General features: G+C 71.0%; 47 protein-coding genes and 1 pseudogene (2 of these 48 cut by a window edge). 29 read left to right on the top strand and 19 right to left on the bottom strand.

The features are described 5' to 3' along the window. The 5 genes from OHS70_RS04375 to OHS70_RS04355 form a co-directional block, all read right to left on the bottom strand. Positions 1-226, bottom strand: partial view of a hypothetical protein gene (locus OHS70_RS04375; RefSeq protein WP_328393833.1) — the 5' portion only. The gene continues 20 nt to the left of window position 1, outside the view; only the first 226 of its 246 coding nucleotides appear in the window; it begins with the start codon at positions 224-226; its stop codon lies beyond the left edge, outside the window. 108 nt (positions 227-334) lie between these two features. Further along, a complete protein-coding gene (locus tag OHS70_RS04370) occupies positions 335-1,555 on the bottom strand; it encodes an MAB_1171c family putative transporter (protein WP_328393831.1) in 1,221 nt (406 codons plus the stop codon). Positions 1,556-1,573: 18 nt separating this feature from the next. After that, complete coding sequence (locus tag OHS70_RS04365; protein WP_328393829.1) at positions 1,574-3,028, bottom strand: FAD-dependent oxidoreductase; 1,455 nt, start codon at positions 3,026-3,028, stop codon at positions 1,574-1,576. Continuing rightward, positions 3,025-4,215 (bottom strand): MAB_1171c family putative transporter, encoded by a 1,191-nt coding sequence (locus OHS70_RS04360; protein ID WP_328393827.1) that lies wholly within the window; start codon positions 4,213-4,215, stop codon positions 3,025-3,027. The genes OHS70_RS04365 and OHS70_RS04360 overlap by 4 nt, the downstream gene beginning before the upstream one ends. 65 nt (positions 4,216-4,280) lie before the next feature. Next, positions 4,281-4,880 carry a transcriptional regulator gene (locus OHS70_RS04355; protein WP_328393825.1) on the bottom strand — a complete coding sequence of 200 codons (600 nt, stop codon included), beginning with the start codon at positions 4,878-4,880 and terminating at the stop codon, positions 4,281-4,283. 289 nt (positions 4,881-5,169) lie between these two features. On the opposite strand from OHS70_RS04355, the gene OHS70_RS04350 reads away from it, so the two are divergent. The 15 genes from OHS70_RS04350 (at position 5,170) to OHS70_RS04280 (ending at position 23,621) form a co-directional block, all read left to right on the top strand. Beyond that, positions 5,170-6,990, top strand: a complete 1,821-nt coding sequence (locus OHS70_RS04350) for a glycoside hydrolase family 15 protein (RefSeq protein ID WP_328393823.1) — start codon at positions 5,170-5,172, stop codon at positions 6,988-6,990. Between the two features lie 100 nt (positions 6,991-7,090). Then, complete coding sequence (locus OHS70_RS04345; RefSeq protein ID WP_328393821.1) at positions 7,091-7,243, top strand: hypothetical protein; 153 nt, start codon at positions 7,091-7,093, stop codon at positions 7,241-7,243. Positions 7,244-7,339: 96 nt separating this feature from the next. Then, positions 7,340-9,184 carry a fatty acyl-AMP ligase gene (locus OHS70_RS04340; RefSeq protein WP_328393819.1) on the top strand — a complete coding sequence of 615 codons (1,845 nt, stop codon included), beginning with the start codon at positions 7,340-7,342 and terminating at the stop codon, positions 9,182-9,184. Beyond that, on the top strand, positions 9,181-11,010 hold the full coding sequence (locus tag OHS70_RS04335; protein ID WP_328393817.1) for an acyl-CoA dehydrogenase family protein: 1,830 nt from the start codon (positions 9,181-9,183) through the stop codon (positions 11,008-11,010). Before OHS70_RS04340 ends, OHS70_RS04335 begins: the two co-directional genes overlap by 4 nt. Continuing rightward, entirely contained in the window at positions 11,004-12,740 is a 1,737-nt protein-coding gene (locus OHS70_RS04330) for an acyl-CoA dehydrogenase family protein (protein WP_328393815.1), read from the top strand. Before OHS70_RS04335 ends, OHS70_RS04330 begins: the two co-directional genes overlap by 7 nt. A gap of 28 nt (positions 12,741-12,768) precedes the next feature. Next, positions 12,769-13,092, top strand: coding sequence for an acyl carrier protein (locus tag OHS70_RS04325; RefSeq protein WP_328393813.1), 324 nt, complete (start codon positions 12,769-12,771; stop codon positions 13,090-13,092). A gap of 2 nt (positions 13,093-13,094) precedes the next feature. Continuing rightward, positions 13,095-16,046 carry a type I polyketide synthase gene (locus tag OHS70_RS04320; protein ID WP_328393811.1) on the top strand — a complete coding sequence of 984 codons (2,952 nt, stop codon included), beginning with the start codon at positions 13,095-13,097 and terminating at the stop codon, positions 16,044-16,046. Beyond that, entirely contained in the window at positions 16,043-17,092 is a 1,050-nt protein-coding gene (locus OHS70_RS04315; RefSeq protein ID WP_328393809.1) for a 3-oxoacyl-ACP synthase, read from the top strand. The genes OHS70_RS04320 and OHS70_RS04315 overlap by 4 nt, the downstream gene beginning before the upstream one ends. Then, a complete protein-coding gene (locus tag OHS70_RS04310) occupies positions 17,089-19,032 on the top strand; it encodes an HAD-IIIC family phosphatase (protein WP_328393807.1) in 1,944 nt (647 codons plus the stop codon). Before OHS70_RS04315 ends, OHS70_RS04310 begins: the two co-directional genes overlap by 4 nt. Next, a complete protein-coding gene (locus OHS70_RS04305) occupies positions 19,011-19,238 on the top strand; it encodes an acyl carrier protein (RefSeq protein ID WP_328393805.1) in 228 nt (75 codons plus the stop codon). Before OHS70_RS04310 ends, OHS70_RS04305 begins: the two co-directional genes overlap by 22 nt. Then, the gene (locus OHS70_RS04300; protein WP_328393803.1) at positions 19,235-20,113 is read left to right on the top strand and encodes a 2-oxo acid dehydrogenase subunit E2; all 879 of its coding nucleotides are present in this window, start codon (positions 19,235-19,237) and stop codon (positions 20,111-20,113) included. Before OHS70_RS04305 ends, OHS70_RS04300 begins: the two co-directional genes overlap by 4 nt. Further along, positions 20,016-20,876 (top strand): 4'-phosphopantetheinyl transferase family protein, encoded by an 861-nt coding sequence (locus OHS70_RS04295; protein WP_443062726.1) that lies wholly within the window; start codon positions 20,016-20,018, stop codon positions 20,874-20,876. Before OHS70_RS04300 ends, OHS70_RS04295 begins: the two co-directional genes overlap by 98 nt. Then, the gene (locus OHS70_RS04290; RefSeq protein WP_328393799.1) at positions 20,873-22,123 is read left to right on the top strand and encodes an FAD-dependent monooxygenase; all 1,251 of its coding nucleotides are present in this window, start codon (positions 20,873-20,875) and stop codon (positions 22,121-22,123) included. Before OHS70_RS04295 ends, OHS70_RS04290 begins: the two co-directional genes overlap by 4 nt. Continuing rightward, positions 22,120-23,253 carry an alpha/beta hydrolase gene (locus OHS70_RS04285; protein ID WP_328393797.1) on the top strand — a complete coding sequence of 378 codons (1,134 nt, stop codon included), beginning with the start codon at positions 22,120-22,122 and terminating at the stop codon, positions 23,251-23,253. The genes OHS70_RS04290 and OHS70_RS04285 overlap by 4 nt, the downstream gene beginning before the upstream one ends. Continuing rightward, complete coding sequence (locus OHS70_RS04280) at positions 23,250-23,621, top strand: DUF4260 family protein (protein WP_328393795.1); 372 nt, start codon at positions 23,250-23,252, stop codon at positions 23,619-23,621. The genes OHS70_RS04285 and OHS70_RS04280 overlap by 4 nt, the downstream gene beginning before the upstream one ends. A 132-nt stretch (positions 23,622-23,753) precedes the next feature. On the opposite strand, the gene OHS70_RS04275 is transcribed toward OHS70_RS04280, so the two are convergent. The 9 genes from OHS70_RS04275 to OHS70_RS04235 form a co-directional block, all read right to left on the bottom strand. Continuing rightward, entirely contained in the window at positions 23,754-25,448 is a 1,695-nt protein-coding gene (locus OHS70_RS04275; protein ID WP_328393793.1) for a lysyl oxidase family protein, read from the bottom strand. Between the two features lie 361 nt (positions 25,449-25,809). Further along, entirely contained in the window at positions 25,810-26,781 is a 972-nt protein-coding gene (locus tag OHS70_RS04270) for an antibiotic biosynthesis monooxygenase (RefSeq protein ID WP_328393791.1), read from the bottom strand. 5 nt (positions 26,782-26,786) lie between these two features. Then, complete coding sequence (locus OHS70_RS04265) at positions 26,787-29,504, bottom strand: molybdopterin-dependent oxidoreductase (RefSeq protein ID WP_328393789.1); 2,718 nt, start codon at positions 29,502-29,504, stop codon at positions 26,787-26,789. Further along, a complete protein-coding gene (locus tag OHS70_RS04260; protein ID WP_328393787.1) occupies positions 29,501-30,328 on the bottom strand; it encodes an FAD binding domain-containing protein in 828 nt (275 codons plus the stop codon). Before OHS70_RS04260 ends, OHS70_RS04265 begins: the two co-directional genes overlap by 4 nt. Positions 30,329-30,654: 326 nt before the next feature. Continuing rightward, entirely contained in the window at positions 30,655-31,050 is a 396-nt protein-coding gene (locus OHS70_RS04255; RefSeq protein ID WP_328393785.1) for an Imm7 family immunity protein, read from the bottom strand. A 5-nt stretch (positions 31,051-31,055) separates the two neighbouring features. Beyond that, complete coding sequence (locus tag OHS70_RS04250) at positions 31,056-35,750, bottom strand: putative T7SS-secreted protein (RefSeq protein ID WP_328393783.1); 4,695 nt, start codon at positions 35,748-35,750, stop codon at positions 31,056-31,058. Between the two features lie 3 nt (positions 35,751-35,753). After that, positions 35,754-36,404: a hypothetical protein gene (locus OHS70_RS04245; protein WP_328393782.1), complete on the bottom strand. Its 651-nt coding sequence runs from the start codon at positions 36,402-36,404 to the stop codon at positions 35,754-35,756. After that, the gene (locus OHS70_RS04240; RefSeq protein WP_328393780.1) at positions 36,404-36,835 is read right to left on the bottom strand and encodes a hypothetical protein; all 432 of its coding nucleotides are present in this window, start codon (positions 36,833-36,835) and stop codon (positions 36,404-36,406) included. The genes OHS70_RS04245 and OHS70_RS04240 overlap by 1 nt, the downstream gene beginning before the upstream one ends. A gap of 113 nt (positions 36,836-36,948) precedes the next feature. Continuing rightward, positions 36,949-38,148 carry a cytochrome P450 gene (locus OHS70_RS04235; protein ID WP_328393778.1) on the bottom strand — a complete coding sequence of 400 codons (1,200 nt, stop codon included), beginning with the start codon at positions 38,146-38,148 and terminating at the stop codon, positions 36,949-36,951. A 126-nt stretch (positions 38,149-38,274) separates the two neighbouring features. On the opposite strand from OHS70_RS04235, the gene OHS70_RS04230 reads away from it, so the two are divergent. Further along, on the top strand, positions 38,275-38,880 hold the full coding sequence (locus tag OHS70_RS04230; RefSeq protein ID WP_328393776.1) for a response regulator transcription factor: 606 nt from the start codon (positions 38,275-38,277) through the stop codon (positions 38,878-38,880). 55 nt (positions 38,881-38,935) lie between these two features. On the opposite strand, the gene OHS70_RS04225 is transcribed toward OHS70_RS04230, so the two are convergent. The 3 genes from OHS70_RS04225 to OHS70_RS04215 form a co-directional block, all read right to left on the bottom strand. After that, on the bottom strand, positions 38,936-40,216 hold the full coding sequence (locus OHS70_RS04225; protein ID WP_328393774.1) for a sensor histidine kinase: 1,281 nt from the start codon (positions 40,214-40,216) through the stop codon (positions 38,936-38,938). Positions 40,217-40,307: 91 nt separating this feature from the next. Further along, entirely contained in the window at positions 40,308-42,569 is a 2,262-nt protein-coding gene (locus OHS70_RS04220) for a TOMM precursor leader peptide-binding protein (protein ID WP_328393772.1), read from the bottom strand. Between the two features lie 7 nt (positions 42,570-42,576). Next, positions 42,577-42,933, bottom strand: coding sequence for a hypothetical protein (locus OHS70_RS04215; RefSeq protein ID WP_328393770.1), 357 nt, complete (start codon positions 42,931-42,933; stop codon positions 42,577-42,579). A gap of 276 nt (positions 42,934-43,209) precedes the next feature. Here OHS70_RS04215 and OHS70_RS04210 point away from each other — a divergent pair, with 276 nt between their 5' ends. From OHS70_RS04210 to OHS70_RS04200, 3 genes are all read left to right on the top strand, one after another. Beyond that, complete coding sequence (locus OHS70_RS04210) at positions 43,210-44,052, top strand: AfsR/SARP family transcriptional regulator (protein WP_328393768.1); 843 nt, start codon at positions 43,210-43,212, stop codon at positions 44,050-44,052. A gap of 118 nt (positions 44,053-44,170) precedes the next feature. After that, positions 44,171-44,938, top strand: coding sequence for a thioesterase II family protein (locus tag OHS70_RS04205; RefSeq protein WP_328393766.1), 768 nt, complete (start codon positions 44,171-44,173; stop codon positions 44,936-44,938). Positions 44,939-44,961: 23 nt separating this feature from the next. After that, entirely contained in the window at positions 44,962-45,816 is an 855-nt protein-coding gene (locus OHS70_RS04200) for an AfsR/SARP family transcriptional regulator (RefSeq protein ID WP_328393764.1), read from the top strand. A gap of 254 nt (positions 45,817-46,070) precedes the next feature. On the opposite strand, the gene OHS70_RS04195 is transcribed toward OHS70_RS04200, so the two are convergent. Next, a complete protein-coding gene (locus OHS70_RS04195) occupies positions 46,071-47,438 on the bottom strand; it encodes a hypothetical protein (protein WP_328393762.1) in 1,368 nt (455 codons plus the stop codon). A gap of 349 nt (positions 47,439-47,787) precedes the next feature. On the opposite strand from OHS70_RS04195, the gene OHS70_RS04190 reads away from it, so the two are divergent. The 10 genes and pseudogenes from OHS70_RS04190 to OHS70_RS04145 all read left to right on the top strand — a co-directional run bounded on the left by OHS70_RS04190 (position 47,788) and on the right by OHS70_RS04145 (position 56,267). Next, positions 47,788-49,041: an aldehyde dehydrogenase family protein gene (locus tag OHS70_RS04190; RefSeq protein WP_328393760.1), complete on the top strand. Its 1,254-nt coding sequence runs from the start codon at positions 47,788-47,790 to the stop codon at positions 49,039-49,041. Further along, positions 49,038-49,637 carry a hypothetical protein gene (locus OHS70_RS04185; protein WP_328393758.1) on the top strand — a complete coding sequence of 200 codons (600 nt, stop codon included), beginning with the start codon at positions 49,038-49,040 and terminating at the stop codon, positions 49,635-49,637. The genes OHS70_RS04190 and OHS70_RS04185 overlap by 4 nt, the downstream gene beginning before the upstream one ends. Continuing rightward, positions 49,634-51,337 carry a thiamine pyrophosphate-binding protein gene (locus OHS70_RS04180; protein WP_328393756.1) on the top strand — a complete coding sequence of 568 codons (1,704 nt, stop codon included), beginning with the start codon at positions 49,634-49,636 and terminating at the stop codon, positions 51,335-51,337. Before OHS70_RS04185 ends, OHS70_RS04180 begins: the two co-directional genes overlap by 4 nt. After that, on the top strand, positions 51,334-52,722 hold the full coding sequence (locus OHS70_RS04175; protein ID WP_328393754.1) for a class I adenylate-forming enzyme family protein: 1,389 nt from the start codon (positions 51,334-51,336) through the stop codon (positions 52,720-52,722). The genes OHS70_RS04180 and OHS70_RS04175 overlap by 4 nt, the downstream gene beginning before the upstream one ends. Beyond that, a pseudogene (locus tag OHS70_RS04170) lies at positions 52,719-53,756 on the top strand (beta-ketoacyl synthase N-terminal-like domain-containing protein); the annotation flags it as partial. The gene OHS70_RS04175 and the pseudogene OHS70_RS04170, both read left to right, overlap by 4 nt. Positions 53,757-54,078: 322 nt before the next feature. Then, complete coding sequence (locus tag OHS70_RS04165) at positions 54,079-54,417, top strand: TcmI family type II polyketide cyclase (RefSeq protein WP_328405399.1); 339 nt, start codon at positions 54,079-54,081, stop codon at positions 54,415-54,417. After that, positions 54,387-54,674, top strand: coding sequence for an acyl carrier protein (locus OHS70_RS04160; protein WP_328405397.1), 288 nt, complete (start codon positions 54,387-54,389; stop codon positions 54,672-54,674). The genes OHS70_RS04165 and OHS70_RS04160 overlap by 31 nt, the downstream gene beginning before the upstream one ends. Continuing rightward, positions 54,671-55,426, top strand: a complete 756-nt coding sequence (locus tag OHS70_RS04155) for an SDR family NAD(P)-dependent oxidoreductase (protein WP_328393752.1) — start codon at positions 54,671-54,673, stop codon at positions 55,424-55,426. Before OHS70_RS04160 ends, OHS70_RS04155 begins: the two co-directional genes overlap by 4 nt. Continuing rightward, positions 55,426-55,806, top strand: a complete 381-nt coding sequence (locus OHS70_RS04150) for a SchA/CurD-like domain-containing protein (protein ID WP_328393750.1) — start codon at positions 55,426-55,428, stop codon at positions 55,804-55,806. Before OHS70_RS04155 ends, OHS70_RS04150 begins: the two co-directional genes overlap by 1 nt. Positions 55,807-55,811: 5 nt before the next feature. Beyond that, a complete protein-coding gene (locus OHS70_RS04145) occupies positions 55,812-56,267 on the top strand; it encodes an anthrone oxygenase family protein (protein ID WP_328393748.1) in 456 nt (151 codons plus the stop codon). A gap of 52 nt (positions 56,268-56,319) precedes the next feature. On the opposite strand, the gene OHS70_RS04140 is transcribed toward OHS70_RS04145, so the two are convergent. Next, a protein-coding gene (locus OHS70_RS04140) for a multicopper oxidase family protein (RefSeq protein ID WP_328393746.1) crosses the window boundary here: on the bottom strand, positions 56,320-57,671 show its 3' portion. 73 nt of this gene lie beyond the right edge of the window; 1,352 of the gene's 1,425 nt are visible here — the last part of the coding sequence; the start codon falls outside the window, past its right edge; the stop codon is at positions 56,320-56,322.

Raw genomic sequence — 57,671 nt, 5'->3', positions numbered from 1 at the left:
TGGTCTGCCACGCCTCGACGTCGGGCCGGGCGGGGAGCTTGGCCCCAGGCCGGCGGGGGTACCAGGGGATGAACTCGCGGACCAGCGCTGCGCGCTCGGTGCCCATGCTCCTGGCGGCAGCGTCGAGCTCGTACCACTCGTCTCCGATGCGGATCTGGCGGGGCGGGGTCTTGGGTACGTTGGGCGACATGCCCGCACCGTATCGAGGTGTAGCTACCTCAGTCATCAGCACTCCTTCGGGTGTAGCTACGCAATTTCGGGGCCACCCCCTTTCGGCGCAGCTGCACGCCAGGCTGCGGTGTAGCTGCATACGCCGGTGACGGCCGTCGTGGTGTCACTCGTGGACGGCGCCCTCTGGCGTCGGTGAGTGCCACTCGGCGGCGACGAGATGGCTTCGCTGGACGGTGCGGGACAGCAGGACCAGGCGGTCCGAGTCGACCGTGTAGGCGAGTGCGGGGCCCTCGGGGTAGACGAGTCCGGGGCCCTCGGGAACGCCGTCCGGCGGTGGCGCCTCCGAGGCCGTTCCCGCGTGCGTCCGGCACGCCGAGGTGATCATGGCGGCCTCCGCGATCACATCGGCTGTTGTGGGGGGATGCCCCTGGGAGAGCGCCGCGGCCCGGACGCTGTCGCGCACCGCGCCGCTGAGGAACGGGGCGATGGTGAGCAGACCGTCGTGGATCGCTGCCTCGCGGTGGGTCAGGCGCAGGCCGATCGGCGACCACCACGCGATCTTCATCGTGGCGGACGCGGACTTCGCCGAGCCTTGCAGTTCCAGCCACAGCGGCCGCAGATGCCGGTACTTCAGGAAGGCGCGCCAGGCCGAGGAGGCCCGTTGTCCGACGAGAGGCAGGATGAACCCGATACCGACCATGAGGGCGGCCGCGGACGCCAGTGGCGGGGCGACGTACGTGCTCAGGTAGTCCCAGTCGCGGCCGCTCCACCGTGCGAAGACAGCGATGAACTTCGTCGTCAGGTAGCCGACGTCCAGCGAGCCGCCGAGAACGATGAACCCCAGTCCCGTGCGCAGGGTTCCGTCGACCTCACGCAGCCAGCGCCGGCACAGGAAGGTGAGGACCACACTGCCGACCGCGTGGGCGACCAGATACGTCATGATCATCTCGCGGATGAACGGTGTGGTGGCGTAGTAGGTGTCCAGATCACGCAGACGCTCGACCGGAGCCTCGCCCAGCGTGAAGAGCACCACGATGGTGGCGCTCACGCACGCGTACGCGCAGATGCACACCATGGACGAGCGCCGCACCTGTTCCGGGGGCCCGCCGCGCCAGTTGATGATCAGCAGGATGCAGGATCCGCTGAAGGCCGACAGGACGCAGTACACCAGCGGCGCGGAGAAGTTCGTGACGCCGGTCAGGTCGTTGACCGCGGCGATCGTCGGCGGTGCTGCCAGGACCAGCACGGCGCACCCCACAAGGAGGAGCGCGCACACCGACCGCATCATGGGGTCGTGCCAGGTTCGCCGGAGCGAGGGCAGCTTGGTCATCAGTGCGGCGATCAGGACCACGGCGGGGACATAGAGGATGAGGCCGTCGTTCATGGACAGCTCCTCCCGCGGTCAGCGCGAGGAACTGTGCTGCGGCTCAGGGGCCTGGCCGTGCCGGCCGGCGGCCACGGCACGCTCCATCTCCGTCAGGGGCGGCCCGGAAAGCGGCTTCCTGCCCGGACCCCGCAGCGCGCCCACGACGACGTCCGGGTGCATCCATGACGTCACCGGCTCGGACATCGTGATGACGCCGAGGAAGGCGCGAGTGACCTGGGCGCGGCCGGTCGCCGCGCGGACCACCCGGTCGACATAGCGGTTGGCGAGCCCGGTCCCCGGGCGCGGCTGCTGTCCCTGGGCACCCGGATAGAGGATGTCCTGCGCGGTCGCGAGCTCCCACGCGACCGCCGCGGGACGCGCGATGGCGCACTGGATGCGCCGTGCCAGGGTCGGCGTACCGAGATCGTGCGTGCGAAGGATGTCACGCAGGGCGACCAGACCCTGGGCAGCCACCGTCATGCCCTGGCCGTACAAGGGGTTGTATGTGGCCACCGCGTCGCCGATCACCACGAGTCCCTCCGGCCAACGGGACGCTCTCTCGAAGTAGTGCCGGCGGTTGACCGTGCTGCGCGTGACGGTGACCTTCTCCGACAGCGGTGCGGTCATGGAGATCAGTTCGCCGACGACCGGGTGCCGGACGGAGCGGGCGAAGGACTCGAACCGGTCGGGGTCACGGGACGGCTCGCCACCCCGAGTGCCGGACAGCGTGACGAGCCAGCGACCGCCCTCCACGGGGACGATCGTGGCGGTCTGCCCGGGGACCGGATCGCTGGGGTCGGACTGGACATTGACGATGGGGAAGTCCTCGCTGCCCGCAGGGGCCCGGTAGAGGCGGCTGGCATACACCAGACCGGAGTCGACCTCGGCCTCCTTGATCTCGCCGACGCCGAGCGGGCGCAGCCACTCGGTGACGCGCGATCCGCGGCCGCTCGCGTCGACGACGAAGTCGGCCGCGAGCGTGAGGTCGTCACCGTCGGGTGTGCGCAGCCGCACCCCGCTCACCCGTCCGGCGGTGCCCTCGAACCCCCGCATCTCGTGCCGCTGCAGCAGGGTGACCGCGTCCAGCGCGAGGACGTGTTTTCGCACCACCCAGTCCAGCAGGTCACGGGTGCAGGCGATCATGTACTGCATTTCCGGCCAGCGTCTGAGCCAGCCCTGCGCGGTCATCGACACCAGTCCGGTGGGAAGCGGTATGCGCCGTGCCCCGGCGGCCAGCCAGCGCTCGGTGATGCCGGGTATGAGCTTCTCGAACGCGCGGGCGCCACCGGACCAGAGCACGTGGACATGGCGTGCCTGGGGGAGGGACTTACGCGGTTCGGGGAGCTCCGGCAGAGCATCGCGCTCGACGATGGTCACCTCGTCCGCGAAGTCCGCGAGAACCGCCGCAGCAAGCATGCCGGCCATGCCGCCGCCGATGACCACGGCTCGGCGGGGCTGGGCGCCTCTGGCAGGCTGGGACTGACACGTCATCGCGGACTGCTTCCTGTAGGAGCCGCTTCCCGGCGGGCAGCGGCGACGAAAGGGGATCGGAGGGCTCGTGACAGCTTCACGAGCAGATCAGGGCTGTCCACCCGGGCTGCCGTGAGAGCGTCTGCCCCGGGCGAGGGTTCTTCGTGGGCGTCCCGCTCCGGTTCGGCCGATTTGGCGTCCACCGCGGCGGCCACCATGGCCGCCAGCGACACGATCTGCGCATGCTCGGCCGATTGCTCGCGCATTGCGCTGTGGGCGCGGAGCCGTACCCGGTCGTCGAAGTACGACTGGAGTCTGAGCAGTTCGTCGTGGATCGCGGTCTCACGCACCGTCAGACGCATGTCGGGAGCGGACCACCAGGGGATCCGCGGCAGCGGGGCGTGGTCGCCCGGCGTGGACTGCAGCTGCCGCCACAGGGCGCCCAGCCGCCAGTACGTGGTCCATGCCCGCAGCACGCCGCTGATCTGCGGACCGATCAGGGGAAGAAGGAAGCCGACGGTGACAATGAGGCCCCCCGTCGCGGCGATCGGGGGAGCCACGTCCGTACTGAGGGCGTCCCAGTCCCTGCCGGTCCAGCGGGCGACGACCGCGGTGATCTTGGCGAAGCCGAAGAGAAGGTTGAGGACGAAGCCCACCACGAGCACGACCAGGCCCACCCGCAGCCAGTCGCTGACCTCGCGTGCCCAGCGCAGGCAGAGCGTGGTCGTCACGACGGCCGCCACCATGTGGACCGCGAGATAGGTGACGATCATCTCGCGGATGAACGGGGTACCGGCGTAGTAGGTGTCGAGGTCGCGCAGCCGCTCGACGGGAGCGTCGGCGAGGGCGAAGAAGACGGCCAGCAGAATGATCGCCACGGAGTAAAAGGCGATCCACCGGCGCGAACTGCGCCGGATCGTCTCCGGCGGGCCGCCTCGCCAGTTGACGATGAGCACGAGGCACGCGCAGGAGAATGCGCACATGATGCCGTAGACCAGTGGTCCCGAGAAGTTGGGGATGCCCGTGATCCGGTTGACGGCAATGATCGTGGGCGGCGCGGCGAAGAGGAAACAGACCGCGGCGGTGAAGACCAGGAAGCCCACCGAACGCACCAGCGGATCGCGCCAACCCCGGTACAGGCCGGGCAGCTTGGCGATGAAGGCGATGCCGAGGGCGACGGCGGGAAAGTAGTAGTCGCTGTTGCGCACGTGTCAGCCTTGCCCGTGTCCGAGTGCCGCTCGGGCCAGGGCGGCCGACCGGTGGTGGTTCATCGTCAGGCCTTCCCTTCGTGGCTGAGCAGCGTGTCGACGATGGCGGCAAGCGATGCCTGCACGACCATCTGATTCTGCGACGAGAGCTGCTCGGCGCGACAGGCGGTACGGCGGATGCCGTGCCTGTCGCTCACCGCTGCCCAGGGGGCCGTCCTGCACTCGAGTTCCTTCAGCACCTGCTGCAGGGCGTGCTGGAGGGCCGTGGTGTCCTCGGCGAGCAGAAATCCGTCGTGCACCTTGAAGAACCTCTGGATGCCCAGCAGATGCTCCACACCGGGCAGTCCCTCGCCCTTGGCGACAGCCGACAGCGACGGCCCGGAGGCGTTGAACGACTCGGCGATCTGTTTGAGGGAGTACGCCCGCTCGTCAGCCCTCAAACGGGTCCTGCGCAGCGCCTGGAAACGCGTGCTGACCCGGGCCTTGAGGTCCTCCTCCGCGACATCGTCGCCGTTCAGGAGAGCTTCCACGGTGCGCGGGGGAATGCCCGTGTCGTACGAAAGCCTGGCGACGTCGAGTACGTCGCCCTGGCGCAGTCCCGCGTCCCTGGCGAGCAAGGAGATGCGCTCCACGACGTCGGTGAGGGCGGTCACCGCTTCACTCACCGGTAAATCTCCTATGGTCAGGCGGGGTTGAGGACAATGACGTGATCGGAGCCTAACTGTTCGAAGTCCCCGACAGCCAGGGGGTGAAAAGAGAAGTTTCCCTGGGCCGCAAGAATGATTGACGGTCAGGTCCGCCGGTCACAGGGCGCAGCGTCGGCCTGCCGCCGCACCCGGCGGGCCCGGTGAGACTCGAGGTGCCGCGCGTAACGTGCCGCAATCCGCCGCGCCTTGCGGGGGAAACGGGGGTCCGCCCCCGGAAGACGGCTGCGACGGTGTTCCGGGAGTTCGTGTGGCTGCGCTCATCGAGGACTATGCCCTGATCGGGGACATGCAGACGGCGGCCCTGGTCGCCAGGGACGGATCGGTCGACTGGTTCTGTCTGCCCCGCTTCGACTCACCCGCGGTCTTCGCCGGGCTGCTCGGGACCGAGGAGCACGGATTCTGGCGGCTCGCGCCCGCACAGGCGGCCACCGGTGACGGCGCCGCCGCCCGGCGACGGTACCGCGGGGACTCGCTCGTGCTGGAGTCGGAGTGGGACACCCCCGAGGGGACCGTACGGCTGACCGATTTCATGCCCCCCAGGGGTGCGGGGCGCGGTAGACCGGATGCCGCACCCGTTCTCGTACGTATGGTGGAGGGCGTCTCCGGCCGGGTCCGCATGAGTTCCGCACTGCGGATGCGCTTCAGCTACGGCCGCATCGTGCCCTGGGTGCAGCGGGAGCACGGGCCGGGCGGCCGGGACCGGCTCGTCGCCGTCGCCGGGCCCGACGCGCTGTGGCTGGACGCCGACGTGGACACCTACGGCAGCGATCTGACCACCCACTCCAGCTTCAGCGTCGGCGCCGGCGAACGGGTCGCGCTCACCCTCAGCTGGCAGCCCTCGCACGGGGAGCCGCCGCCGCGGCCCGACGCCGCCCGGCTGCTCGCCGACACCGAGCGGTTCTGGGCCGGCTGGATCGTCCAGTGCAGCTACACCGGTCCCTGGCGCGAAGCCGTCGTCCGCTCCCTGATCACCCTCAAGGCGCTCACCTACGCCCCCACCGGCGGCATCGTCGCCGCCCCGACGACCTCCCTGCCCGAGGAGATCGGCGGTGTACGCAACTGGGACTACCGCTACGCCTGGCTGCGCGATGCCGCCATGACGCTGACCGCCCTGCTGCGCACCGGCTACCGCGAGGAGGCGCGACGCTGGCGGGAATGGCTGCTGCGGGCCGTCGCCGGGGACGCCCAGAACCTCCAGATCATGTACGGCGTCGCGGGCGAGCGGGAACTGCCCGAGGCAGAACTCCCCTGGCTCCCCGGCTACGAGAAATCCGGCCCCGTCCGGATCGGCAACGGCGCCGCCGGCCAGCTCCAGCTCGATGTGTACGGCGAGGTCGTGGACGCGCTCTGGCTCGGGCAGAGTGCGGGCCTCGCCCGCGACGACAGCACCCACATCCTGCAGATGAAGCTCATGAACCACCTCGAGTCGAACTGGAGCGAGCCGGACGAGGGCATCTGGGAAGTGCGCGGCCCGCGCCGCCACTTCGTGCACTCCAAGGTGATGGCCTGGGTCGCCGCCGACCGCACCGTACGCAGACTCGAGCGGCTGCCCCTGCACAGCCCCGTCGAGCGCTGGCGCGCGCTGCGTGACGAGATCCACCGCGACGTCTGTGCGCGCGGCTACGACCCCGAACGGGGCACCTTCACCCAGTACTACGGCTCCCGCGAACTCGATGCCTCGCTGCTCCTCATACCGCAGATGGGCTTCCTGCCGCCCGGCGACCCGCGGGTGGTCGGCACCATCGAGGCCGTCCAGCGCGAGCTGTGCGACGACGGCTTCGTACGGCGCTACCCCGTGCCCGGCGACGGGTCGGACAGGCTCGGCGGAGACGGGCTGCCCGGCGGCGAGGGTGTCTTTCTGGCCTGCTCGTTCTGGCTGGCGCACGATCTCGCGCTGATCGGCCGCAGGGCCGAGGCACGGCAGCTGTTCGAGCGGCTGCTGACACTGCGCACCGACCTCGGACTGCTGGCAGAGGAATGGGACACCCGGCGTGGCCGGCTCGTCGGGAATTTCCCGCAGGCATTCAGCCATGTCCCCCTGATCGACACCGCATTGCGGCTGTCGTGACCGCAGGCCCGGAGGCTGCGGCTGGAGCGAGAGTCGAGAGCGTCGGCGCATTCTCGTGCGGCAGCGAGACATTCGCACATTCCGCGCGAAGGAGAAGTCCATGGCGTCACTGAGAGAGTTCCTCGTCGACAAGGTGCTGCGCCCGACCGGGCGCGCGCTGATCGCCTACGGGCTGTACTGGGTCTGGATCCCGGGCATCCGCACTGAGGAAATCATCAACAGCGACCTGTTCCCGAGAGCCGGCGACAGGTGAGTTCCTCATCCTTTGCCACACAGGTCCACCCGCCTTCAAGGCGGTCTTGAGACGGATTTCCGAAGCTCTGGCCATTAGTACGCGGCGCAGGGGGACATGATGGCTGCATACCGGAACTTCACCGAGCTCGCATGGGACAGAACCTGCCAACTCGCGGACAGGGAGGCCTATTTCTGCGTCGGTGCGGACGAGCACGGTGAACTTCGGTCCGATGTTCTCAGCTACGGAGAACTCGGCGACCGGGCCAGACGGCTGGCCTCCTGGCTCCAGGCCCACGGCTCGCACGGCCACCGCGTGCTCATACTCCATAGCGACGTACGGGAGTTCATGAGCAGTTTCCTGGGGTGTCTGTACGCCGGCGCGGTGGCCGTGCCCGCCCCGGTCCCCGTCGGCTCCCGGCAGAACATCGAACGCGTGGCGGGCATCGTCAAGGACGCGTCGGTCAGCTCCATCCTGACCGACGCGGCCACCGCATCGACGGTCTCCCAGCTGCTGGCCGGCATCGGCCACCCCGAGATCGCCTGCCTTGCGACCGACCGTGCGGGAGCCGGCGACCCGGACGCCTGGCAGGAACCCGGCCCGCTTCCCGACGACGTCGCCTTCCTGCAGTACACCTCGGGCTCGGTGAGCGAGCCCAAGGGGGTCATGGTCACCCACCGCAACCTGCTGGCCAATCAGCGCGCCATCCAGCAGGCGATGCGCACTGGCTCCGACTCGCGGGTCGGCGGCTGGCTGCCGTTCCACCACGACATGGGGCTCGTCGGCCATCTGCTGCACCCCCTGTGGCTCGGCAGCTCCGGGGTGCTGATGCCGCCGATGACCTTTGTGAAGCGGCCGCTGCGCTGGCTGCAGATGGTCGACCAGTACGGCATCACCACCGGCGGCGGCCCCAACCTCGCCTACGACCTGTGCCTGCGCCGCATCAAGGACGAACAGATCGAACAGCTCGACCTCTCCCGCTGGGAGACCGCGGTCAACGGCGCCGAGCCGGTGCGCGCCGAGACCATGGACGCCTTCGCCCAGCGGTTCGCGCCCGCCGGATTCCGCCGCGAAGCCTTCTACCCCTGCTACGGACTCGCCGAGTCCACGCTGCTGGTCAGCGGCGGCGAGCCCGGCGTACGCGCCCGTACCCGGCAGGTGGACACCGCCGATCTCGAACGGAACCTGATGCGCAGCCCCGTCGGCGGCCGGCCGGCGCGCACCCTGGTGAGCTCGGGCCGCCCGCAGAACTGCGAGGTGGCCATCGTCGACCCCAGCACCTGCAGAAAGCTTCCGTCCGGCACGGTGGGCGAGGTGTGGCTGCGCGGCGACAGCGTCACCCGCGGCTACTGGAACCGCCCGCTGGAGAACGCCCACGCCTTCAGGGCCGTCACCGAGGACGGGGACGAGGGATATCTGCGTACGGGGGACCTCGGCGCCATGGACGGCGACGAGCTCTACATCACCGGGCGCATGAAGGACATCATGATCGTCGCGGGCCGCAATCTGTACCCGCAGGACATCGAGCGCAGCGTCCAGCGCGTCAGCGCCCTCTTCGGCTCCAGTGCCGCCTTCGCGGTCGAGTCCGACCGCGACCATGTCGTCGTCGTCCAGGAAGTGCGCACCGGCTCCGGCTTCGAGTGCGAACTGGCGTCCCTTTCGGCCGCCGTGATGAGCTGTGTCGCCAAGGAGTTCGAGGTGGCCGCCGAGAACGTCCTGCTGGTCCGTCCCGGCACCGTGCGCCGCACCACGAGCGGCAAGCTCCAGCGCACGGCGATGCGCAAGCTGTTCCTCGACGGACGAATACAGCCGCTGCACGAGGTTCTGCACCCCGAGGTACGGGAACTGGTCTCGGCCGGAGCAGGAGCAGGAGCAGGAGCAGGAGCAGGAGCAGGAGCAGGAGCAGGAGCAGGAGCCGGAGCCGGAATCGGCCGCGGCGCCGACGACGGGGCGGGCGGATGACCGCAATCACCCAACGGGCCGCAGCGGCAGGCACCCAGGCACCCGGACTGCGCTGGCGCATCGCCGAGCACCTGGACGCGCGGCTCGGCGACCCGAGCGGCACCGGACCGCTGTCGTACGCCCGCACCGCCGCCGAGGACGCCGCAGAACAGTTCCCGGCCGACGCCTGCGCCCTGCTCGGTGAACTGGGCATCCAGCACTACTACGTACCCGCCGAGTACGGCGGCGCGCTCACCTGCTTCCCGCACCTCCTCGAAATCGTGCGCACCCTCGCCCGCCGCGATCTGACGTGCGCGGTCGCCCACGGCAAGACGTTCCTCGGCGCGGTGTGCGTCTGGGTCGCCGAGGACCGCGCCGGAGCGCGCCACCTGGCCTCGCTGGTATGCGCCGGAGAGCCGGTCTCCCTCGGCCTGACCGAACGCACCCACGGCAGCGACCTGATGGCCGGTGAGGTCGTCGCCGAACCCGTCCCGGACGGCTATCGCATCAGCGGCGAGAAGTGGCTCATCAACAACGCCACCCGCGGCCGTCTGGTCTGCCTGCTCGCCCGCACCTCCGCCGAGGGCGGCCCCCGCGGCTTCAGCCTGCTCCTCGTCGACAAGCACGCCCTGCCCGAGGGCACCTTCCGCACGCTGCCCAAGGTGCCCACCCTCGGCATCCGCGGCGCCGACATCAGCGGCATCGCCTTCGACCGGGCGCCCGTCGGTGCCGGCTGCCTAGTCGGCAAGGAGGGCGAAGGCCCCGAGACCGTGCTCAAGGCCCTGCAGATCACCCGGTCGCTGTGCACCGCGCTCTCGCTCGGTGCCGCCGACCACGGACTGCGCCTCGCCCACGGCTTCGCCGCCGGACGCGAGCTGTACGGACGCCGCCTGATCGAGCTGCCCGCCGTACGCCGCACACTCGCCGAGACCTACGCCGACCTGCTGGCCATGGAGGCCCTCGGCACCGTCGCCGCCCGCTCCATCCACACCCTGCCCGCCGAGCTCAGCGTCACCTCGGCCGTCGCCAAGTATCTGGTGCCGACCGTCGTCGACGACATCCTGAGCCGGCTGAGGTCGGTGCTCGGGGCGCGCTCCATCCTCACCGACCACCACGAGCACGGCCGGTTCCAGAAACTCGAGCGCGACCACCGGATCGTCGGCATCTTCGACGGCAACACCATGGTCAACCTCTATGCGCTCACCGCCCAGTTCCGCACCCTCGCCCGCTGCCACCCCGCCCGCGACCACGAAGCGGACACCCTCGCCGCCACCTTCTGCCACACCCGCGAGCTGCCCCGGCTGCGCCCGCACCGGCTGAGTCTGCTGGCGCGCCGCGGCAGCACCGTGCTCGGCACCCTGCCCACCGGCGCCGAAGTGCTGAGCGCACAGGCCTCCCGCGAGCCCGGACTCGCCCGGGCCGCGGCTCTCGCCCGCGCCCTGGCCCGTGCCGCCGACCAACTGCACACGGGGATGAGAGCGGCGCGTCCCGTGCCCGGCGGCGCCCCGGTGGAGAGTTTCGACCTCGCCCGCGGCTACAGCATCTGCTTCGCGGCCGCCTGCTGCCTCGGCGTATGGCAGCACAACCGGCGCACGCTCCACGACGGTTCCACCGCGGGGCTGTGGAACTCCGGCCTGTGGCTGGAGGCCACCCTCGCCCGGCTGGTGGACCGGCTGGAGGACGCGGTGCCCGGCAGCACCGGACCACAGCCACGACTGCCCAGCGCCTACGACCCCGGTCTTCGGACGCTGTACGAAGCCATGCTCACCCGGCTGACCGCCCAGTACGAGGCCGGGGAGCTGTTCTCACTGCTGCCCGGCCGTATCGCAGAAGGACCGCCATGCTGACCCCGAGCCAGGAAGAAGTCACCGTCCAGCAGCGCGTCGCCGAACTGGAGCGGCGCTTCGGCGACCCGGCCGACCCGGACAACCCGCTCGGCCTCGACGTGCTGCTCGCCGCCGACGAGCGCGGCGAACTGCTGGCCGCCGCCGAGGAGGAACTCGCCGCCTTCGGTCTCAACGCCGAGTTCGTGCCCCGGCACCTCGGCGGACGACTGGACCGGATCGACACCCTCGGCCGGGTCCTGCGTGCCGTCTTCCGCAGGGACGCCAGCCTCGGGCTCGGCTACGGCGCCACCAGCTTCCTCGCCGCCGTCGCCGTATGGGCCGGCGGCACAAGGGAGCAGCAGCGGGAGGTCGCCGAACTGCTGCTGGGCGGCGGCAGACTGGCCATCGCGTACCACGAACTCGCCCACGGAAACGACTTCGTACGCAACGAGTTCCGCGCCGTACCCACCGACGACGGCTTCGTGCTGGAGGGCGAGAAGCACGTCATCAACAACGTCGTCCGGGCCGAGGCCCTGGTGCTGTTCAGCCGCACCGAGGAGAGCGCGGGCAGCCGCAGCCACTCCGTGCTGCTCGTCGACAAGTCCCGGCTGCCCACGGACCGTTACGGATACCTTCCGCGTTACGAAACCGTGGGGGTGCGCGGCTGCCAGAACGCGGGCGTGCGGTTCAGCGAGTGCCCGCTGGCGGGCGACGCGCTGATCGGCAGACTCGGCGACGGCGTCGAACTCGCCCTGCGTTCCTTCCAGATCACCCGCAGCGTGCTGCCCTCCATGATCCTCGGCGGCGGCGACACCGCGCTGCGCACTGCCGTCGGGTTCGCCCTCGACCGCAAGCTCTACCACCGCTCGGTGCTGGAGATCCCGCACGCCCGCGCCACCATCGTTGGCGCCTTCACCGACCTGCTGATCAGCGACTGCCTGGCGCTTGCCGCCACCCGGGCCGTCCATCTGCTGCCCGAGGCCACCAGCGTGTACGCGGCAGCCGTGAAGTACCTGCTCCCCAAACTGCTCACGGAGACCGCCTACGACCTGTCCATCGTGCTCGGAGCCAACTTCTACGTGCGCGAGGGGGCGTACGGAGCCTTCCAGAAGCATGTGCGGGACCTGCCGATGATCAGCCTCGGTCACGCGGGCACCGCCGCCTGCCAGGCCACGATCATCCCGCAGCTGCCGCGGCTCGCCCGCACCTCCTGGTTCACCGGCACGGCCGCACCCGCGGGCCTGTTCCGGGTCCGCGACCCGCTGCCGCCGCTGGACACCGGCCGGCTGGTGCTGGTGGCGGGCAGCGACGCACTCGTCGGCTCGCTCGAAGGCGCCGCGGAGCGTATCGCCGAAGAGCGCCGGGCCGGCGAGTACACCGGAGCGCTCACCGCCCTGGCCGCCGCTCTCGAGGACGAATTGCGCAGCCTCCAGGCCGAGTGCCGCGACATGCCCCCCAAGGACCGCACGGTCCTCGCCAGCCCCAAGGCGTACGCGATCGCCGACCGCTACACGCTGCTGCTCGCCGGCGCGGCCTGCCTCGGCGTCTGGAGCCACCAGTCGCCCGAGGACGACGCCTTCCTCGCCTCGCCCGCCTGGCTCGCCGCCGCGCTGACCCGGCTGGTCAAGCGGCTCGGCCATCCGCTGCCGAAGCTCCCCGACGGCTGGGACGACCGGCTGCTCGACGAGGTACTGAACCGCTTCCACGAAGCCCGCAGCTACGACCTGTACGACACCCCGATCGCCGGCTGACCGCAGACCCGCTGCCAAGGAGCATCACATGGTGCATTCCACCGGACCGGACACCCCAGGCCCCCGCTCGGCCGAAGCTGTGGGCGGGTTCGACGAAGGCGACTTCCGCGGCTGGCTGATCAACCGGCTGGGCGAGTACCTGCAGCGCCCTGCCGAGGAGATCGCGCCGAACACCCCCTTCGCCGAGTACGGCATGGACTCGGTCGCGGCACTCAGTCTCTACGGTGACATCGAGGAGGAGTTCGGCCTCTTCCTCGAGCCGACGGTCACCTGGGACCATCCCACGGCCGAAGACCTCGCCCGTCACCTCGCCGAGGAGTTCGCCAAGGCCGGCGAGCGTCGGGGGGTGTGACCATGGGCCGTACTCCGGGCCCTGACCTGCACCCCGTCGCGGTGGTGGGCATGGACTGCAGATTCCCCGGCGCGCCCGACCCCGGGGCCTACTGGGAGCTGCTGATGAGCGGGGCGCACGCCATCGGCGAACGCCCCGACTCCCGCGGCCCCTCCACCGTGCCCGGCGGCTTCCTCGCCGACGCCGACGCCTTCGACCGTTCCTTCTTCCAGGTACCTCCCGCCGACGCGGGCGCCATGGACCCCCAGCAGCGGCTGCTGCTGGAATGCTCCTGGCGGGCCCTCGAGGACGCCGGGACCTCCCCGGCACGGATGGCCGGGAGCCCGGTCGGCACCTACATCGGCTCCATGTCCGACGACTGGCTGCGCCTGAGCCTCGCGATGGGCGAAGTGACGCCGCGCACCGGCACCGGCAGCGGCCGGTCCATGCTCGCCAACCGCATCGCGTACCAGCTCGATCTGCGCGGCCCCAGCATCACCGTGGACACCGCCTGCTCCTCGTCCCTGGTCGCCCTGCATCTGGCCTGCGGTGCCCTGCGGGCGGGCGAATGCGACCTCGCGCTCGCCGGCGGCGTCAACATCGTGGCCGGGTCCGTACTCGACGAGATCTACGCCCAGGCGGGACTCGCCGCTCCCGACGGCCGCTGCAAACCCTTCTCCGCCGCGGCGGACGGCATCGGCCGCGGCGAGGGCGTGGGCGTCGTGGCTCTGCGCCTGCTCGACGACGCCGTGCGCGACGGCGACCCCGTGCACGCCGTGATCCTCGCCAGCGCCGTCAACCAGGACGGCCGCAGCAACGGCATCATGGCCCCGCACCGCGCCTCCCAGCGCGAGGTGATCGCCACCGCCTGCCGCCGAGCCGGGGTGAGCCCGCGCGACATCCGGTTCGTCGAGGCCCACGGCACCGGCACACCGCTCGGCGACCAGATCGAAGTGCTGTCTCTGGGCGACGTGTTCCGCGACGATGCCGGCGAGCGTGTCTGGCCGCTGGCGATCGGCGCGGTCAAGGGCGCCATCGGGCACACCGAAGGCGCCGCCGGCATGGCCGGGCTGATCAAGACGGTCCTGGCGCTGCGGCACGGAGTCGTACCGCCCAGCGCACCGCACGGCGCCGAGAACCCCCGGCTCGCCCTGGCCCGCCGCTCCATGGAGCTGATCCGCGAGCCGCTGGAGCTGCCGGCGGAAGGCTGCCGGGCCGGGGTCTCCAGCTTCGGCATGGGCGGCACCAACGCCCACGCGGTGCTGGCCACCGCGCCCCAGGACGCCCGTGCGGTGCCTGCCACCGCACCCAAGAACGCCCCCGCCGGCGCTTCCACGCCCGCCGCTGTCGCCTCGACGCCCCGCGTCGGCGTGTTCACGCTGTCCGCCGACACCCCCACCGCGCTGCGCCGCAACCTGCGCGTCCAGGCCGATGACGTCGCCCGCCGCGACGGCGCCGAGCTGGCCCGGCTGTGCTGGACCAGCAACCGCTCCCGCGCAGCCCTGCCCTGCCGCTTCGCCACCGTCGCGGACAGCCCCGAGGAGCTGGCCGCGCGGCTGTTCGCCGGCGCCGAGCTGGAGACCGAGTACCCGCAGGCGGCCGAAGCGCCCGTCCTGGCCTTCGCGTTCACCGGACAGGGCTCGCAGTACCCGCGGATGACGGCGGGGCTGTACGAGCAGTCCACCGTCTACCGCACCTTCCTGGAAGAGGCGTCCAAGGCGCTCCAGCCGTACACCGTCGCGCCCGTCCACGAACTGATACTCGCCGGGGACCCGGCGGTCCACCGCACCGGTACCACCCAGCCCGCGCTGTTCGCCGTCCAGTACGCCCTCGCCCGCACGCTCATGGAGCTCGGGGTGCGCCCGGCGGCGGTCGTCGGCCACAGCATCGGCGAGTTCGCCGCAGCCGTCCTCGCCGAGGCGCTGGACCTCGCGGACGCCGCCCGGCTGGTGGCCGTACGCGGTGCGTTCATGCAGCAACTCCCGGAAGGCGGCGGCATGCTGGCGACCCGAGCCAGGCCCGCCGAGGCCGCCGGCCTCGTCGAGGGTGAGCCGTCCGTGGGCATCGGCGCGCTCAACGGACCGGGAGCCACCGTGCTGTCCGGCGATCTCGAAGCGCTCGCCCGCATCCGGGCGCGGCTGGAGGAGCGCGGCCTGGCCTGCACCCCGCTGCGGGTCTCGCACGCCTTCCACTCCCCGCTGATGGCCCCGATGCTGGACCGCTTCGAGCGGGTCGCGGCCCGCATACCCGCGGGCCGCCCCCGGCTGCCGTTCCACTCGACCGTACGCGGCAGGCCGCTCGCGGACGGGGAGGAACTGGACGCCGCCTACTGGACGGAGCACATCTCGGCGACGGTGCGCTTTGAGGACGCGATCACCTCGCTCGCCGCGTCCGCGCCCACCCACGTCGTCGAGATCGGCCCGAAGCCGGTGCTGAGCAATCTGATCCGCCGGATCGCCCCGGCCCGCGACATCCCCGCGCTCGCCGTCTGCCGGGGCGAGGACTCCGGTCTCCGGGAGATCGGCGACGTGCTCGCCCGGCTCCACGGGGACGGTCTCGACCCCGCATGGGACACGTTCTATCCGGACGCCGAGAAGCGGGCGGTCCGCATGCCCGCCCATGTCTTCTCCACCCAGTGGCGGTCCTGGCAGACCCTGCCCGCGCAGGCCGCCGCCGCGGCGCGGCCCGCCGCCGAGCGGGCCGGGGCCCCGACGCCGGACCGGGTGCGCCAGGGCGTGCGGGAAGCCGTGGCGATCGTCAAGGGCGGCCGGCTGGAGGAGTACGACGACGCCCTGCGGTTCTACGACGACCTGGGCTTCGATTCGGTGATGCTGATGGAGCTCAAGTACCGGCTCGAGGTGCGGTTCCCGGAGGTCGGCGAGCTGTCCATGCCGGAGATGCTCGCGAGCCTCGTCAGCGTCGAGTCGCTGATCGGCTATCTCGGCGAGCAGCTGAACGCGGCGGTGGCGCGGTGAGCGACCGCGCGGGCCGAGGCGGGGCCGCCATCGCCGGCGTGGGCAGCGCCCTGCCCGGCGACCCCGTCGACAACACCACCCTCGGCGAGCGGCTGGGTGTCGCACCGGAGTGGATCGACACGTTCATCGGCACCCGCACCCGGCACTTCAGTCTCGACCTGGCCGACGGCCGGCCCCGCTGGTCGCTGGAGGACCTGTGTGCCGAGGCCGCCGACCGGGCGCTCGCCGACGCCGGGGCCGATGCCGACGACGTGGCGTTCGTCGTCCTCGCCACCGCCACCCCCGATGCCCTCATGCCCACCACGGCCGCCATGGTCGCCGACCGGCTCGGCATCGACCAGGTGCCCGTCTACCAGTTGCAGTCGGGCTGCTCCGGGGCCGTCCAGGCGATGGCCTTCGCCTCGTCGCTGCTCGCCGCGGCCGAACGCGGCAGCAGGCCGGTGGGCCTCGTCGTCGGCGGGGACGTGTGCAGCAAGCATCTCGACCTGAAGCAGGACTTCCGGGCGCTGCCCCCCGCCCAGCTCGTCAACTACGTCCTGTTCGGCGACGGCGCCGGCGCCCTCGCGCTCAGCCGGACGGCCGGCACCCACCGGGCCCGCCTGGTGCGCGCCGAGCACCGCATCGGCGGACTCGGCCGCGCGCCCGGCCAGCGCGTCGAATGGTTCGGCCAGGCCGACCGGCACAGCGACCGGCCCGCGGTCACCGAGGACTACAAGGCCGTGGAGACACAGGTGCCCGTGCTCGCCGAGGAGATGCTCCGGACGCTGTGCGACAGGGTCGGCTGGCCGGCCACCACCCTCGCCCACGTCCTGCCGCCCCAGCTCGGCGGCCGGATGACCGAGCGGATCACGAGGGGGCTGCGGCAGGGCCTCGAGTGGGAGGAGGTCTCCTGTGTCGCGGAAACCGGGAACAACGGGAACGCGCTCGCCTTTCTCCAGCTCGAACGGCTGCTACCGCGGCTGCGCGCAGGGGGACGGGCCGTCGGCATCGCGATCGAGTCCAGCAAATGGATCAAGGCCGGCTTCGCAGTGGAGGCGACACCATGAGCGGGCGACCTGAGGCACAGCAGGACGTGCGGGCCCTGTACGACACCGGCTCACTCGCCGGCGCGTACCCCCGGCTGCCGGCACTGCTCGCCCGGCTCGACGACGACGGTCTCGACAGCGCGGGGCGGCTGCTCGCCCGGCTCGACCCCGCCGACGTGCTCGCCGCGCACCCGGACACCTCCGCCGTGCGCATCGCGGTCACCGGACGCTCCACCACCGCAGGGCTGCTGCCCGCCCTCACCGTCCAGCTCGCCCGGCACGGACTGCTGCTGATCGGGCACACCGGCGGCAGCGGCAGCTATGTCCAGGACCTCGCCGACCCTGCGTCCGAGCTGTACGCACACCGGCCCGAGCTGACTCTGTGCGTCCTGGACCCGCTGACCGTGTGGGACCGGGTGCCGTCGCCCTGGCAGCCGTACGACGTGGCCCTGGAGGCCGAACGGCAGCGGCTGCTGCTCGCCGAACTCGCCGGTGCCCATGCCGCTCACGCCCCGGCCGGAGCCACCCTCGTCCTCAACACCCTGCCGCTGCTGCGCCGCTTCACCCATCAGCAGACCGGACTGCTGCAACGCGCCGAACTGGGCGCGCTCTGGCGGGAGTTCAACGCCGATCTGCTGCGGATGGCCGACCCGGCCGCAGGCATCGCCGTACTCGACCTGGAGCCGCTCACAGCCGCCGGGGTACGTGCCGACGATCCGCGCCTCGGGGCATACGCGGACGCCCATTGCTCCGCCGCGCTGCTCGCCTCCTACGCCCGGGAGGCCGCCCATCTCGCCCGCGCCCTGCGCGGCGACACCAAGAAGTGCCTGGTCCTGGACCTGGACGGCACCCTGTGGGACGGCATCCTGGCCGAGGACGGGCCGGCGAGGGTCCGCGGCGCCACCTCGCTGCGCGCGGGCGCGTTCGGCGCCTTCCGGCGTACCGTCGAACAGCTGGCGTCCCAGGGCGTGCTGCTCGCCGTCTGCAGCAAGAACGATCCGGAGCCCGTCGCCCGCGCGCTGGCCGCCCACCCCGACTGGCCGCTGAGCGCCGACGACTTCGTGAGCATCGTCGCCGACTGGGGCTCCAAGGCCGAAGGCGTCGCACAGATCGCCGCCGGGCTCGGCATCGCACCCTCCGCCGTCGTCTTCGCCGACGACAGCCTCTTCGAGCGGGAGTCGGTACGGGCCACCGCACCTGGTGCCGCCGTCGTGGAGCTGGACGCGGAGCCCGCGCTGCACAGTGAACATCTGCTGGCCGACGGCTGGTTCGACGTCCCCTCCGTCACCGAGGAGGACCGCGGCCGCGCCGAGCGCTACCGGGAACGGCAGCGGCGCGAACGCCGGCAGGCGGGCGCCAAGGACTACGACAGCTTCCTGCGTGACCTCGGCATCGAGGTCGCCGTCGCCCCCGCCGAGAGCCACCACATCGCCAGGATCGCCCAACTGAGTCTGCGCACCAACCGCTTCAACCTCACCGGGGAGCGGCTGGGCGCCGCGCAGATCGAGCGTATGGCCGCCGACCCGGACACCTTGGTGCTGGCAGTGCGCGCCGCCGACCGGTACGGCGACGACGGCATCGTCGGCGCGCTGTTCGGACACCGTGACGCGGCAGGACTGCACCTCGCCAACATGGTCATCAGCTGCCGGGTCCTCGGCCGCGGGATCGAGGACGCGGTGCTGGACGGGCTGCTGCACGCGGCGGTGGACGCCGGGCTGCCCGCCGTGCACGCACAGTGGCGGCCGGCCGCCGCCAACGCGGCCGTGCGGGGCTTCTGCCCGGCGCACGGCTTCCGAGCCGTCGCCGTGCCGGGCAAGCAGGGCGACGGCGTCCGCTACCGCCACACGCTCGCGGACCTGCGGCCCGTACCGGCCCATGTGCGGCTGCGGCTGAGGCTGTCGCCGACCGAACCCGTCCTCGAGCCGCAGGAGGTGGAGGAATGCACACCGTCGTCGATCTGATCACGCTCGCCAACGAGTATCTGGGCACCGACCTGGAGCCCGCGGACGCGGAACGCGACCTGGCCGAACTGGCCTGCTGGGACTCGGTGTACCTGCTGCGCCTGGTGACGCTGCTGGAGCGCGAGCTGGGCAGACCCGTCTCCGTGGCCGACATGCTCGAAGCACGCACCCTCGGCGACATCTGGACCGCAGCGGTGGGTCCATGAGCGGCTTCGGGGGCGACCGGGCCCGGCGGCACACGCGCTACTTCCTGGCCTGGGCCCGGTCCGCCGCCCCCGTGCACCTGGGCGCCGACGTCGACATGACCCGGGTCGAGGAGCACCGGGCCGCCGAGCGTGCGGCGGGCCGGCGGGTGTCGGTCGTCAGCTTCCTGCTGTACGCGGCGGGACGGGTGCTCGCCACTCACCCCGAGGCCCGCAGGCTCGCCCGTGGTGGCCTGTGGCCGCGCACCGTGGCACTGCCCGGTGCGACGGGCGGTGCGGCGGTTGGGGTGGCGGCCAAACTCGCACTCGACCGCCGAGGGCCGGCCGGTGAGCGGGTGGTGCTCACCGCCGTACTGCCGCGCACGGACACGGCGACCCTGACCGAGATCCAGGATGCGGTCGACCGCTGCCGCCGCAGCGGCCCGCTTGAGCCGCCCGGCGCGGCAGCCGTACGACTGCTCAACCAACTACCGCCTCCCATCGGCCAGTTGGCCTTCCGGCTCGGGGTCAGGGCCCCGGCGGCACGGGAGCGGCGGCTCGGCACCTTCGCGGTGAGCTCGCTCGGGCACCGCGCCGTCGACGTATTCCACTCCTACGGCGGCACGGCGGTCACCTTCTGCGTGGGGCGGGTGACGGACCGAGCCGTGGTGCGCGACGGGCACCTCGCGGCAGCGCCGGTCATGCGCCTCGGGCTGACCTTCGATCACAGAGTGCTCGACGGAGCTGCCGCGGCGGACGTACTCGACGGAGTGGTGAAGCGGCTGGAGGACTGGCATGGTGATGTTTCCGGGACCCGTGGCGAACCCCGCGACGGAGCAGGGATTCGCCCGGCCCGTACGGGTGACCGGCCCCGAGGGCCCCTGGGAACAGGTCCGTGACGCGGTGCACGCGTACGGCAGCGTGGTCGTCCACGCCCAGCTCGACGACTGGCTGCCGGGCGACCTGGACGCGCCCGGACTGCGCCCGCTGCTGGGCCGCGACTACCCGCGCTTCGCCGCCATGACGCACCATCAGATACGGTCCCGCTTCGTGGCCTCACGGCTGCTGCTCAAGCATGTCGCCTGCGCGGTGATCGAGGCGGCGCCGCACACCGTCGAGCTCGCCTACAAACCGGGCGGACGGCCCTATCTGCGGGGGCTCGACCAGATCGACATCAGCCTCAGCCATACCGAGACCCTGCTGCTGGTCGGACTGACCAGACGCGGCTGGATCGGCGTCGACGCCGAGCTGCGGGACCGGCCGATGCTCGGGCTCGGCACGGAGAACCAGGTCTGTACGCCGCACGAGCGCCAGGCGCTCGCGCAGATCGCCGACGAGCGCCGCAACGGGGCGCTGGTGCGGCTGTGGACGCTGAAGGAGGCCTACAGCAAGGCGATCGGCCAGGGCATGCGCTTCCGGTTCACCGAGTTCGGCTTCGGGCCCCAGGAGCGCAGGGTGCAGGTGCTCCGGCCCGACGGTTCACGCGGCACGGGCGACGAATGGACCTTCCACACCTGCCTGGTGGACCGTAAGTACACGGTGAGCGTGGCCCTGTTCGACGCCGGATTCGGGGACACCAGCGACACCGCGGCCTCCACCATGCTCGACGCCGGGCTGATGGAGGCGCTGGGGGACCGTCCGACGGGGGAGGACACGCCATGACGATCAGCACCGATGTGTGCGTCGTGGGCGGCGGGCCGGGCGGCCGGGCGCTGGCCCTCGCCCTGGTCCGGCTCGGCCGCCGGGTGGTGCTGCTGGAGCAGCGCACGGGCACGGCGCGTGCCTTCCGCGGCGAGTCCGTCTCGCCCGACGGCGTACGGCTGCTGGCGGGTCTCGGTGTCCTGGAGCGGGTGCGCGAGCACGCACACGACGTGCACCGGCTGGAGATCACGGACGGCGGCGCGCACGTGCTCGACGTGCGCTTCGACACCTTCCCGTACGCCTACCGTCATCCCGTCGAACTCGCCCAACCGGTACTGCTGTCCGCACTGGCCGAGGCGGCGGCCGAACAGGGCGGCTGCACCGTGCTCGAACCCGCCACCGCCGTCGAACTGCTGCTGGACGGCTCCATGGTGCGCGGGGTGCGCGCCAAAACCCGTGACGGAACGGTCGAGATACGGGCCGAGGTCACCGTCGGCGCCGACGGACGCTACAGCTCCGTACGCCGGCTGAGCGGCATCGGGCGCGGCGCGCGCCGCGCCGAACTGGACCGCGACGTGGTGTGGATGAAGCTGCCGTTCCCGCCTGCCTGGGACCGGCGCGCGTACCGGGTGCGGATCAGCTCCGGCCGCCACGGGCTCTTCCTGCCGAGCACCGACGGCACGGTGCGCATCGGGCTCAACATTCCCAAGGGCGGGCTGCGCGAGCTGCGTTCGGGCGGGCTGGACCGGCTGCACGCCCGGATCGCCGAGCTCGCTCCCGAGCTCGAGGCCGAGGCTGTCGCCTCGCTGCTCAGCTGGTCAGACACGGCACTGCTCGACATCTTCACCACCGAGGTACGGCGCTGGTCCGCGCCCGGTGTCGTGCTGATCGGCGACGCCGCGCACACGCTCTCGCCCATCCTCGGACAGGGCGTCAATCACGCGCTCGCCGATGCCGTCGCACTCGCCCCGCTGCTGGCCGGCGCTCTCGCCGGGCCGCGCAGTGCGCTCCCCGGCGCGCTGGCCGCCGCCGTCCTCTCCTTCCAGCAGGAGAGGGAGGGCGCGGTGCGGCGCTCCCGGGCGCTGCAGCTGCGCCAGGAACGGATGTTCAGCCTGTCCGCCCCGCCCGCGGCAGCACTGCGCCGGGCCGTTTACCGCGCGGTGAACGCCAGCCCCGCGCTGCAGCGCCGGGTACTCGCCCCCGCCTACTTCCCCGGACAGCGGCCCGGATCCGCGGCCAGGCACGTGCGGACGGAGCAGCGGACATGACCGGCGACACCAGGGAACCGCTGCTCGCACAGCTGCGCCGCCATGTGCGCCTGCACGCCCGCGCCCAGGGGCTCGCGCCCGAGCACTGCAGGCGGCTGCTCGCCGGGATCTCCAGAACCGACGGCGAAGGGCCCGGCTCATGGCCCGTCGTGTGGAGCCGCGCGGGGGACGCGCTCGCGGGCCGCGGCCGGTACCTGGAGGCGGGCCGCCACTATGCTCTCGCCCGCTTTCCCTACGCGGGCCCCGGCGACGCGGTCCGGCACCTGGCCCAGGAGCGCTCCGTCGCCGCCTTCGACCGCTGGCGGCGCACCCAGCGGGGCATCGGGCGCCTTGAACTGCGGCTTGCCGAAGGGGAATTCGCCTGCTGGACGGCCGGTCTGGACCTGCGTGGCGGGCCGCGTCCGCTGGTACTCGTCATGGGCGGCATCGTCAGCGTCAAGGAGCAGTGGGCGCCGATCCTGGCCCGCGCCGACGCCCTCGGCGTGGCATTCGCGGTCACCGAGCTGCCCGGCGTCGGCGAGAACACGCTGCGCTACGGCGCCGACAGCCACCGCATGATCAGCGCCGTTCTGGACGCGCTGGCCGACCGTGCGGACGTACGGCGCACCAGCGCTGTCGCCCTGAGCTTCGGCGGGCATCTGGCCCTGCGCGCCGCGCTGGGCGACGACCGTATCCGCGGGATCGCGACGGTGGGAGCGCCTGTGCACCACTTCTTCCTCGACCGCGACTGGCACCCGGGCGTCCCCGCCGTCACCGCGCACACGCTCGCCCATCTCATCGGCTGCCCACCGGCCGAAGTGTTCGACGCGGTACGCTCCTGGGCGCTGACCGGGGACGAACTCGCCCGGCTGCGTGTCCCGGTGACCTACGCCGCAGCGCTCCGGGACGACATCGTGCCGCTGACGGAGACGGGCGCGCTCCTGAGCGATCCGCGTGCCCCCCACCAGGTCCTGTTCCTCGACGACGAGCACGGCGCTCCGGCCGAACTCGCCCGCGTACGTGTGATGTTGCTCCGTGCGGCGCTGCGCGCGTCGGGCGCCCACCCGGTGCGCCGCGCCGCCCTGGCAGCCGCGGACGGCGCCGGACGGCTGCGCGCGGCCGTCGGGCGGGCAGGACGGCTGGCGGTATGACCCGGGGCTGGACGTATCACGCCCCCACCGGGCGGGCGTTGAGCGGAGTCGTCGGCGTCGCGGCGCTGGTGGCGGGGGCGCGGCTCGGCGGCCGGGGCAACAAGGTCCTGTGGACGGCCGCGGTGCTGCCGGACGTCGCGCTGCTCTACGCAATCGCCGCCGCCCCGGGCTTCGAACGCCTCCCGCGCTACGCGGTGCGCCCGTACAACACGCTGCACTCACCGGCGGTACCGGTCACGCTGCTGTCTCTCGCGGCGGTCACCCGCAGCCGCACGACAGCGGTCGCCGGTCTGGGCTGGCTCGCCCATATCGCCGTCGACCGCGCCTTCGGCTACGGCCCGCGCCGGCCGGACGGCCTGCGGTACTGAGGGGTCGTGGCGTCGCCATGCGCCACGACGCGGCGTCGCCCCCGGGACCATGATCCGGGGGCGACGCCTGAGCCAGTGGCCGAAAGCCTCAGCCGCGTCCGCGTGACAGCGGAGGGCAGGGCTGTGCGCCGGTCAGTTGGCGTTGACCAGGTCGTGCGCAGGCACGGTCACCGTGCGAGCGCCCGGCCGGCCGCCCAGGACGACCTTGCGCAGCGCGCTGTTGTTGTTGAGGTTGGTCTCCTTGAGCCGCTTCTCGGGGTTGGCCAGCACCTGGATGTAGTAGGTGCCGTTCGGCAGGCTGGTGATGTCGAAGGACTGGCCGGGCAGGTCCTGGCTGTAGGTGTCGCCGGAGCCGACGTCGAGCACCTCCCGGACGGAGATCGAGTTCTCCTGGCCGCAGGCGGTGGACAGGTCCGTGTTGTCGGGGCTCCAGTTGGCGTTCTTCACGGTGTAGTCGACGGCGTCGGTGTTGGCCAGGCAGAAGGCCTCCTTGCCGCTGCGCACCGCTTCCTTCTTGTCGGCCTTGAGCAGCCGGTAGCTGGCGAAGTCGGTGAAGTGCCAGTGCTCGTGCCCCGGACGCGGGTCCCACTCCATGGTGCCGGTCGGCGTGTAGCCGACCTGCTTGCCCTTGGCGTCGTAGAAGTACTGGTAGGCGTCCATCAGCTTCTTGCCGGGCGAGCGGAAGCCGTCCACCACCAGCTTCGCGGGGCCGGCGTTCCACACGTTGGCGCTGAAGGCCAGGTAGTCCTTGCCCGGAACGTCGTTGCCGCCGTCACTGATGGTGATGCCGTAGGCGGGCAGCGACCGGAGGTCGGGCTTGGGCACGTCCGGCACGGTCGCCCTGCCGGTCGGCCGCTTGGCGTTGGCCTTCTCCGCGGGAGCCTTGCGGGAGCCGTCGGTCTGTCCCGACCTGTCGCCCAGGTCTGCGGCCCGGAGCCCGGCCTTCTTCAGTGCCCACGGCAGGGCGGGCGGCGCCGGGGTGTAGGGCCCGTGGCCGACGTTGTACGACGGTCCCGCCCCGCTGGTCGCGGCGGCGGGCGCGGGCATGCGCATCGCGCCGTGACCTGAGTGCCCGGCCGCGTGGGCACCGTGCTTCGCGGCACCACCCGATCCGCCCGGGCCCTCCATGCTCTGCTCGCGCACGGTCACCTTGACCGTCTGGGGCTTGTCCGCGATGCCGAACAGGTCCCGGTAGCGCTTGGCCACGGACACCTTGGCGGTGTACTTACCGGCCTTCAGCTTGACCGGGGCGGAGTAGTAGCCCGCGTAGGTGTTGGAGGCCCAGCCGTTCTCGACACCCCACACCGAACCGAGGGTGAACGGGTTCACGGGACAGCTCTGCGGGTACTTCGACTGCGCCGGCGCGTCGGGGCGGATCCGGCCGGAGGCGTTGTTCGGACAGAAGGCCTCCGACTTGCTCAGCACCTTCTTGCCGGCCGCGTCGGTGATGGTGACCTCGACGAAGTCCGGCAGCCCCGAGAAGTCCTTCACCAGGCCCTTGGGCAGCGTCTTGGTCCGGACCGTCTTGCCCTCGCGGATGACCTGCTGGGCGACGACCGGGTCCTTGTAGGACTTGCGGGTCACCTTGAACTCGAAGGGTGCGTTCTCGGCGGTCAGGTACGTACCGAGGTCCAGGTAGACGCCCGGGTCTTCCTTCCACGAGGTCAGGGTCACCGACGTCGAGGCGGCGATCAGGCTGAGCTTCGGCGTGGACTGCTGCTTCTTGGCGTCGGGAGCGGCAGCCACGACGCCGGCGGTCACGGCGATCGCGGCGGCGACAGCGAGCGCCGGACGCCACAGTCTGGCCCGGTGGGATGTGGTCATCATTCCTCGTTCTGCGAGTGCCTGATGGGACGGTGGTGGAACAGCGGCGTACGGAACGCCGCTCATGCCGGCCCGGGTTCGTGGCGGGCACTGAGCGCGAAACCGTCTTCCATCGTGTGAGAGGTGGCGGCGGCAGCCTGGGTTGTCTGTGCGCTCGCAGCTCACGGATCAATGACCGAAAGCCGGTGGAAGGGTGCCGGATCAGGCCGTCGTCATGCTGTTTCCGCCCTGCGGGGCCTTCGGGTGTGGTAGGGCGTGGCCGTGTGTTCCCGCCTGATCTCCACCGAGCGGTCCCGTACCGGAGCGCTGTCAGAGGGGAAGGGCAGGATGCGTGGCACGACGACCAACTGGGCGGGCCGCGACGTCAGGGCAGCGTCCAGATCTGGGTGGTGACGGCGTAGAAGACAAAGGCCCAGAACACGGTCACCGCGGCGACGATGCCGAGGCCGCCGAGGTGGGTCCTGGCCGCCGGTTCGTCCGGTTTCGGCCGCAGCCACCGCTTGAGCAGCGGGTTCACGTAATAGGGCATCGTGAAGAAGCTCATGATGAAACTCGAGAGCAGGTTGCCCACAAGCAGCCCGAGCCAGAGCGGCATGTGCAGGGGCGACAGGGCGAGCGTCAGCAGCACAACGGTGGGGTACAGGCCGACCCAGACCGCGATGGCCGTCTTGGTCTCCGAGGGCGGCGGCGCTTGCTTGCCGTTGTCCTCGAAGGCGAACCAGCTGCCGAACGAGTTGTCGACGGTGCGCAGTTTGAAGTCGTTGAACTTCGCGCCTTCAGCGAGAAGTTTCTGCCGCTCGGCCGACGTCAGCCAGGCATCGAGGTGTTCGGCGTTGTCGAACCGGTACAGCGTGGTCCATTCGTCCTGAAGTCCCTCGAGCGGGCGGAACATCTCGGTTCCGCGAAAGCCTTCGAATTTGCTCTCCTCCTGGCTCATGTGGTGCTGCCAGTCGAGAAAGTCGTCGACGTGGTCCGGGTGTACGCGGTGGGTGACCACGACGGTCACCAGCGGATCCGTCGGCTGTGTGCCGCCGCTGACGACCTGCTGGGTCGCAGGGCCGTCAAAGTACTTGCTGCCGATGTCGAGAAGACTCTGCCTGGTTGCGCTGTTCATCCAGGCTTGCAGATGGGCTACCGAGTCGAATCGGTACACGACGACCCAGTCGGGCTGCACGGGTGTCGGCGGGGAGATCTCGGCGCCGAGGTGCCCGGCGTAGCGGGCGGAAGCGGCATTGACCTTCTTCTGCCACGTTTCGTACTCCTGCTCCAGTCCGGGCAGAACCTTCAGTCCGATGATGACCGTCGCGCCGGCGTCTTCGAGCTTTTCGGTGGTCATCTTGCTCAGGCCCTCGGTGCCAACTGGTTCTCGTTGAGCCGGCTGTAGATGCGTTCCGGAGTCAGGGGCAGCGCCCGGTAGCGGACGCCCGTGGCGTCGTGGAGCGCATTCGCCAACGCGGGGGCCACGGGGTTGATACAGCACTCGGCCATCCCCTTCGACCGCATGGGTCCAACGGAATCCGCCGAGGACACCAGGAGCACGTCGGTTCGGGGGACATCGGCGTAGGTGGGGATGCGGTAGTTGCGGAAGTTGGGGTTGACCATGACACCGTTCGCGTCGACGTGGTGATTCTCGGTCAGCGTGAAGCCGATTCCCTGGGCCACACCGCCTTCCACCTGCCCACGGACCTGCGCGGGGTTGATGACCACGGCAGCGTCGGTCGCCTGAACGCTGTAAAGGATCCGGATCTCACCCGTGACCCGATGGACGGCGATCCGGAATCCCTGCGTATTGGAGACGACGCTTCGGGGTGAGCCGTAGGCCTTGCGTGCGGCGGTGAACCGAATGCCGCGTGCTCGGGCCAGTGCGACGAGTTCGGTCAACGGCACGCGCTGGTCGCCGCAGACGACGCCCTCGTCGTCCATCGAGCACATCACGAGATGGACACCTGTGTGCGCGGCGGCAAACTCCAGGATGCGGTCGCGCACAGCATCGGCCGCGCGAAGTACCGCATTGCCCGACACGAAGAGGCCTGCACTCGCAAAAGCGCCGGTGTCGAATCCCGTGCGGTCGGTGTCTGACTGCACCAGGCGAATCCGCGACGGCGTCGTGCCCAGCTGGTTGGCCGCGATCTGGACATGCGCGGTCGACGTACCCTCGCCGAATTCGACCGTTCCGACGGCCACCTCGTACATGAGGTCGTCGCCCAGCGTGACCCAGGCCTCGGAGATGTGTTCGGTCGGGGGCGCGGTCTCGTGCAGCGAACTCGCGGCGCCGGTCCCGACGAGCCAACCGGGGCCGGGGGACGGCTCATGGGCTGTACGCGACAAGGCGTCGTCCACCAGATCGATGCACTTCGCGAGCCCGTCCTCGGTGAACGTCACGTCGTCGGGGCCCTCGTGCAGGGCGACGAGCGGATCGCCCGGTCGCACGATATTGCGTCGTCGCAGTTCGAGCGGATCGATGTGCAGGGCGAGGGCCAGTTCGTTCATCGCCGATTCCACGGCGAACGCCGGTTGCGTCATCCCGTATCCGCGCAGTGCCCCACTCGGTACGGTGTTCGTGTAGACGGAGAACGCGTCGTACTTCTTGTTGGGGCAGCGGTAGATCATGACGGCAGCGCCGCCCGCATACAGTGTTTCGCCGCCGTGGTTGCCGTAGGCGCCCGTGTTCGACACATTGCGGACCTGGAACGCCGTGAGCGTTCCGTCCGCCTTCGCGCCGAGCTTGACCGTCAGCGTCATCGGGTGCCGTGGCGAAGCCGTGGTGAACTCCTCCTCGCGGGTGTACTCGAAGCAGACGGGTCGCCCGGTGTCCAGCGTGGCGAGCGCGACCAGATCCTCCGAGATCACTTCCTGTTTGCCGCCGAAGCCGCCGCCGACGCGTTTGCAGAACACGCGGAGCTGGTCCGGGCGCAGCGCGAACAGATGCGCGAGCTTGACCTTCGCGATCGACGGCGACTGTGAGCTGGTACGGACGTTCAGACGGCCGTTCTCCATCCAGGCGATCGAGCCGTGGGTCTCCAGATGCGCGTGCTGCACTCGCGGTGAGGAGTACGTGCCTTCGTGGATCACATCGGCTTCGGCGAACCCCGCTTCGACATCGCCGACGTGCGAATGGATCTCGAGCAGGATGTTGCGGAAGAGATCGTGGGCGAACGGATCGTGCGCGCGGTGCAGTTGCGGCGCCCCTTCGGCCATGGCCTCCTCGGGGTCGAACACCGCCGGCATGACCTCGTACTCGACGGCGACCCTGCGACAGCCCTCTTCTGCCGCCCCGACCGTGTCGGCCAGGACCGCAACGACGCGTTGGCCGACGAAGCGGACCGTGTTGTCGAGGATCAAGGTGTCGTCCGGGTCCACCAGGTGGTCGGAGTGGATCGCCGTGGTGAAGCGCCTGCGCGGCACATCTTCCCAGCTGTAGACCCGGTGCACGCCGGGAACTGCGAGTGCGGCGGTCTTGTCGATCGACACGATCCGGGCGTGCGCGTGTGGCGAGTGCAGAACCTTGAGGTGCAGCATGCCGTCGACATGGGTGTCCATCGTGAACTCGGCGCGACCGGTGACCACGTCCTCGGCTGCCGGCGCGACCACGCTCGCCCCGACAGCCTTTCCTGGCGCGGCGCTCTCCACGCCTGTGACGCCCTTCACGGCATCCTCGATCCCCCGATAGCCGGTGCAGCGGCAGAGGTTGCCCTTCAGCGCCCGTGGCAGATCCTCTTTCTGGGCCTCGGTGAACGTTGCCGACGTCATGATCATCCCAGCGGTGCAGAAACCGCACTGGAACCCCGGGGCGTCGCGGAACTGTCGCTGCATCGGATGCAGGTTGCCGGGGGATCCCATGCCCTCGATCGTGGTCACCTCGGAGCCGTCCGCACGGAAAGCTGGGGTGATGCAGCTGTGTACCGGGTTGCCGTCCAGCCACACCGTGCATGCGCCGCAGTCGCCTGCGTCGCACCCCTTTTTGACGCCGTAGTGGCCGAGTGAGCGGAGGAAGGTGCGCAGGCACTGGCCGGGGTCCGGTTCTTCGTCGACGCTCTTGCCGTTCACGATGTACGTCATGCCACGCCCCCTGCCGTGAGTTCGCGACGAATCTCTTCGGCGAAGTGCTTTGTCAGATCGCGACGGTGGCCGGGGGTCCCGTTGGGATCGGCGAACCAGACGTCGGCGGGGACGGCCTCGATGCTCTGCTGCAGGGTCCGGGCATCGGGCATGGTGGCGAAAGCAATGCGCACAGGCCGTGTCGTGCCGGCTGTGACGGTGAGCAGCAGGTCGTTCTCTCCTGGCGTTCGGGTACCGATGAGGAATACCGTCGAACGGCCGAGGCGGGTCAGTGTGAAGCGGCGGTGCGCGGCGCGTTTCCTCAGGGCGCGCGCCGGAATGTCGATGCGTCGCAGGACTTCCCCGGGAGCAAGGATGTTCCGGTTGTCGCCGGTCACGAAGTCGAGGGCATCGACGATGCGCGCGGACCCGTCCTGAGCCCACAGTTCGTATTCTGCCTCGAGTGCGACCGTCAGCGTGATCATCGGGCCGGCAGGCAACGACATGCAGATGTTGCCGCCGACGGTCGCCGCGTTCCAGACCTTGAACGAGGAGAGGAACGCCTCGCAGCTTTCCGCGAAGAGAGCGCCCGCGCTCCAATCGCCAGGCGGCGTAAAGGCGTACAGTTCGCGGATGGTGCACGTTGCGCCGATTTCGAGGCCCGTGTCGCTCGGGACGAGGGGATCCCAGCCCAGCGCCGTCAGGTCGATCAGGCGCCGAAGGCTCGGCTGCTCCGCGGAAAACAGCCACGTACCGCCTGCGAGCCAGGCGTCGCCTTCGCGCCAGTCCGCACCGGGCCGGTCGGACGGTCGTCGAACGACTTCGGTGATGGTGTTGAGGTCCATGGGAAATGATCTCCCTCACGACGACAATCGTGCGACGACCGCCTACCGAACGCGATCAGCCAGCGCGTGGCGCCGCTCGCGTCCATCATTTCGACTGCGAATACTCGGCTCGATGCACTCGCCTGATGCCGACGGGTCACGATGCGCGGAGGGGAGCGGCACGACCTCGAGCGACAGACCGCTCGCCGAGGACCGGCGGGCGCAGGGACTCCCGTCAAGCATATGCAGTGCGGGCCGGCCTCGCCACAGGGCTTGGCCGACGCACCCGGCCGTGCGTCGTGGGCGGCTCGGGGATCGGGCGACGGCAGCCGCAGGTCAGCGCCGGATCAGTCCTCGATGACCGGCCGGACGGGGGAGAGGAACGGGTCCAGGCGCACCTGGATCTCGCCCCGGGCCATCACGCGGACGCGGAACGCGCCCTGCCCCGGGGGAGTGTCCATGTCGGGGGAACGTTCGTAGAGCAGGCCCCAGGAGCCCGGGAAACGGGTGGCGATGTGGTGCAGGAGGGCGTCCAGGTCGTCGGCCTCGTCGCGGCGGCGGTTCATCAGGCCGTTGGCCAGGACGAAGAACTCGCCGTTGTGGACGTTCAGTACGACCTCACCGGTCGCCCAGTCGATCTCCGCGATGCGCGCCCGCAGCTCGTCGATGCCCGCGTCCAGGCTCCCGGCGTCCGCCTCTTCAGGTGATTCGGCGATTCCGAACCAGCCATGGAACTCGTACATCGCCCTCATTCCAGCGGGGTCGTGTCGATCACGGGCTCGATCCCGTAACGCCGGCCGTATTCCTTCAGTTTGTCGATGACGCCGGGACCGGGTTCGCCGTCGAAATGGAAGTACGGGGTGCGACCGGATTGTAGCGCGTACTCGAATGTCGCCTTGGCCTGGTTCCGAAGGGCGCTTCCCATCTGCATCCCCTCCGGCTTCGACTGTGCGACGTACTCGTCGCTGATCGCGTCGATCTCCCGCCCCTTCGGGTCGTTCTCGAACTTGACCCGGGACTCGCCGCCGAGGCGTTCGGCCAGGGCGTCGGCGGCGGGGTCGGGCTTGTTCACCTTGACCAGTTGGCCGAGTCCGCCGTTGTTCTCGTACGGCGCGAGGCCGAGAGGGTCGCTCCAGGTGTGGGGGTTGTGGACATAGGCGGCCGGGTTGGGGGCCGGGGCCAGGCCCAGGGGGTCGGGTGTGGTGTAGCGGGCGGTCAGCGGGTCGTAGTAGCGATGGTGGTTGTAGTGGAGACCCGTCTCGGGATCGTAGTACTGGCCCGGGAAGCGCAGTGGTGTGTACGCGGAGGCGTCGGCGTTCCACGTGGTGGTGCCCCACAGCGTGGTGCGGCTGCGCCACGCTATGTCGCCCCGGTCGTCGACGAGTTCGGTGGGAGTGCCGATGAGATCGGTGGCGATGGCGAAGAATCGCGTGTCGATCTCGCGCTGCGTGGCGGAGTCCGTGAGCCGTTCCGTCTGGGCGATGGGGGTGAGGCCCTGGTGGTCCCAGGTCAGTGTGACCAGGTGCGGGGCCCCGGCCGGTGCAGTGGTCTGCTCCGCCAGGATCGTCCCGTCCCAGGTGAAGTCGGTACGCTCCAGGACGCTTTCGCCGTCGGGAGCGATACGCTCCTTGCGGGTACGGCGACCCAGCGGGTCGTAGCGGTAGCGCCAGAGGGTGCCGTCGGGCGTGATGACCCCGGTGAGCCGGTCCTCCGCGTCGTAGGAGTAGCGCCAGGTGTCGGGCTTCTTGGACAGCCGGGCCTTGGTGCGCCGGATCAGACGCCCGGCGGCGTCGTGCTCGTAGCGGTTGGCACCGGCCCGCACGACGCGGGTGCCGGTGTACGCGCGATCGCCCCGGGCTTCCGTTCCCGCGTGGCGGTCCGGCCAGGCCGCCGTCGTCAGGTTGCCGCCGCGGTCGTAGGCGTACGACTCGGTCCAGCCGGCGGCCGTGACGGCGGTGACCCGGCCGACGGCGTCGAGATCGAAGCGGCGCCGCCCGCTGAGCGCGTCGTCGACGCCGATGAGGTGGCCGTCCTCGCGATAGGTGTAGCTCCGGCGGCCGAGGCTGCGCCCGCCGGACGTGATCTCCTGCTCGGTGACGCGTCCCGACCCGTCCCGTACCGATGTGAGGGCGAGCGTCCCACCGAAGCGGCGGACCAGTTCACGGCCCGACTCGTCGCGGGTGAAGTCCACTTCGCGGCCCCCGGCCGCCAGCCGGGCGGGGCGGCCCGCTGCGTCGTACGCGTACGAGGTCACCTGCCCGCCCGGCGTCATACGCCGGGCGCGGCGGCCGGCCCCGTCGTACGCGTAGGTGATGGCCCGCCCGTCGACGAGTTCGGTCTTGACCCGGCCCTCACGGTCGTACTGGTAGATCAGTTCGCTGTCCGGACCCGCGGCCTGGAGCAGACGTCCGGCCGGATCGTAGGCGTACGTCGTGAGGTGACCGGCGGCGTCCTTGCTGATCACCCGCCCGAGCACATCCCGCTCGTACCGGATGGTCTCGCCGAGCGGGGTGATCCTGGCGGACACGCGGCCCATGGGGTCGACCTCGTAGCCGGTGGTGCGTTCGTCGAAGTCGGTCTCGCCGATCAGCCTCCCGGCGCTGTCGTACGCGTACGACCAGGTCAACCCCTGCGGGTCGGTCACCCGCTTCAGCCGCAGCTCGGTGTCGTGGACGAACTCGTAGCGGGCGCCGTCCGGGTCGGTGCGGGCCGCGAGCAGATCGAAATGCGTGTACTCGAAACGGGTGACCCGGCCCATGGGGTCGGTGTGAGCGGAGCAGTTGCCCTCGCCGTCGTACGTCCAGGTCTCGCTCGCGCCGCCGGGTCCGGTACGGCACGCGAGCCTGCCCTCGACGGTCCACTCGAAGCCGGTCGCGGCGCCGTCCGGCAGGACGAGTTCGGTGATACGGCCGAAGGCGTCCCTGCGGTACCGGGTGATCCCGCCGGCGGGGTCCTCACGCTCGACGAGCAGACCGGCCGCGTTGTGGCGCAGTCGCGTGACCGCGCCCAGGGCGTCGGTGACCGAGGCGAGGTGGCCCCGGGAGTCATGGGTGCAGCGGGTGGTGCGACCGGCCGGATCGGTGACGGAGAGGCGGTTCCCGCGCTCGTCGAACTCCTGCTGCCAGCGCGCCCCGCCCTCGCGTGTCAGTCCGACGAGCAGTCCCAGGTCGTTGTATGTAGCATGCATCCCGCTGCCGTCGGCGCGGGTGACGGCGGTGAGCCGGCCGTCGTCGTCGTAGTCGAACACCGTGACAGTACCCAGCGGGTCGGTGCGCGTCAGGATGCGGTTGCAGCGGTCGTGGGTGGTGCGGACGGTCGCGCCGGTGGGGTCGGTCTCCGCGATCACTTGGAGGCGGCCGTTGACCGTGTAGCGCCAGACCTGTCCGAGAGAGTCGGTGACGGAGGTGGTGTGCAGTCCCGTTTCGGGGTCCTGGTCCGAGTAGCGGAAGTCGGACCGCAGATGGCCCTCCGTACCCGTCTGGGTCACGCAGCGGTCCTGGTCGTCGTAGACGAAGGTGAAGCGGGAGTCGTTGGTGTCGGTCCAGGCCGTGATCCGGCCCTCTGAGTCGTACTCGAAGCGCAGCGGCCGGCCGGAGGACCGGGTGACGTGGGTGAGATGGCCGTCCTGGTATCCGTAGCGGACCAGCTCGGTGCCGCCGGTGTCCTCGGTCGCGCCCTGATCGGCGTCGATCAGCCGCAGCGAGGTGATCCGGCCGTCCTCGGTGGTGAACACCAGCCGGTATCCGCCGGAGTGGGTGAGTGCGAGCGGCTCTCCCCCTTCGCAGTAGTCGACGCTGATCGTGCGGCCGCCCCGGTCCGCGAGCTCTGCCAGCGGCGCGATGCCGTTGCCGCCCGGCTCGGCGCCGGACGGGGCCAGGAAGTGCCGGGTGTGCCCCGTGTCCGGGTCGGTGAGCGTGTAACTGCCGTCCGCGTTCCTCTCCAGCGGCCAGGGTGGGCCCGCCTCCGCGAGTACCGGCAGGCCGGGCGCCGGGTGGGGGAAGGCCAGCAGGAGATTGTCCTCGCCGTGGAAGACCACGCCGAGCGGATCGACCGTCAGCCGCTGGTCGATGGTGGAGGACCAGCTGGGGCCGAACCAGCGGCCCGCCCGGTACGACGACTCGTGGTCCCGTCGGAACTCCAGCGGGAGCGAGCCCGGCAGGAACACATCGGTCTCCGTCAGCAGCATGCGCCCTGTCGCGAAGTCCACCGGCTCACGCCCGCAGCACTTGTCGGGGAGCTTGCGGCTGGCATCCGCGGCGTTGTCCGCCCGCCGGGCCGCGTTTGCCGCGTCGGAGAGTTCGTCGGCAAGGCGGGCCGCCTTGACCCCGGCCCCCGCGCCTGCGGTGGCGGCGGTGAGCAGCGCGTCGGGGACGAGCCGGCCGAAGCCCTCGGCGGGATCCTTCATGAAGTTGTCGAGCATCTGCTTGCCCGCGCCCCACGGGTCGTTGGCGACCTGGACCAGCCCGGCGGCCATGTTGTTCAGGGCCAGACCGTACTCGGCAGGGTGGGTGATGTTGTACAGGTCGAGCGGGTTGACGCTGCGCACGAAGGTCAGCAGCCCGGCGGTGCCCTTGACGATGCCCCCGCCGAAGTGGTTTTTCATGACCTGAAGTTCGTTCAGGCCGTCCATGGCCTGTTCCGCGTACGACGGTTTGGGCGGGGCCGCGTCCCGGGCGGCCTGTACCGCGCTGCGCGCCGTCTCGGCCGCCGTGTTGCGCTGCTTGCGGGCCTCGGCGAGGATCTGCTGGGCCTCCTCCATACGGCCCTTGCCCGGATCGGAGAATTCGCCCGGCTTCGGCGGCAGGGTGGACGGGTCACGCTGGTCGGGCGCCTGCGCGTTGTACCGATCCGCAGCCTTGTTGTAGCTGTCGACCTTCGACTTGTGCGCGTCCCATGCCTCCTCGGACGCCTTGGTGCCGGCCTTCCACTTCTCGATCGCGCTCTGCGCCTGGTTCTGCGCCCACTCCACGGTTCCGGCGAACGCCGCCAGCGCCCCCGCCGCCTTCTCGCACGCGTCCGCACCCTTGAACCACTTCGGCGGCTCGATCTTCACCGTCGCCCGGAACGCGTCCGCCGCCTTCCCCTTGAGCGTGTCCGAGTCCAGGCCCTCGAGGCCCAGACCGACATTGTTGAACGCCTTCTGGAAGTCCTTGAGATGGGAGGCGGTCGAACGGATCTTCGACGGGCTGCCGTAGATCAGCTTGGTCTTGTCCTCGGTCTGCCCGAGGTCCATCTCGTCGACCTCGGCGCCCATCCGGTTGGCCAGCGAACGGGACTGCTCGCGCACCCAGTCGGCACCGGAGTCCCAGCCGACGTCCTCCAAACGGTCGGCGGTCCAGTTCCCGGCGTCCTCGACGCGGTTTCCGGCCCACTCGACGCCGTCCTCGACCGCGTCCTCGACCACATCCGGAGTGACGTCGCTGATGAAATCGCCGATTCCCATGGATCAGTTGCCCCCGTCGCCCTGCTGCTGTTGCCTGGCCCTTTCCTCGGGCGACGGACCGAACGTGTCGTCCACCGCCCGGTCGAAGTCGTCCTGGTCGACGCCGAAGAGGTCGTTGAGCGCGCTCGTCCGCTGACCGCCCGTCCCTTCGGTCATCAGCGCCCGGCCGGTGTCCTTCCAGGTCTGGGCGGCCTCGTCCCCGGCCCGCTCGAACGATTCCGGGCTCCAGTCCGGGTCCAGGTAGTCCGGGGTGAACACGTCGCCCCAGTTCTGGTTGACGATCTCGTCCTCGGAGGCGTGCGGGTTGCCGACGGCGGCGTTCACCGCGATCTTGAAGGTGCCCTCGACGTACTGGTCCTCTTCCCAGATCAGTCCGGCGGCCAGACCCAGCTTGGCCGCGATGGTGTTGGCGTCCTGGATCAGGGCACGTACGCCCCACTCCCAGCGTTCGCAGCAGTCCTCGAAGTCCACCGACAGACCGTGGTGACCGGCCTCCATACCGGTCATCGCCATGTCCGAGAACCCCTTTCCCAGCACCGAACCGGTGCCGGTGCCGACTTCCCGCAACTCGGACACCGCGGCCCTCAGCCCTTCGGTGATCCGCCGGACGCTGTCCTTGTCGACCCCCAGGTCCGCCGCGCCACCGTCCCCCATCAGCCCCGCCCCCAGCGTGCCTCGCCGGCATCGACGGCGACCGCATCGGGAACGATGCCCACGACCGGCGGAAACAGCATCGCCCCGTCCGGATCGGCGACATTGACGGCAACCCCGGCCGGCACGCCCATCCCCGGAACGATCTCGTCGAACAGCCGCGCCCCGCGCAACTCGGCGAATTCCCACGACCGGCCGCTGGACGACCCGTCGCCGGTGTCCCGCGCCCGCGCGAACCGGGCCAGCGCGTCCTCGTTCGTGAACCCGCAGATCCAGCGCACGCCGCCGAGTTCCGCAGTCCACAACCCGCCGGCGTCGAACGGCACCAGGAGCAGGGCGCGTCTCAACTCGCCCACCAGCGCCCGCGGATCACCGGCTCCCGTCCTCTGCTCGGCAATCCGCTCCTCGAGCTCGGCACCCGTGACCGTGTCCACGCCGGATCCCCCTCGCGTTGCGACTGCACAGCTCGCGCCAGCACCCTAGGACACTGTTCAGGCAACTCGCCAGGGAGCGGAGGGGATGTTGTGGCGATCCGGCCCGGGCAGCCTCAGCCCCACTCCACCGGCAGCGACTCCAGCCTGTTCACCAGCAGCCCCGTGTGCATCTTCACGTCCGCCGCCGGCACCGCCAGACGCAGGGACGGGAAGCAGCGGGCCAGCGCCGTAAGGGCGATCTGGAGCTCCGCCCGTGCCAGCGGCGCGCCCAGGCAGTAGTGCGGGCCGAATCCGAAGGCCAGATGGGCAGTGCCGCGCCGGGACGGGTCGAAGCGGTCCGGGTCCGGGAAGCGGGACTCGTCCCGGTTGGCCGAGCAGATCGCGCCGATCACCGCGCTGCCCGCCGCTACCTTCGTGCCCGCCACCTCGATGTCCGCCGTCGTGACCCTCAGCGGACCGCCGTCCCCGATCGGATTGACTCGCAGCAACTCCTCGACGAGAGCGGCCAGTTCCTCCTCGCCGGACGGCACGAGGCCCAGCCCGCCGTCGTGGCGCAGCAGCGTGAACACCGAGGTGCCCAGTACGCCCACCGTCGTCTCATGGCCGGCGATCAGCAGCGTCATCGCCATCGTGATCAGTTCGTGCTCGGTCAGCGGGCCCTCGTCGTCATGAACCCCTACGAGCGCACTGAGCAGGTCGTCGCCGGGAGTCCGCCGTTTCTCGGCCGCCAGCCCCTGCAGATAGCCGACCAGTGCCAGCTTGTGCTCCAGCATCTCCTGCGCGGTGTGCGCGGTCAGCGAGAGGATCGCGTCCGACCAGCCGCGGAACATCTCCCGGTCGGCGAACGGCACCCCCAGCAGCTCGCAGATCACGGCGACCGGAAAGGGGAAAGCGAAGGCCTCGTTGAAGTCCGCCGGGCCGCCGCCCTCGGCCATCGGCCCGAGCAGCTCGTCGGCCAGCTCACGGATCCGGGGGCGCAGCAGTTCGACCCGGCGGGCGGTGAACGCGCCCGCGACGAGCGAGCGCAGCCGGGTGTGCTCCGGCGGGTCCATCGTGAACAGGCCGCCCGCGTCGAACGGGACGGCCGTCAGCTTCGGGGACTCCGGCAGCACCGTCGCCGCCCTGCTGCACCGGGCGTCGGAGAGTACCGTACGCACATCGTCGTACCGGCTCATGAGATATGCGTGGTCGCCGCTGGGCATGACGACCTCCGCCACCGGAGCGCCGGCGCGTAACTGCGCGTACTCCTCCGGCAGATCGGTCGCCGAACGACGAACGGGCGGATAACTGCGCCCAGACGAGTGGTGAGGCATGACCACACCGTCATACCCGCTGCTCGGGATGTGCTCGAGCGGGTGTTCAGAGCGACTCGGAGAGGTATTGTCGGGGCTCGCTGACGGCGGGTCGGGGGAGGCCGAGTGCTGCGTGAACCCTTGAACATGATCAAAGTGGTCCTTGCCGAGGACATGCACATGGTGCGGGGTGCGTTAGTGGCTCTGCTCAATCTCGAACCTGACATACGAGTCGTCGCCGAGGTCGGCTCCGGCCGGGACATCCTGCCCGCCGTGCTCCGGTGCGACCCGCACGTGGCCGTGCTCGACATCGACCTGCCAGGCATCGACGGACTGGCCGCGGCGGCGGAGGTGCACGCCAAGCAGCCCTCCTGCCGCACCCTGATCCTCACCGGTCTCGGCCGCCCCGGGAATCTGCGCCGGGCGCTGGAGGCGCAGGTCTCGGGCTTCATCCTCAAGGACGCGCCGCCGACCCAGCTCGCCGACGCGATAAGACGGGTGTCCGTGGGGGAGCGGGTGATCGACCCGCAACTGGCCCTGGACGCATGGGCGGCACGCGAGAACCCGCTCACCGCCAGGGAGACCGAGGTGCTGCGGATGGCCGCGGACGGCGCCGAGGCCCCCGACATCGCGGGCCGGCTGTATCTGACGGTGGGTACCGTGCGGAACTACCTGACGACGGTCGTCACCAAACTCGGCGCGCGCAACCGGGTGGACGCCATCCGGATCGCCCGGGAACAGGGCTGGCTCTGACCTTTCCGCCGTGACGTCTCACCGGCCGCCGGGCCGGCCGGCCGAGGTCGCACCCTCACACCACACTCGGGCGCGACGGCGTCCTGACCTTCGGCGGCCTGAGCATCCACCGGCTGTCCCGGCAGTGGAGCGGCACCTCCGCCATCAGATGGAAGCAGCCGTCCTCCTTGATGCCGGCGCTCAGTCTGCCGCCCACCGCGCACACCCTGGCGGACAGATTGCCGATGCCGCTCCCGCCGTCGTGGGAGGACGGCCGGTCGCCGTCGCCCGCCACTCCGTCGTTGACGACCGTGAGGACCACCGCCTCCTCACCGCTCTTCCTGACGGAGATACGGCAGCGCTGCACAACGCTGTGCCGCAGCACGTTGGTGATTCCCTCGCGCAGCACCGTCGCCAGTACGGTGCCGACCGCGTCGGGCACCTCACTCAGGCCGCAGTCGACCTCGACGTCGATGCCGGCGGCTCCGAACACCGAGCAGGCCGAAGCCAGTTCGGTGGAGAACGACATGTGCCGGTAGCTGCGGGCCACCTGCCGGGTGTCGGCGAGTGCCTGGCGGGAGATGTCCAGCACCGTGGCCAGCTCCTCCCGCGCCCTCGCCGGGTGCTGGTCCACCAGCCGAAGCGTCAGCTCGCTGCGCAGGGTGATCGCCGAGAGGCTGTACCCCAGCAGGTCGTGCAGATCGCGGGCGAACCGCAGCCGCTCCTGCTCCACGGCGAGCCGGGCGATCTCCTGCTGAGCGCTGCGCAGCCGCAGCACCATCTCGGTGAGCGCGGTCAGGCCGTACACGAGGCTTGCGATCATCACCGTGGAGACGCCGACGTAGGCGACGTCGAGCAGCGCCATCTCGCTCCACGCCGTGGTCAGGCCCATGGTGCTCACGACGGCGACCACCGAGACCAGCCATGACCACGGCGCGCGCAGCGTCAGCAGCAGCGATCCGGCCAGAAAGCCGGTCAGCCCCACCCAGGCGGTGCCGAGCAGCAGAATCGGCGGATAGGTGAGCATCACCTGGACCGCCAGGATGAGATACTGGTGCCCGCGCTCCAGCCGCACCCTCCGGGGCGCCGACAGCACCACCTGGGAGGCGAACATGCCCAGGAGAGCGGCCGTACCCACGGCGAGCTGCAGCAGGTGCTGCTGGACGGCCAGCAGGTGGAGTGTCGCGGCGGCCAGCACGCTGCCCAGCGCCACCAGCAGAATCGCCTGGGCGATCTTGGGTGCCAGACCCGCGTCGTTCGAGCCGCGCCGGTCCATGAGCGGTGCTCGGTGGTCCGGGCCGAGCACGTGCTGTGTCTCCGCGTGTTGTGTCTCCTGGGCGTGTTCCACGTCAGACATGCGACCCCCGATTGACCCCAGACGCATTACTGCGCGTGCATGGATCCTAGGGGAGCGCGGCTTGGATGCGACGGTCATTACCGGGCGAACACTAGACAAACAGTGGTATGGGGTTGAGCTCTTCATAGGCGATGGGGGAGGTACGTCGGCCGAGCTGCACCGGTACGTCGTAGAGCCGTCCCGCCCCGAACCGTGCCCAGAAGTGCCGCATCCCCGGCACCATGACCTTGACCGCGGGAAGGCCCAGGTCGGGCCGGGTCTGGTCGAGGACCAGGAGCTCCAGGCCGCGGGCGCGCAGCAGTTGCTCAGCGGCGTGGACATCGTCGAGGAGATCGGACCGCAGGGTGTACGGGTAGTCGGTTCGGCGCCTGGCGGGAACCAGCGGGTCGGGTGCCAGGTACGGCTGGTTCTCGACGGTGCGGCGCGCGCACCAGTCCGCGAGCACGGGGTCGTCCGCAGGCGGCTGCAGCACCGACGCCAGAAGCTGGTTGAGCTCCGTGAGCGCCCTGCGCAGCGCGATTCCCGGGTCGAAGTGGCAGCCGAAGCCGAACATGATGTCCTCCTCCGGCTTGTCGATCCGCCGGGAGACGGCCACCATCGCCGGGATGCCGAGGTCGGAGGTGAGGTCGAGCACCCAGAACTCCCGGTTCAGCATGGCGTACTGGGCCCGCATCTCGTCGATCCACGGGTCGGTGAACGAGTCGATGTCGACCGCGGGCTGGCTGGTGCGGTTGTACCACCACAGGGCCACCGCGTCGCGTTCCACGATCTCGAAGAAGCCCTGCAGCACGGCGTCCTCGAGACTGCTGCCCGCGGCGTTGCCGTTGGAGTCGGCGAGGGCGAAGCACGGCCCGCTCGCCGGCGGGGCGGAGAAGTACAGCATCCGCGTAGGCAGCAGCCGGTGTCTGCCCCGCGTGAGCGACCAGACCGGCGTCCAGTCGATGTCGGCATCCTCGTCGAACGGGTCGCAGATGTACTGGAACGGCGGCTGTACGGCGTTCCACCGCCGCCGCTCCGGATACTGGCGCTCGTGGTAGAGCTGGCACTCGTTGGGATGGACCGCGCTGTCGGCCAGTTCGGCGAACCGTCCCCGGACGCTGGGTTCGTCGCCGTGGAGTGTCGCGGAGTAGCGTTCCACCGCCTCACAGAGCGCGCCGACCTTGGCATCGAGCGCGGTGACGCCCTTGCCTCCGCTCTGGCAGCGCAGCCCGGAGCGGAAGGCAGCGAGCGAACCGCTGGGCAGCGCCGGATTGGGGCCCGAGTAGTACGAGTTGAGGAAATCGGGTCCGCCGGGCGCACGCTGCAGCCCCGTGACCACACCGGTGACCCGGCCCACCAGGTGCTCGTAACGCTCCAGGACCTGCTCGGGAGTGAGCGCACGGTGACCGTTGCCGCTCAGGGTCTTCTTGGGGCGCGAGGTCAGGACGATCGGCCGCTGGACCCGATCCCCGACCAGCCGGGGGTCGCCGCACTGCGGGCACTGGGGGCGCCTGGCGACCTGATGGGCCTGGATGCCGAGCTCCAGGGTGTCCAGCACCCGGATCGCCGACTGGTTGGTGCTGCGGTACCCGGCGATCCACTTCGCCGCCTCGATGGCGATCGTCTGGAAGGCCAGCGAGCGGCTCGCCGCGATCGCCGCACGCGGCGGCGCGGGTGGCACGGGCAGCCCGAGGGCCGCGCCGACATGCTGCTCGGGCCGGCGGTGATGGCTCAGCCGGTGCGCCATGCAGTGCCAGCAGGCCCCTTCGCCGGGCTGGAACACCGGCCCGACCCATGGTTCCACGCCATGCGGTTTCGCCAGCATCCACGGGCGGCCGCTGCGGCGCTGAGCTGCGTCGATGTCCTGGAGCTGAGGCAGGAGATAGTCGTCGCACAGGACGACCGTGAGGCCCGCCGGACCACAGCCGCCGGGGTCGCTGATCGCGACCCCGGCGGCGTGGAAGGCGTCCCGGGCGGGCGGCGCGCCGAGGGCGCGGAGGTCCACGAGCCGGACCATGCCCTCGGACAGCGCGGATCTCGCACGTGCCGCCTCGAGACCACCGGCCTCCCAGAAGGCCGCGGCGTCCTGGGAGGCCGGGTCACACTCGAGCGGCGCCGAGCTGCCGGTGATCAGATTGGCCTGCTTCAGCTTTCCCAGGAGCAGTCCGAGTTCTCGCACGGACAGCACGCCCTGGGTGTCCCGCACGAGAGCGGGCAGATCCCTGCTGCCGTCCAGTAGGGGCGCGAGGACCGCGATGGCCTCGCCCTCGATCGCGGTGACACCCTGCTCGGAGACCAGATAGGTCGCCTCGCCCGGTACTACGGCGGTCGTGAGATGTCTCCTGAACCCGATCCGCTGCCCGAGGGAATTCACCAGCGGCTCACATACGGCCGTGGCCGGCGACGCCCTGTGCTGCAGGCGCGGGAACGAGGTCCTGCCGGGTCGCGCAGAAGCAGGGCTGCACCCGGTGAACGCCGGAGCCGTCGCCGGATTCGGTGGACAGATTGATGATCGTCACTTCGGTGTCGGTGTCCGCCGGCAGTGCCGGGATGACACTTCCGGGTGCGACCGGAATGCCGAATTCGGCGAGAACATTACGGGGCTCCAGCGCGTAACGCAGGGCCAGTTCCGGCTGCAGACAGGTCCGCGCGACGAGTTCCGCGAATCGCCAGTCATGCTCGACCGAGCTGGTGCGGGCCACTTGAACTGCGGTTCCGCTGGACGCGTAACCAGACATCTTCTTGCTCCCATCGTCAACTGAACGGTGCCGGGAAGGCGTTGGCCTGTGCGGATGTTCGGCTGCGCATACGAGAGCAGTTTGTGCGGCGTGACTGGAATCGAACAGTGGGGGCATCACCTCCCTGGATGTGAAGATTTCATAGGCCCGTTCCAGGTGATCTCCATATGAGGCATGTGAACTGCTCACTGTTCCTGCGGATGTCCCGCATGACAGCCTGCCCTGAACCGGCTTTCCGCCACGGAGAAGCCGTCCGACGGGGTGAGGGAAAAGGACATGCCGAACTGGGGGCGCAGAGTACGCGTGGAGGTTCTGGGAACTCTGCGCGGCGAGGCCGCGGGAGTGTCCGTACTTCCCAGCGCCTCCAAACCACGGCAGATCCTGGCGCTGCTCGCGCTCAACGCCCAGCACATCGTGCCCGTGCCGGTGCTGATGGAGGAGCTCTGGGGCGCCGGCCCGCCGCGCAGTGCGCCCACCACGCTGCAGACCTACATCCTGCAGCTGCGCCGCCGACTGCGCTCCGCCATCCCCGAGTCGACCGGTGTCTGGGACAAGAACGTCCTGGTGACCCGGCACGGCGGCTATCTGCTGGACGTCGAGCCCGCCGATGTCGACGCGCTCGAGTTCGACCGGCTGGCCGGCGCGGGGCACACCGCGTTCGAGCTCGGCGACATGGCCAGGGCATCGAGGAACCTCACCGCGGCCATCGAGCTGTGGCGGGGGCCCGCGCTGGCCGACGTACCGCACGGACGGCACATCGGCATCGAGGTGACGCGACTTCAGGAGAGCAGGCTCGGCGCGCTGGAACGGCGCATCGGGGCCGATCTGCAACTGGGCCGGCACCGCGAGGTGCTGGGGGAGCTGTGCGCACTGTGCGAGCGGCACCCGATGCACGAGAGCCTGCGCGCCCTGCAGATGCTCGCCTACTGCGCCGACGGGCGCTCGTCCGATGCGCTGGTCGCCTACAAGCGACTGAGGGAGACCCTGGTCGAGGAGCTGGGACTCGAGCCCTCTCCCCGGACCCAGCGGCTTCACCAGGCCATCCTCCGCGGTGAGGAAGCCATCGACGAGTGGAGCGGCCGCGGGCGTATGGACGGTGACGGAGTACTCACCGTCTGACGTCCTGCCAGCTCATCCGCTCCACCTCGCTCCAGCTCCGGTCAAGCGGCCTTAAAGCGGTGGTCGTGAGGATCGGGGCCCGCGTAGTCGAGAAACCGGTGCGGTGTGAGGAGGGGGCGTGAACCAGTATCTCGCAGTGTCGCCCGGCATACCGGAGTTGCCCGAGCCCGCGTTCCGACTGTTGTGCTTCCACCACGCGGGCGCGGGCGCCCTCACCTTCGCGCGCTGGCGGCCCCGTTTCCCGTCGCAGATCCAGGTGCTTCCGGTACGGCTTCCCGGGCGGGAGACCCGGCTGCGCGAACCGCGCATCACCGACGCCGCCGAGCTGCTTGCCGAACTCGACACCCACCTGAGCCCGTTGCTGGATGTGCCGCACGCCTTCTACGGGCACAGCCTGGGCGCACTGGTCGCCCACCGGTTCGCCCAGCACCGGGTACGCGGCGGGCACCGCCGGCCGGACCTGGTCGGTGTCGGCGCCTGCGCCGCGCCCCATCTGCCCACCCCGCTCGTCGAGCAGCCCGATCTGTCCGACGACCGGCTGCTGGCCGCACTCGCCAAGTACGGCACGCTGCCGCCGTATCTCTTCGAGCGGCCCAAGTGGCTGGGCATCCTGCTGTCGACCATGCGCGACGACCTCCGGCTGGCGCGCAGCCTGCGGGCGCAGGACGGCGACCCGCTGCCCGTACCGCTGAACGCCTTCGCCGGAACCGAGGACAAGGTCGCAACCGCCGAGGCCGTCGGCGGCTGGAGCCGGTACACCAGTGCCCGCTTCAGCCTGCGCACGGTTGCTGGCGGCCACTTCTTCGTCCGTGATGCCGAACTGCCCACCCTGCTCGCGGCAGAACTGCGCCGTGTGGTAGCGCACCGTCCGATCGCCAGAGCCTGAACGCCTCGAAGGGAGTAGCGGACATGGACATCAGCGTGTTGGGGCCCTGCCGGGTCGTCCAGTCAGGGGTCTCTGTCGTCCCCACCGCCGTCAAACCACGCAAGGTCCTCGCCCTGCTCGCCATGCACCCGGACCAAGTGGTCTCGGTGGGCTCGCTGGTGGAGGAGCTGTGGGGCGAAGCCCCGCCGCGCAGCGTCCAGACCACCCTGCAGACCTACATCCTGCAGCTGCGCAATCTCATCGCCGCATCACTCGGCGCGGACCGCAGGCCCGAGCTGCCGAACGGCGCCAAGAGCATCCTGGTCACCGAGTCGGGCGGGTATCTGCTCGACACCCAGGGCGGCGTCGTCGATGTCTGCGAGTACGAACGGCTCGCCGGCTCGGGGCACCGCGCCCTGGAGAGCGGCAACTGCACCATCGCATCGGACTCGTTCCGCAGGGCCCTCGCACTGTGGCGCGGGCCCGCGCTCGTCGACGTCCAGTGCGGACCGCTGCTGGAGATCGAGGCGACCAGGCTCGAGGAGTCCCGCCTCAGCATCCTCAACCAGCGCATCGAGGCCGATCTGCGGCTGGGCCGTCACCATGAGCTGGTGGGTGAACTGTCCGGGCTCGCCGCCCAGCACCCGATGCACGAAGACACCCAGGGCCAGCTGATGCTGGCGCTGTACCGGTCGGGACGGCGGGGCAACGCGCTCGAGGTGTATCAGCGGCTTCGCGGTGTGCTCTCGCAGGAGCTCGGCCTCGACCCGTCGCCGCGACTGCAGCATCTGCAGCGCGCGATGCTCGAATCGGCGTCCGAACTGGAGATCCAGACCGGTGCCGCCCGCGCCGGTGCGGGCGTGGGCGGCGGCGTGGAGCGGTCCTTACGGCTGCGCTGAACGCACGACGGCCGACGGCGACGACCGGTCCAGGCACCCTCCCGGCCCGGCTGCCGCCTGTGGGCCCCGCCACCACGGCCGTGCCGTCGCGCGCGTACGGAAGCGTCGCACGCGGCCGCGCCGTGGTGTTGCGTCCGGAACGCGATGCCCGCCGGCGGTGCCGTCGGGCGTGTGCCGGAGGCGGGCCCACCGCCCGGGACGTCGCGCGCAGGGCACGCGACCGCGCCGGCCCCCGTCCGCCCCGGCCTGCCCCGCTACGCCCAGGTCAGCACCGCGTTCTCGGACGCGCCGGCACCGCGCACCCCGATCACTCCCCGCGCGGCGTCGTCGGAGGTCTCGTCGCCGGTCAGGAACCGCGCCCAGCAGCCGCCGGGCCGGTCGCCGAAGAGCATGGGCGAGAGTACGGGCGTGACCAGCGCGGTACGGGTGGTCGTGCCGTCGGTGAGTTCGACGGGGCAGGTGGCAGGGTCGACGTATTCCTGCACGATGCTGTCGCCGCCGGCCAGGGCGCGCGCCACGGCGTGCTGCCAGTCGGTGGGGTCGGTGTGCCTGCCGACGAGGATGTCGCCTCCTGTCATGCCGATGGCTTTCTTGAGGACGAACCGCTCCCGGTGCGAACGCAGCAGTACGTCCAGTTCGCAGTCCTCGCCGTGCCAGTCGGTGCGCCCCGGCAGGGTGATACGGGTCCAGGGAAGATGCCGGTCGGCGAGCATCCGCTCCGCGCGGGTCATCCACGGGCGCCCCTCGGAGATGAGTGCCAGGGCCTTGCCGTTGGCGAGCAGCCCGCTGCTCTGCGGCGGCAGCAGCAACAGACCGGCACGCTGCGCGTCATGGACCGGCCGCAGACTCAGTCCCCGCTCGTCCCACTCGGAGGGGGAGAAGCTGCGCAGTCCGAGCGGATAGCGCAGCCTGCCCGGCCGGCCCAGCGCATCAGGAAGCTGGCCGGGTTCGAGGAAGTCGGCGGTGAAGCCACGGCGGCGGAACGGTTCCAGGTCCTTGTCCAGCGACCGGATGTCCGCCTCGTCGTGCAGATCCCCGAAGCTGCCGACGACGGCGACCGCTCTCGGCAGCCGGCGGCTCGCGCAGACGTCCTCGAACGCCCGCACCCGGGTGAGAAGAGGATCGTTTCCGCAGAAGGCTCCGGGGTGGGTGCGCTGCCATACCGCGGTCAGTGCCTGCGTCGCCTTCGGCCCGTCGAAGGTGCCGCTGACCTGGAAGCCGAGCAGCTGAGGGCCGTCCGCGCCGATCACCATGTCGGGCCGGGCCATCATCGAGCAGAACTCGGTCTCGGTGTTGTCCTGCCCGGACAGCAGCGGATAGTCGAACGGGTCGGCGCAGAGCGCCTCGATCCGCCCGGGCCAGCTCCCGTCGAGTGCCATCACCGCGCGGCGCACCAGTGCCAGCAGCGTACGGGCGATGTCGAACAACTCGTCGTAGGAGCGGCGCGGCAGCACGAACGGCTGTGCGGGCTGCCACGGCCCGGGCAGCGACACATCCAGTCCTGCGGCCTCCTGCCGCAGCAGAGCACCCACTTCGGCCGGGGACACCGTGCGCAGTGCGGCGGGCTCGGGCCGCCCTTCCTCGAGGAACCACGGATGGACGGTGATCTCGGTGCGGCTCATCTCCGATGGACTCCTGACTCCGCCACGCGGCGGGGAAGAGGGCAGCGAGCCGTATCGGTTCCCCCCGTGAGCCACCCGTCGGACACGTCCCGTCCCATCGGACACGTCCCCTTGAACGATGTGAACGGCCGCTGAACGTTAGTCGTTTGCTCTCGAGAACGACTGGAGCCGCTCGCGGTCCTGGACGACGCGAGCGGGAATCGAGCGCGCTGGTACATCCATAGAGGGCCGCAGGAAAGCTAGTCGGACCGTCTCGAGAGCGGCTGGAGGAGATCCGGCTACAACCGTTTCCGCCTGCCACGGGTCACCCCCGCCCGCAGACGCCCCCGTGCCGCGAGGAGACAGTTCGATGAGCCACCCGTCCATGCCCGTTCTGGAGTCCTTCACCCGTACCTGGCCCAACCTCGAAGCCGCGCACGGGAAGGCCATGCGGTCGGCGAGCGCCCTGCTGAGCGGACGCGACGAACTGCTGCCGCTGCTCACCCGGATCGCCACCCACAGCAGCGCGCGCGACGAACTGCTGCGCTCGGTGGGGGCGTTGACCGGTGCTCCCTGGGAGCTGGCGCGCAACTGCCCGCCTCAGCTGTCCCGGCTCTCGGTCTTCCTGCCGTCGAACAACATCCTCTACTCGTACACCCTGTACGGACTGATCCCCGCGCTCTACTGCGACGAGGTGATCATCCGCCCCTCCGCCCGCGTGCGTGACACGGCGTACGCCGTGCACAGGCAGATCAGCAGGCGCCTCGACCCGGACATGGCGCAGAAGATCAAGATGATCGACGTCTCGCAGCGGCAGTTCAAGCCGGTCTGCGCCGGGTCCGACGCGGTCGTGTTCACCGGCCGGCCGGCCAATGCGCACGAGGTGATGAACGACATCGGCGAGCGGCCGATGTTCCTCCTGATGGGATCTGGCCCCAACCCGCTGGTCATCGGTCCCCGTACCGACCCGGCGGCCGCCTGCCGGGCCGTCCTGCGGGCCCGGCTCTACAACTGCGGCCAGGACTGCCTGTGCCCGGACGTCGTCTTCGTCCACCGGCTGCGCCTCGACGCCGTCGTCGAGCAGTTGCGCGCCGAGCTCTCCGTCCTCACCGTCGGTGCGCGCAGCTGGTCCGACACCGTGCTGACCCCGCTCGTCTACGAAGGCGCGGCGGAAGGAGCCGCCGAGTTCCTCGCGGAGAACGCCGACCATGTCGTCTGCGGAGGCGGGACGGACCTGGAGCGGCTGCTGGTCGAACCGTCGCTGCTGGTCCTGCCCGAGGGCACCGGCTTCCATCCGCCCGAGCTGTTCTCGCCCGTCTTCTGCATCGTGCCGTACGAGGACCCCGAGATGCTCCGCGAATGGGCCCGCAGCCCGGAGGAACTCGAGCGCGGCATGTACGTTTCCGCGCTCGGCGAGCCCCGGCTCACCGGCGAGACGCTCGGCACGGGCGTCATCATCCGCAACGCCACCCCCTTGGACGCCGAGAACGGCAATCAGCCCTTCGGCGGATACGGGGTGCACGCCAGCAGCATCCGGCGCGACGGCAGGCTGATCGGCCGGCCCCTGCTGCTGTCCATGGAGGCGGGCCTGCGCCGGTCCGTCATCACCGGGCCGCTGCGGTGAGCGTGGGCGTCCGCCCGCCGTTCGCGAGGCCGCTCGTCGCCGGGGCGGGACGGCCCGGCCCCGGCACCGTGCACCTGGTCACCCGGGTCCTCGAGGCGCTGATGGCCGGGATCGGCCCGGTGCCGTGCCACACGCCCCTCGTCCTGTCGGCGACCGACCACTGCCTGCTCGCCGTCACCGAGTTCGTCGCCAGATGCGAGGACACCACCCGAAGACTGCGGCCCTCGGTGTCGCTGGCGCTGGAACCCTCGCTGCTGCTCGGCAGGTTCACCGTGGAGCACCGGTGGCCGGGCCCGAGCTACGCACTGGTGACCCCGGGCGGAGCGGGCCCGGCAGCACTGCGCTGGGCCACCGCCGCGGTCGACGCGGGCACCGTTCCCGCCGCGGTCGTCTGCGAGGTCGTCCACGGCCGGCCGGCGGGCGAGGACAGCGTCATGGTCGTCGCGGCGCTGCTCGCACCCGGCGGCACCGAGAGCGCGGTGCACCTCGTCACCACGGACATGCACCCCGGGGACCCGGACCGGCTGCCCGGTGCCTTCGGCAGCGCCCTGCTGCGCGCCGCAACCGGTGCGGACCGTGCGGAGGTACGGACATGAGCGGCGTTCCCGCCACCTGGCGGCGCGCCGCCGACGCGCTCGCCGAAGCGGGCTGCGAGACCGTCTTCGCACTGCCCACCGACGAACCCGGGCTCCTGGACGCCGCGGACATCCACCCCGAGCTGCGGGCCGTCGCGGTGCGCGCCCACCGCACCGCGGCGTGCATGGCGACCGGCCACGCCCAGGTCACCGGCCGGCCCGCCGTACTGGCCCTCGGAGCGGGCCCGCCGTTCGGCGACGCCGTCACGGCGCTGGTCGAGGCCGACTCGGTGTGCGCCCCCGTGATCGTGGTGACCACCCGTGTCCCCGCCGCGGGCATCGGCCGCGGCGGCTTCCAGGACATCGACCAGGCCGCCCTGGCAGCCGCGTTCACCCGCACCTACCTCCGGGTCACGGACGCGGGGTCGCTGGCCTGGGCGCTGCGCAGGGCCGTCCACATGGCGCTGAACGGGCGGCCCGGAGTGAGCGTGGTCGAGGTCGCCCACGAGGCCGTCGAGACTCCCGGCCCGGACGGCGCCCGGCCCCCGTCGTACGGCGGGCCCGTCCGCAGACTGCGCTCCGTACCCGACGACGGCGCGCTGCGGCGCGCCGCAGCACTCCTTGCCGACGCCGCACGACCCCTGCTCCTTCTCGGTGGCGGTGCTCGGGCGGCAGGCGCGGGTCCCGCCGCGCTGGCGCTCGCCGAGCGCTGGGGCGCCCCCGTGATGACCACGGCAGCCGGCCGCGGCAGCGTTCCCGAGGACCATCCCCTGGTGTGCGGCAGCGTCGGCCTGTACGCCACACCGCCGCTGGAGACCGTCCAGTGCGGCGCCGACACCCTGCTCGCCGTGGGCACCCGGCTGGAGGAGACCGCCCGCCTGGGCTGGGACACCCTGGACTCCCTCCGCCTCGTGCAGATTGACGGCGACCCGGAGGCGTTCGGCGCGGGGGTGGCCGAACCCGCGGCCGCACTGCTCGGCGACGCCGCCCTGTCCCTGGCCCCCCTCACCGCGCTGCTGGGGGAGCGCACCGAGCAGCGTGCCGCCTGGCTGCGGAGCGCGCTGTTGGCCCGCCGCAGGGCATGGCTCGGCTGGACGGCCGACGGCGATCTGGCCGGTTCACCCGCCCGTGCCGCCCTCGCCGCACTGGCCGAGGTGTTCCCCGACGCCGTCACCGTCCACGACAACGGCGCGAACGACATCTGGTCCTACCACTGGCCCGTCCATCGCGTCGGGCCGCGCGGGCGCACCGTGGTGCCGGGCGAACAGACGATGCTCGGCTTCGGCCTCGCCGCAGCGACCGGGGTCGCCCTCGCCGCCAAGGACCGTCCCACCGTCGTGGTGTGCGGAGACGGCGCCGCCGAGATGAGCCTGGACGCGCTGCCCACGGCCGCGGAACTCGGCATCGGACTCGTCCTGCTCGTCCTCGACAACCAGGGCTACGGCTGGCCCCGGTTGCTGCGCCGCGAAGCCGGCGCGCCCACGGGCCTCACCCGGTTCGCCCGGCCGCTGCCCGTCGACGACGTGGTCCGCGCCCTCGGTGGCAGCGCCGAGACCCCGGACTCCGTCGCCGCCATCCCCCTCGCGCTGCTCCGCGCCCGCAGGTGCGCCGAAGCGGGCCGGATCGCCCTGGTCCGCGTCAAGGTGCCCGAGGACGACGTACCGCCGGGTATCCGCCGGCTGTTCCTGGCCTCCGGCCACGACATGGGAGACGAGAGATGAACCCCGTTCCCCGCCGCCTCGTCATCGACGGCGAGCCCATCGCCGCCACCGCCCTGCGTACCGCGGTCGAACGGACCGCCAGGGCCGTGGCCCGTGAGCTCGGCCCCGCCGACCCGCCTCTCGCCGTCGGCGTGGATGCGACGACCGGGCCCGCCGTGCTCGTCACCGCCCTCGCCGCGGAACAGGTGGGCGCACCCCTCTTCCTGCGCGGACACCAGGGCGCCGAGCAGCACTGGCCCGCCGAGGTCGGTGCCGTGGCCTCGCCCGCCGCGACGGAGCGCGGGGGAGAGCTCGCCCCGCTCGTCACCGCGACGCGCACACCCCGCGCAGCGCCGCCCGCCCCGGGCACCGGCGCTCTGTTCTGGACCTCCGGCAGCTCCGGCCCCGCCAAGGCGGTCGTCCTCAGCCGTGCCGCCCTCGACTACCAGGCCCACGCCACCGCGCAGCACCTCGGTATCGACGGCGACGACGCACTCCTGCTTCCCCTGCCGCTCAACCACGCGTACGGACACAGTGTGTTCGGCATCTGGCGCAGGCTCGGCGGCGAGCTGAACCTGCACACCGCCCTGCGCCCCGAAGCGGTCGCCGCCGATGTCGCCGGCCGCCGTACGACGTCCCTCGACGGCGTCCCCTTCCTCTACGCCCTGCTCGCCAGGGCCGCCGAGTCCGACCCCCGACTGCGCGACGGGCTGCGGTCGTTGAAGGTCCGGGGCTGCGGTGGTGCGGTACTTCCCGCCCCCGTCGCCGCGCACTTTCAGTGGGTCGTCGGCGCACCCGTGCACGACGGATACGGGCTCACCGAGGCCGGACCCAATGTCGCCCTGTCCTCGGACGGGCACCTGCGTGCCAAAACGGTCGGCACCGTACTGCCCGGCACCGCCGTACGGATCGCTGCCGGCACCGGCGAGATCCAGGTCAGCGGCCCCGGGCTGATGACCGGATACCTCGGCCGCCCCGACGCCACCGCCGAGGCGCTGTCCGACGACGGCTGGCTGCGTACCGGCGACACCGGATCGCTGGACGCCGACGGATTTCTCAGTGTGCTCGGCCGCCTCAAGGACATCATCATCGTGCTCGGTGAGAACCACGCACCGGCTGTCGTCGAGGACGTGCTGCGGGCCGACGATGCCGTCGCCGACGCCGTCGTGGTGGGAGTCCCCACCCAACAGGCCCACGGGGACGCGGTGTTCGCGTTCGTCGAGCCCGCCGACCCCGGGCGCCCGCCCAGCGAACGAGCCCTGCGGACCCGCTGCCACCGGAGCCTGCCGCCGCTGCTGCGGCCACGTGTCATCCGGATCGGTACGCTGCCGAGGCTGCCAGGCGGCAAGGCGGACCGGCAGCAGCTGCGCCGGCTCGCCGCCGCATCGGGAGGTCGGTGCCCATGACGAGGCCGCCGGACCGACGCGTCCGGCACACCGCGCCCGACACCGTGATCACCGGCATGGGCCTGATCACCGCCTACGGCAGCGGCACCGGTGCCTACTGGAGCGGGCTGCTCGCCGGTTCCAGGGCGCTGCGCCCGCACCCGGCGCTCGCCGCGGACGGCTTCCGGTGCGCCGTGACCGCCGCGGTCGCCGACGCTCATCCGGTGCGCGACACCGACCCCGCGACGCGGCGCGGCCGTCTCGCCCGCGCCGCTGCCGGTCAGGCACTGAACCAGGCCGGCATTTGTGAACTCGGCCCCGAAACCCTGCTGGTGACAGTGGGTCAGACACCGTTGGTTCCCGATCCTGAGTACCTCGCGACGCCCGGACCGCGCTGGGGACGCCTCGAGCTCGCCGGCCCCTCGGCCGACGACATGCCCGGTACCGGCCCGCACACCGAGACCGTCCATCTCTCCCAGGCATGTGCCTCCCTCTCCTTCGCCGTCGACTACGCCCGCACCTGGCTGCGCTCCCGCTGCGGTACCACCGCACTCGTCGTCGGCAGCTTCGTGCTCAACTCCTACGAGTACGCGGGCATGGCGGTCACGGGCGCGCTCAGCCCGACCGGCGCCCGCCCCTTCGACACCGGACGCGACGGCACCAGCCTCGGCGAGGGCGCGGGCGCCCTGCTGCTGGAGCGCGCCGATTCCGCCACCCGGCGAGGGGCGCGTCCGCTGGCCGGCCTGGCCGGCACTGCCGCCAAGGTGGGCGGCCGCAGCCCGGCGGCGTCCGACGAGGACGCCATCGCGGAGTGCGTCACCGCCGCCCTCGAGGACGCCGGGCTCGACACCGTCGGCTACATCCACGCCCACGCTTCCGGAACGATCCAGGGAGACAACGCCGAACTCGCCGCCCTGGACGTGGTAGGCGCCCGCCGCGGCTGGCACGCCGTCCCGGTCAGCGGCCACAAGGGCGGCATCGGGCATCTGATGCACTGCTCGTCCGCGCCCGGGCTGGCCGCCGCCCTCGGATTCCTGCACACCGGTGTCGCTCCGGGCACCCCCGGACTCACCTCCCCGGAACCGAGCGGCCGTCGCCTGCGCGTACTGACCGCGGCCCGTCGGCTGCCCGGAGCGCCGCGCACCGCTCTGGTCAACAGTTTCGGGTTCGCCGGCAACAACTCCGCTCTCGTACTGACCGCACCGCACGGGCGGCGGGGGCGCGGCCCCCCCCGTGCCGCCCGGGGTCCGGGCGAAATCCCGGCCGCCCCAAGGACGTTGGACGGCCGGTCGAGCGGCACTCCACCACGGCCTGCCACGGTGCTCGAAGCCCGTCAATCACCGGGCTGTCCAGCACTTTCCACGAAGGAGGCCGACGGTGGCACACCGGACGCTCATAGTGGCTCGGATGGAGCCGGGCAAGGCCGGCGACATCGCCAAGATCTTCGAGGAGTCCGACTCGAGCGAGCTGCCCCACATGATCGGTGTGACGAGGCGGTCGCTGTTCACCTTCCACGATCTCTACTTCCATCTCGTCGAGGCCGACGAGGACATCAGCCCGAGGCTGTACCAGGCCCGCAGTCACCCCCTTTACGACGACATCAACACCCGCCTCGCCAAGTGCGTCTCGCCGTACGACCCCAACTGGCGCGAGCCCAAGGACGCCATGGCGCAGGCCTTCTACATATGGACCAAGGACGGAGGGCGGATCCAGTGAGCCAGTTCACCCTGCCGGAGCTTGCCGACAAGCTCCGCGAATGCGCCGGTGAGTCCGAGGGCATCGACCTCGACAGCGATGCGGTGCTCGACGTGCCGTTCATCGATCTCGGCTACGACTCCCTGGCACTGCTGCAGGTCACGGGTGTCATCAAGCGGGAGCGGGGCGTCGAGCTCTCCGACGACGCGGTCGTCGAGGCCGAGACGCCGCGGCTGCTGCTGAAGATGATCAACGCAAGCCTGCCCGAGGCGGCATGAGCACGGAAGACGCCGGCGTCTCGGGCCTCGCCGGGAAGCGGGTGCTCGTGACCGGGGGCACCCGCGGGATCGGCCGGGCGGCGGCGCTGGCCTTCGCCCGCGCCGGAGCCCGTGTGGTGGCCGGTCACAGCAGGGACGGCGAGGCCGCCGCATCCCTCGCCCGGGAGCTGGACGCGCTCGGCGAGGGACATCTGACCGTACGCGCCGACGTCACCACCGCCGAGGGCGCCCGCACGCTGGCCAAGGCCTGCCGCGAGCAACTCGGGGGGCTCGAGGTACTGGTGAACAACGTCGGCGTCGACGGTCACGCCAAGTTCGGCGACCTGGACGCGGCCGAGTGGCAGCGCCTGTTCGACCACAATGTGACCTCCGCCTACCTGGTCACCCAGGCCGTGCTCGAACTGCTGGCCGAGGGCGGTTCCATCGTCAACATCGGCTCGTCGGTCGCCCTGCGCGGCCGGCCCTTCAGCGCCCACTACTCCGCCTCGAAGGCGGCACTCGTCGGCTTCTCACGGGCGCTGTGCAAGGAGCTCGGGCCGCGCGGAATCCGTGTCAACACGGTGGCTCCGGGTGTCACCGAGCCCGAGACCGGCGGAGATCTGCCGCCCCAGCTGAGGGAGCGGATCGCCGCGATGACCGCGCTGGGCCGTCTCGGCCGGCCCGAGGACGTGGCCGGAACCGTGCTCTTCCTGGCGGGGGACGCGTCCCGCTACGTCTCCGGCGCCACGATCACCGTCGATGGAGGAATCTGATGCCATACGCAGCGATCACCTACCGGGTCAAGCCCGGGCACGAGGACGAGATCGCCGAGATCTTCGCGAACTTCGCCCGCGTCGACACCCCCGACTTCAAGGGCGACGACGGCGGGGCCGCCGGACGCCTGCTCGGCACCGGCGTGTTCATCAAGGACGACGTGATGGTGCGCGTCATCCACTACGAGGGCGACTTCGCCGCCGTCGGCCGCCACATGGCCACCCAGAAGGGCGTGCACATCCTGGAGGAGAAGCTCCAGCCGTACCTCGCCGAAGAGCGCGACACCAGCTCACCGGCCGGCTTCGCGGCGTACTTCCGCAACGCCACGATGCGCTCCATCGCCCAGCTCACCGTCGACACCCACCCGGCCGGGACCTGAGCGCCATGACCGAGGTGCTGGGGATAGCTGTTCTCCTCGGCAGCGGGGTCACCGCGGGGGTGCTGTTCGCCGTGGCGCTGAGCGTGCTGCCCGCGCTATTCGCCATGGAGACCACCACCTACGTGTACGCGCACAAGCTGCTGGGCCGCAACTGGGACCCGACCATGCCCGTCGTCGTCCTGACCTCGACGCTGCTGGCCGGCTGGCTGGCCGTGGTCGCCGACGACGGCACGGCACAGCTGCTGTTCGCCGTCGCCGCGGTGCTGCTGCTGGGGGTCTCCGCCGTCTCGCATCTGTGCAACGTACCGATCAACCGCCGGGTGAAGGCCGTCGACAACCCCGACGACCTGCCGGCCGACTGGCAGGACCCGCGCCCGCTGTGGCGGCGCTGGCACCTGCTGCGCACCCTGCTCGCCGTCATCGCTCTCGTGCTCAACGCCGCGGCGGTCACCGTGATCTGATCACGGTGACCGCCGCGGCGGTTCGCTGTGTACGGCGAGGCTGACGGGCAGGTCAGCGCACCATCTCCATCTGGCCCATCATTCCCATCGTCAGATGACCCATCAGATGGCAGTGGAACATGAACTTCCCGGTGTGGTCGGTGAACCTGATCTTTATCCGGGCGCTCTCGCCCGGCATCACCGTGATGGTGTCCTTCCACCCCGCCTCGCCCGGACCGGCCGGCCTGCCGTTGCGGTCGACCACCTGGAAGTGCTCCAGGTGCGGGTGGAGCGAGTGCGGGATGGTGAAGTCGACGTCCTTGTTCTCGATCGTCCAGATCTCCGTGACGCCGAGCTTCGGCCGGAAGTCGACCCGGTTCACGTCGAACGGCATGCCGTTGATCAGATGCTGCTGGCTGCGCGGGTCGAAGGACATGGCGAACGTCCGCTCCACCGCCGGTGTCCCCAGGTCCGCAACCGGCCGCAGCGCCGCGGGCACGCTGCTCGGATCGGCCGCCGTACGCACCACGTCGAAGCGCATCACCTCCGGCGCCTCACCAGGGAAGGTCATCATCGTCGACAGCACGACCTTCGAACCGAGGGGGTACCGGGAGAAGTCGATGACGATCTCCTGCCGTTCGGCCGGCCACACCTGCAGGATCCGGCTCGGCACCGGAGCGGGCAGCAGCCCGCCGTCGGTGGCGATGTGCGTGAACTCCTCGCCCTCGCCGAGCCGCAGCACGAAGGCCCGCTCGTTGGAGGTGTTGACCAGCCGGAAGCGGTACTTGCGGGCCGCGACCTCGAAGTAGGGCCTGGGCGAGCCGTTCACCAGGAACGTCGGCCGGTCCTGGAAGCCGTGCAGGTCGTACACGAGCGTGCCGTCGTCCTCGATCTTCGCGTCGCGCAGCTGCAGCGTGACGTCGTACTGCCCCTTCGGCAGCGGCAGCGCGTCCTCGGCGGGGTCGGTGAGCACATAGGTGGCCGCGGCGCCCCGGTAGATGTTCTCCGCGTGCGCGTGGTGCGAGTGGTCGTGCACCCACATCGTGGAGGCGGGCTGGTTGTTCGGGTAGCGGAACAGCCGCGAGCGGCCGGGAGCCACCTCGTTGTCGGGGTGGCCGTCCGAGTGCGCCGGGACATGCCCGCCGTGCAGGTGCATCGAGAACGGGACATCGAGCGCATTGGCCTGCTCGATGATCACCGGCCGGCCGCGCCGCGCCACGATCAGCGGGCTCAGCGCCCCGCCCAGGGTCCGGACCCGGGACGTCGTCCCGGGCAGGATCGCCACATCGGCGTCCCGCGACGTCAGCCGGTACAGATCGTGGTCGGCCAGCCGCGTCGGCCGCAGCGGCCTCGGCACCCTGAGCGGCACCGTGAACGGGGTGGTGGCCGCCGCGGCGCGCCTGGGCGGCGTGCCGAGGACAAGAC

The sequence above is a fragment of the Streptomyces sp. NBC_00390 genome, from assembly GCF_036057275.1.
Taxonomy (GTDB): domain Bacteria; phylum Actinomycetota; class Actinomycetes; order Streptomycetales; family Streptomycetaceae; genus Streptomyces.
The sequence above is the reverse complement of the archived record's forward strand: the minus strand, read 5'-3'. Positions and strand labels throughout refer to the sequence as shown.

Bases quoted from the DNA above. Each gene is read 5' to 3' on its own strand.
- OHS70_RS04370 (WP_328393831.1), bottom strand. From the start codon at position 1,555: ATGAACGACGGCCTCATCCTCTATGTCCCCGCCGTGGTCCTGATCGCC.
- OHS70_RS04365 (WP_328393829.1), bottom strand. From the start codon at position 3,028: ATGACGTGTCAGTCCCAGCCTGCCAGAGGCGCCCAGCCCCGCCGAGCC.
- OHS70_RS04345 (WP_328393821.1), top strand. From the start codon at position 7,091: ATGGCGTCACTGAGAGAGTTCCTCGTCGACAAGGTGCTGCGCCCGACC.
- OHS70_RS04340 (WP_328393819.1), top strand. From the start codon at position 7,340: ATGATGGCTGCATACCGGAACTTCACCGAGCTCGCATGGGACAGAACC.
- OHS70_RS04335 (WP_328393817.1), top strand. From the start codon at position 9,181: ATGACCGCAATCACCCAACGGGCCGCAGCGGCAGGCACCCAGGCACCC.
- OHS70_RS04330 (WP_328393815.1), top strand. From the start codon at position 11,004: ATGCTGACCCCGAGCCAGGAAGAAGTCACCGTCCAGCAGCGCGTCGCC.
- OHS70_RS04325 (WP_328393813.1), top strand. From the start codon at position 12,769: ATGGTGCATTCCACCGGACCGGACACCCCAGGCCCCCGCTCGGCCGAA.
- OHS70_RS04320 (WP_328393811.1), top strand. From the start codon at position 13,095: ATGGGCCGTACTCCGGGCCCTGACCTGCACCCCGTCGCGGTGGTGGGC.
- OHS70_RS04310 (WP_328393807.1), top strand. From the start codon at position 17,089: ATGAGCGGGCGACCTGAGGCACAGCAGGACGTGCGGGCCCTGTACGAC.
- OHS70_RS04305 (WP_328393805.1), top strand. From the start codon at position 19,011: ATGCACACCGTCGTCGATCTGATCACGCTCGCCAACGAGTATCTGGGC.
- OHS70_RS04300 (WP_328393803.1), top strand. From the start codon at position 19,235: ATGAGCGGCTTCGGGGGCGACCGGGCCCGGCGGCACACGCGCTACTTC.
- OHS70_RS04295 (WP_443062726.1), top strand. From the start codon at position 20,016: ATGTTTCCGGGACCCGTGGCGAACCCCGCGACGGAGCAGGGATTCGCC.
- OHS70_RS04290 (WP_328393799.1), top strand. From the start codon at position 20,873: ATGACGATCAGCACCGATGTGTGCGTCGTGGGCGGCGGGCCGGGCGGC.
- OHS70_RS04285 (WP_328393797.1), top strand. From the start codon at position 22,120: ATGACCGGCGACACCAGGGAACCGCTGCTCGCACAGCTGCGCCGCCAT.
- OHS70_RS04280 (WP_328393795.1), top strand. From the start codon at position 23,250: ATGACCCGGGGCTGGACGTATCACGCCCCCACCGGGCGGGCGTTGAGC.
- OHS70_RS04275 (WP_328393793.1), bottom strand. From the start codon at position 25,448: ATGATGACCACATCCCACCGGGCCAGACTGTGGCGTCCGGCGCTCGCT.
- OHS70_RS04270 (WP_328393791.1), bottom strand. From the start codon at position 26,781: ATGACCACCGAAAAGCTCGAAGACGCCGGCGCGACGGTCATCATCGGA.
- OHS70_RS04265 (WP_328393789.1), bottom strand. From the start codon at position 29,504: ATGACGTACATCGTGAACGGCAAGAGCGTCGACGAAGAACCGGACCCC.
- OHS70_RS04260 (WP_328393787.1), bottom strand. From the start codon at position 30,328: ATGGACCTCAACACCATCACCGAAGTCGTTCGACGACCGTCCGACCGG.
- OHS70_RS04255 (WP_328393785.1), bottom strand. From the start codon at position 31,050: ATGTACGAGTTCCATGGCTGGTTCGGAATCGCCGAATCACCTGAAGAG.
- OHS70_RS04250 (WP_328393783.1), bottom strand. From the start codon at position 35,750: ATGGGAATCGGCGATTTCATCAGCGACGTCACTCCGGATGTGGTCGAG.
- OHS70_RS04245 (WP_328393782.1), bottom strand. From the start codon at position 36,404: ATGGGGGACGGTGGCGCGGCGGACCTGGGGGTCGACAAGGACAGCGTC.
- OHS70_RS04235 (WP_328393778.1), bottom strand. From the start codon at position 38,148: ATGCCTCACCACTCGTCTGGGCGCAGTTATCCGCCCGTTCGTCGTTCG.
- OHS70_RS04230 (WP_328393776.1), top strand. From the start codon at position 38,275: ATGATCAAAGTGGTCCTTGCCGAGGACATGCACATGGTGCGGGGTGCG.
- OHS70_RS04225 (WP_328393774.1), bottom strand. From the start codon at position 40,216: ATGTCTGACGTGGAACACGCCCAGGAGACACAACACGCGGAGACACAG.
- OHS70_RS04215 (WP_328393770.1), bottom strand. From the start codon at position 42,933: ATGTCTGGTTACGCGTCCAGCGGAACCGCAGTTCAAGTGGCCCGCACC.
- OHS70_RS04210 (WP_328393768.1), top strand. From the start codon at position 43,210: ATGCCGAACTGGGGGCGCAGAGTACGCGTGGAGGTTCTGGGAACTCTG.
- OHS70_RS04200 (WP_328393764.1), top strand. From the start codon at position 44,962: ATGGACATCAGCGTGTTGGGGCCCTGCCGGGTCGTCCAGTCAGGGGTC.
- OHS70_RS04195 (WP_328393762.1), bottom strand. From the start codon at position 47,438: ATGAGCCGCACCGAGATCACCGTCCATCCGTGGTTCCTCGAGGAAGGG.
- OHS70_RS04190 (WP_328393760.1), top strand. From the start codon at position 47,788: ATGAGCCACCCGTCCATGCCCGTTCTGGAGTCCTTCACCCGTACCTGG.
- OHS70_RS04180 (WP_328393756.1), top strand. From the start codon at position 49,634: ATGAGCGGCGTTCCCGCCACCTGGCGGCGCGCCGCCGACGCGCTCGCC.
- OHS70_RS04175 (WP_328393754.1), top strand. From the start codon at position 51,334: ATGAACCCCGTTCCCCGCCGCCTCGTCATCGACGGCGAGCCCATCGCC.
- OHS70_RS04160 (WP_328405397.1), top strand. From the start codon at position 54,387: ATGGACCAAGGACGGAGGGCGGATCCAGTGAGCCAGTTCACCCTGCCG.
- OHS70_RS04155 (WP_328393752.1), top strand. From the start codon at position 54,671: ATGAGCACGGAAGACGCCGGCGTCTCGGGCCTCGCCGGGAAGCGGGTG.
- OHS70_RS04150 (WP_328393750.1), top strand. From the start codon at position 55,426: ATGCCATACGCAGCGATCACCTACCGGGTCAAGCCCGGGCACGAGGAC.
- OHS70_RS04145 (WP_328393748.1), top strand. From the start codon at position 55,812: ATGACCGAGGTGCTGGGGATAGCTGTTCTCCTCGGCAGCGGGGTCACC.